Consider the following 57,671-nt stretch of genomic DNA (forward strand, 5'->3'; position numbering starts at 1 on the left):
GGTTGGTTTGGCGATTGACATTATACCAGAAAAGGGAGGTCAATGCTCTTTTTATTTGCAAACCTCCGAAAAATCAAGGTAAAACGTAACTTTTACAATAAAAAACGAAGGTAGTTTTGACACTACCAGACTATATAAGGAGGTCAGAAAAATGAAACCCGGTGTATCTTTTGAACAGATAAAAGCTGATCTTATAAAAGATGAGGAATTTAGAATAGAATATGAAAAACTAAAGCCCAGATATGAAGCAATAGAACAGGTTATCAGGGCAAGAAAAGAGCAGAATATCACTCAGGCAGAACTTGCCAGAAGAGTCGGTACACAAAAAAGTAATATTTCACGATTTGAAAGCGGAAATTATAATCCCTCTTTAGATTTCCTGATAAAAATTGCTGAGTCACTTGGAAAAAATATTGAAATTCGACTTATATAGCGGTGAGGTAAATTCTATAAAAATTCACTTATGATCGGGGACAGTGAGAAATTCTTTCTCTTCTGTCCCCCTGCTATTTTAAACTTTAGTCCAAATGAATGTGCTTGACCGTACGCCATTTTTAATTTGGCCCTACGCCATTTTACTCCATTTTTTGCTATAAAATATAACAAAATATGATAAAAAACTTAAAATTCACTTTTCTGAAAATCCCCTAAAGTCCGCCTTAAAACGGTGTCCCGTACAGGTCATACGGTGTCACCTGATATACATAGTAATTCAGCCAGTTCGTATACAGGTTGTTGGCGTGGGCTCTCCATGTAAGCACCGGCTTGTTCTCCGGATCGTCGTCCGGGTAATAGTTCTCCGGAACCTGAGGGTTGATCCCCTTCCCCATATCACGCTTATACTCAGAATCAAGCGTCACTCTGTCATACTCGGGGTGTCCCATTACAAAGATCTGGCGTCCCTCTTCTGCCATGCACAGAAACACACCGGCCTGAATGGAATCGGCCAGAATCGTGATTCTCTCATCCGCTTCGAGTAGTTCCTGGGGAACCTCCGTATACCGGGAATGCGGTGCCATGAACACATCATCAAACCCGCGTACAAGCGGAATCTTGCGGTTTCTCACTCTGTGGCGGTACACGCCGGAGAGCTTTTTCGGAAGTTCCCTCTTGTTGATTCCGTAATGATAGTAAATTCCTGCCTGAGCGCCCCAGCACAGATGCAGGGTAGACGTCACGTTCGTCTTCGTCCACTCCATGATCTCTTCCAGTTCCTCCCAGTAATCCACTTCCTCAAAAGGCATCCTCTCAACCGGGGCTCCGGTAATGATAAAACCGTCGAACTTTTTGTCGCGGATGCTCTCAAAAGGCTCATAAAACTTGTAAATATGGCTTGTGGACGTGTTTTTTGAGACATGGCTTGTCATCCGCACAAAGGTCACGTCCACCTGAAGGGGCGTGTTGGAAAGCGACCGGAGAATCTGAAGCTCCGTATCTTCTTTAAGCGGCATCAGGTTGAGCAGTCCGATGCTGATGGGACGGATATCCTGATGTGCTGCCCGGTATTCGTCCATCACAAATATATTTTCCTGTTCCAGTATCTCCTTTACCGGGAGATCGTTCTGTACACGAATCGGCATGATTTCATCTCCATTTCTATGTATTCCCCCATTATCCAAAAGAGGGTGCCGCCTCCGCAATATAATCCGGGGCATTTTTGACAGCCGGCCCGCCCGCCGACATGCAGATATAGAAATTATAACGCTGCACGTATTCTTCCGTCAACAGGAAACCACCGATCAGTAAACAGGCGGCAGCAAAAAGAATGTACCGCTCAATCATCTGATTGGATGATTTTGCGGTACCCTCTTCTTTTCTATTCTTCTTTTCTATTTTTCAGATTTTGCTTCATCCGCAGTGGCACTGAAATGTCGCACACTCTGTCCCGGATGCCTCCACGGCTCCGCCGCCCTCAACGCTGATCTTGCCCGCGTGGCACTGGCAGTTGTCGTTGTACATGCAGTTTGTCGCCTTGCAGTCAACACCTGACATATCGGAAGCCTCTTTCATCGAATTCATGGAATTCGTATAAGTCCCTTCCTTTCTCTCCTGAAAGCTGTCGCAGCATGTCTCCTGCGGATTCTTCGCATTCGCTCCGCCTACCTGAATCGAGTCAAGATCACAGAGAAACTTCTGGTTGTGTACGCATGTCTGAACCGTACATTTTAATTCCGGCATAATGATACCTCCTCTTTCTACAGATTCGATATCATTATTTCCCCGCCGCGCGGATTTTATACACCTTCCTGCTCCGTACACGGTCTTATCAATACGCAGCGTACTTCCGCTCGGTCAGATCTGCACCCGCGCCCTGTCCGGATGTTCTCCCGACCAGCCCGCCTGAGGCATTGTTGCAAGTTTCCACATGTCTTCCTCTTCCAGCTCAAAGGAAAACAGATCCAGATTCTCTTTCATCCGGTCCACAGACGACGCCTTGGGAAGGGGAATGATCCCTCTCTGCTGGGCGAATTTCAGACAGATTCTTGCAGGAGAAACGCCGTACTTCTCAGAAAGTTCGAGAACAAGCGGCTCTTCAAGCACTCTCCTGCGTCCGATGGGACTCCATGCCTGGACAAGGATTCCCCGGTCCTGACAGTATCTCACCGTCACTTCCTGACTGTAGCCCGGATGATACTCGATCTGATTAACCATCGGTTTGATCCGGCAGCCGCTGACAAGATTTTCGATGTGATGGGGAAGGAAATTGCTCAGGCCGACAGCGCGCACACGTCCGGAATCATACAGCTCCTCCAGCGCCCGCCACGTCTCTTTGTCCAGTTCTTTCCAGTCCGCATATCCAGCTTCCGGCAGCGGCCAGTGGATGAGATACAGATCCAGATAATCGGTTTTCAGATTTTCAAGCGTGCGCTCAAACGCCTCTTTTGCGTTCTCGTATCCCATCTCTGTCTTCCACAGCTTGCTCGCTATAAAAAACTCTTCCCTCGGAATGCCGCTTGACTCAATCGCTTCGGCGACATACGTCTCCGTCTCGTAAAACGATGCCGTGTCAAAATAACGGTATCCCGCATCGATGGCCATCTTCAGCACTTCCGCGCTTTTTCCGTCGGCTGCCTTGTAAGTCCCGAATCCCACTGACGGAATCTCTACTCCATTTTTCAGTGTGTACATTTTTTCATTTTTCATTTGGGAGTTCCTCCTGTTTTATCAAAAAATCTATCAGTTCATCAGTCCGTCCAGCCACACTTTGATAACCGCAAAAAATTCTCGCATCAGATAGTTGGGCTGAAACACCGGATTGGCTCCTGCCGGGAGCAGGCAGATTTTCCGGTATCCCTCCTGCCGGGCGATCACCGATGCCCGGTAAATATGAAAATTGTTTGTCACAATCCCGACTGTGTCCTTTTCTCTGTCGAGAAACTCTGAACTGAATTTCAGATTTTCCCTCGTGGACACAGAACGGTCTTCCTCAAATATTCTGTTTCCGCTGATCCCAAGCGCCGCCAGGTAAGCCGCCATTGCACGGGCCTCGGAAATCTCTTCTCCCGGTCCCTGCCCTCCGGAGACAATCACTCCTGCGCGGGGATGCTCCATCAGATACGTGTGCGCCAGATCCAGACGGCGCTTCAGAGAATCTGTGACGCGCCTTCCCCTGACCTGCGCGCCCAGCACGATAATCCAGTCTGCATCACCTGTAAAACGCGTCCGCATCGCCCGGATCACTCTGATCTCCACCGCAGCGAAGGCAAGCCAGCACGCCGCGCAGATCCATCCCAGTATATGGTATGTATGCGCAGAAAACGGCGCACACCCGCAGATCAGGTGTACGCCGCCAGCCATTACCCAAAACAGGGCAAACGTCGATCTCAGCCTGTGCGTGTAGAGCGCGAGAACGAAATAGTACAGGATAAAAACTGTTCCTGTGATCAGAAAATAAGCTCTCATTTACGCATTTCTTCCACAGCACATCTTATATTTCTTCCCGCTTCCGCACGGACACGGATCATTTCTTCCGATCTTCTTTCCCTTGCGGATTGTGCCGGATGCTTTCTGCTCTCTGTAGAGACGTTTTCTCGTCTCCTCATCAAAGATCTTCTCCCACTGGGGCAGTCCATACAGCCAGTCTGCCTTTGCGTCCACCATGTTCTTATACAGTTTTTCCTTGTCGAACACAAGGGTTACCGCAGTCTCCTCGGTCATCGTCTCAATGGGGTTCGGTACTTTAAGGCTGTCGTTGATGCCGTCAAGAAAACCTACCATCGTCATGACATCCTGTCCATACTTTTCGGCGAGTTCTCTGACAGTTCCTCTTACTTCCACATCAGGATCTTCCAGAAGCTGCTCGTAGATTTCTTTCTCAATTGCAAAATATTTTGCCCAGAATTTCTCAAGCTGATCTCTCGAGAGGGATCTGTCATATGCAATGCCGCGCCACTGGTCAAGTAAACTTTTTTCGCTCATTGTGTCTTATGCTCCTTTATCATAAAAATCCGTCGCTGATTATTATATACCAATTTCTGTTTGCCGTAAACAGTAATTTTCGCTATACTGTAGTTATCCGCTCCTGTCAGGGACACATGTGCTCCTGCCGGAGGAAAGCCGCGCCGGTATACTCCGGCGCTTCGGCATATCAGTTAATACGGAGGGATTTTTCATGAAAAATATAAAACGCATCCTCGCACTGATCGGCGCAGTACTTCTGATTGTTCTCTATCTGAGCACGCTTGTGTTCGCACTGACGGATTCCCCGGCAGCCACCGGACTGCTGCGCGCTTCCATCGCGGCCACAATCCTTGTTCCGGTTCTTCTCTATGCCTATATTCTGGTGGCACGCCTGATTAAAGACCGCAGCCGGGATGACGACGTCCCGGATTCTTCAGACATAAAGTAACTCCGCCAGTCTCAGTGCGTCCGCAGGTTCCGGAGTGAAACTCTTTTCCTCCGGAACTTTGCGCCTTTTAAGCGCTTGTCTCCTTTTCAGGTATTCTTCCATCGATATCATGTTTTCTATTTTTCCCCTGCTGTCCTGACGCATAAAATACCTCCTTTCCAATTTCCCAGCTCTATATTCTATGTGTAGTCCGGCAGAATTATGACAGGAATTTTCCCGGAGAATCTTTTCTTTTTTCGCTGTCCGCACATTTCCGAAAACGCAGAATGCCGCAGAGTTTCCAGCTTCTTCGCCAAATCACTCTGCGGCACTGCTTTCCCACGATTATTTCATCGTGCTGCCTTTCCCTGTTTTCTTTTCCGTACGGACTGACTCTCTGTCCGCATTTTCGTACTTTATACCTGAATTTTTATGCTTTACTTCAAAGCAGATTCACGGTAGATGATATCGTCACGTCCCGGACCGTTGCTGATCATCGTAAACGGATAGCCGACTTCTTTCTCGATAAACTCGATATAATTGCGGCAGTTCTCCGGAAGTTCCTCGTATTTGCGGATTCCGCGGATATTGCTCTTCCATCCCGGAAGTTTCTTCAGAACCGGTTTTGCCTTCTTAAGAAGACTTGTCACCGGGAATTCTGTCGTGATCTCTCCGTCGATCTCATAGCCAATGCACACCGGAATCTCATCGAGGTATCCGAGTACATCCAGAACCGTAAACGCCACATCCGTCGTTCCCTGCATCCTGCATCCGTACTTGGACGCAACACAGTCAAACCAGCCCACGCGTCTCGGACGTCCTGTCGTAGCTCCATATTCACCGCCGTCACCGCCGCGGTGTCTCAACTCTTCTGCCTCGTCGCCAAAGATCTCGCTTACAAACTCCCCGGCCCCTACCGCACTTGAGTATGCCTTGCACACAGTGACAATCTGTCCGATCTCATAGGGCGGAATACCTGCGCCGATTGCGCCGTATCCTGCCAGTGTGGAAGATGATGTTACCATCGGATAAATCCCGTGATCCGGATCTTTCAGAGAGCCGAGCTGACCCTCCAGAAGGATATTCTTTCCCTCTTTCAGCGCATTGTGAAGGTAAAGTGACACATCACATACATAAGGCGCGACCATCTCGCGGTAACTTACAAGCTCTTTATATAACTCATCAGGATCGATCAATGGTTTGTGGTAAAGATGCTCAAGCAGTACATTTTTCTGTTCTGCAACACGCGCAGCCTTCTCCCGGAGCAGTTCATCGTCAAAAAGTTCGCTTACCTGGAAGCCGATCTTCGCATACTTGTCCGAATAGAACGGCGCAATTCCGGATTTTGTGGAACCAAACGACTTTCCTCCGAGACGCTCTTCCTCATAAGCGTCGAAGTTTTTGTGATAGGACATCACAATCTGTGCCCTGTCAGAGACAAGGATCTTCGGTTCCGGAACGCCCTTATCCACAATTGATTTGATCTCATTGAAGAGCACCGGGATGTCGAGAGCCACGCCGTTGCCGATAATGCTCGTCGTATGTCCGTAGAACACTCCGGACGGCAGTGTGTGCAGCGCAAATTTGCCGTAATCGTTCACGATTGTGTGGCCTGCGTTCGCTCCCCCCTGAAAACGGACGATGATATCTGCCTCTTTCGCAAGCATATCTGTAATCTTGCCTTTTCCCTCATCGCCCCAGTTTGCACCTACTACTGCTTTTACCATTTTTATTCCTCCTGCGTAACGTGCTTTGTAGAATATTCTGTGCTGCCCTTTTGCAGCTGCCTTTAGAATTATACTATAATTTTCTTCTTATGTAAAATATTATTTCCTGTTTTTGAGGTTAGTATTGTAATTAAAAGGAAAAAGTATTAGAATAAAAACCAAATCGTAACAGTCCAGCCCGCGCCATTTGCAAAGCCGTACTTGCGTGCTTGCCGCGGCTTCCTGTAACAGAAAGGAGAACTTACATTGAAAAAACTTGCCAAATGGTTCAGTATCTTCGCTGTCATCGGAGCGGCGATCGGACTTATTGTCGCATATTTCTTCAAAAATCGTTCCGACAGCGTGGATGAAACCGAATCTGATCTTACCGAAGACGAAGACTTTGACCTTGACGCAGATCTGCAGCCCGCTGGCCGGGAATACGTCTCTTTAAACAGGAACTCCGAAGAGGCTTCCGCAGCAGAGGACGAAACACCGGAAAAAGCGGACGATAAAAAGGATGGCGGGAACTCCGCCGCGGCAGAAAATGATACAGAAGACAAATAACAGACCAAAACGGCCGGAATACACGGACACACGAATATAACAACGAAGTCCCGTTCCGGCCGTTTATTCTAGTTTTTCCACGCCTCGCCCAGAAGGCGGACCGCATCTTTGATCTTATCCTCCGTCATGTTGGCATATCCGAGCAGAATCACCGTTTCACCCGAAAGACCGTTTTCTTTTTCGTTCTCCCCGTCCACATAGTAACCGGACAGTCCGTATACTTTCACACCTTTTCCTGCGGCAAGCCGGATCAGCTCTTCCTCTCTTCTTCCATCACGGAAATGAAGCAGAAGATGCACTCCGGCATTCTCTCCGGAGACCGCACACGGAAGCTTTTCCTCTTTCAGCGCCTGCAGAAGCGTATCATGCCGGCTCCGGTACAGCGCTCTCATCTTGTTTAAGTGCCTCTCGTAATATCCGTCCGCAATAAAATGTTCCAGAATAAGCTGGTCCACTTTGGAGACGGTGGAACTGATAAATCCACACCGCTCCCTGTACTGTGCAAGAAACCTCTCCGGCAGGACAAGATAACTCATCCGGATCGCCGGAGCGATCGACTTGGAAAACGTCCCGATATAGATCACCCTGCCGTTTCCGTCATATCCCTGCAGCGCGGGGATCGGTTTCCCTTTGTAGCGGAACTCGCTGTCGTAATCGTCCTCGATGATATACCTCTCCTCCGCCTCGTTCGCCCAGGCAAGCAGATCCAGCCGCCTTTGAATCGGCATCACGGTTCCCAGAGGGTACTGGTGAGACGGCATAACAAAGGCAATATCCGCGCCGGATGCGCGCAGACCGTCCACGCGCATCCCTTTTTCATCCATATCGACCGTACAGACCTCAAACGAAAGATTGGAAAAGACACGGTAAGCCTGGCGGTAAGTCGGGTTTTCAAGCGCAACCCTATGCCCGGTTCCAAGCACCGCACACAGAAGCATCATAAGATAGTCGTTTCCCGCACCCACAACAATCTGATCCGGGGTACAGTTCACCCCGCGTGCCTGATACAGGTAGTTGCTGATAGCATTTCTCAAGCCATACTCTCCCTGCGGATCTCCAAGCCGGAACAATTCTGCCCGGTCATCACTTAAGCACTCCCGGGAAAGCTTTCTCCACGCATTGTAGGGAAAGCTTTTCAGATCGACCCCGTTCGGGGTAAAGTCATAGCTGTATTTTTTCTCCGTTTTTTTGCCGTTTCCCACACTGTGGGAATCCGGCTTTTTAATCTGATACAGGCCGTCAATCTGCGCCGCAAAAAAACCTTTGTACGGTCTCGACTCGATATATCCTTCGGAGAGAAGCTGTTCATACGCAAGCTCCACCGTACTTCTGCTCACGTCCAGATGCCTGCTTAAGGCTCTTGTGGAAGGGAGCCTCTCCCCGCTTGAAATCCTGCCGTTTCGGATGTCTTCTCTGATATACTCATAAATCTGCTCGTAGAGTGGAGTCCTGTCCCCGGATTTTAAGTTGATAGTCAGCTCATACATGGTTTATCCGATCTCTTCTCTGTACTTATCCGCTCTTGTCTTCTTATCAGGTCAGTTCTTCGGAAGCTTAAAGGAGCTCTTAAGCGACACAATTCTGTTGAATACAAGGTGATCCGGTGCAGAATCATGCGCGTCGATGCAGTAATACCCGTTGCGCACAAACTGGAAGCTGTCATAGGCTCCCGCGCCTTCAAAGCTCGGTTCAACCATGGCATTCCCGATCACTTTCAGGGAATCCGGATTCAGATTCAGGGAACCGTCCTCCTTATTGTAAACACCCTTCTCCTCATCGATCAGGTTCTCATACAGTCTGACTTCCGCCTTCTGCGCATACGCCGCCGGCACCCAGTGGATCGTTCCTTTCACTTTTCTTCCGGTAAATCCGCTGCCTGCCTTTGTCTCGGGATCATAGGTGCAGTGCACTGTCGTCACATTTCCGTTTTCGTCCTTCTCAAAACTTACACATTTCACAAAGTACGCGTGCATCAGACGAACTTCGTTGCCCGGGAAGAGACGGAAATACTTCTTCGGCGGCTCCTCCATGAAATCCTCTCTCTCAATATAAAGCTCACGTCCGAACGGAACCTTTCTGTATCCCAGCTCCTCGTTCTCCAGGTTGTTCGCCACATCCAGATACTCTGTCTCTCCCTCCGGATAGTTGTCGATGACAAGTTTGATCGGATCAAGCACCGCCATCATACGCGGTTTCTTCATCTTCAGATCCTCGCGGATGCAGTATTCAAGCATGGCATAATCAACCGAGCTCTGCGCTTTGGACACGCCGCACATGTCAATAAACATCTTGATGGACTCCGGCGTAAAGCCTCTTCTGCGCAGCGCCGCAATGGACACAAGGCGCGGGTCATCCCAGCCGTCCACAATGCCGTCCTCCACGAGCTTTTTGATATAGCGCTTTCCTGTTACCACATTGGTAAGATAAAGCTTTGCAAACTCAATCTGTCTCGGCGGGTTTTCAAACTCGCACTCCCGTACCACCCAGTCGTAAAGCGGACGGTGATCCTCAAACTCCAGCGTACAGATCGAATGGGTGATTCCCTCAATGGCGTCCTCAATCGGATGAGCGAAATCGTACATCGGGTAAATACACCACTTATCTCCTGTATTGTGGTGGGTCATGTGAGCCACGCGGTACAGAATCGGATCTCTCATGTTGATGTTCGGGGAAGCCATGTCGATCTTCGCCCGGAGCACCTTCTCGCCGTCTTTATATTTTCCGTCGCGCATCTCCTCAAAGAGTCTTAAATTCTCCTCCACAGAGCGGTTCCGGTAGGGGCTTTCCTTTCCCGGTTCCGTCAGCGTTCCGCGATATTCACGCATCTCCTCCGCGGTCAGGTCGCAGACGAATGCCTTTCCCTTTTTAATCAGCTTCACCGCGCACTCATACATCTGGTCAAAATAGTCGGAGGCAAAGTACAGGTGCTCTCCCCAATCCGCGCCCAGCCACTGGATATCCTCTTTGATGGAATCCACAAATTCCATCTTCTCCTTCGTCGGGTTCGTATCGTCAAATCTCATATGGAACGTGCCGCCGTACTCCTGTGCCAGGCCGTAATTTAAAAGAATAGACTTGGCATGTCCGATGTGAAGATATCCGTTCGGCTCCGGCGGGAAGCGGGTGCATACGTGATCATATACGCCTTCCGCAAGATCTTTGTCGATCTCCTGCTCAATAAAATTCTTTGATACAGCTTCGTTTTCCATTGTTTCCTCCTCTAAAAGCACAAATCATTCGTGGTAATTTGATAAAATCAAAATATTCATGAAAACTATCTTACCATAAAATGAAAATGACCACAAGAGCCGGAATAAAAGGAGTTTCATGGAATAAGAGGAGTTCCTCGGGCTGGACTTTACCCCCAGGTTGCCGTGGCCGCCGCCGGATCGTTTTTCCTGAACTCGGCCTTTCCTCTCTCAAAATACTTTCCGACTCCCGCCAGCAGGCCGGCATAATAGATACAGAGCAGCGGATCCGCATCCGGATGCTCATGCCTGAAGTCATAGTCCTGCACCCCGATGAACATCGTATGCGACGCTTTCCAGTCTCTCTCCAGAAGAGGATATAAATCTTCGATGTCATCACATCCCATACAGAAGAAAAGCTCAATATTGTTCTTCATTGTGTCAAAGTACCGGCAAAAATACGGGAGTTCATCCCGCTCCATCTCACGGATAAACTCTGTCAGATGATACAGGTTATCCTTCAAATCCCTTAGTTCCTCTCTTCCTATTATCATACTTTTTCCTCCGGCCCGGACCGTGAGACACCACTTGTATTGTTTCAGTATATCATAAAGGCGAAAATATTACAGGAAATGACAGGAATCATTGCTCTTTGATATAATTTAGACAAACATCTCTTCCATTTCTCTTCTTTTTCTCTTCTTTTTAAACACTCATCCTCACTTTAGCTCTTGACAATCCGGTATACCATGGTGTATATTAATTTTTGCGTGTGAAACAGCACACGACAGGCTACCTTGGCGCAGTCGGTAGCGCGCATCCTTGGTAAGGATGAGGTCGGCGGTTCAAGTCCGCTAGGTAGCTTAAAAAAGAACTCCTGACAGTCAGGAGTTCTTTTCATTTCTGTCTTTGCATCTGCCAGCAGAAATTTCTCTTGCATTTCATCCGTATCGTGGTATGATTATCAGTAATGGGGCATTGGCGCAGCTGGGAGCGCGCCACACTGGCAGTGTGGAGGTCACGGGTTCGAATCCCGTATGCTCCATTTTTCTTGTCAGGATTGCAGCTGTGCTGACAGCTCCTCATACCATCCTTCTGTCTCCTGCGCATCCCGGCTGTTGGCAAACACCGTCATATCTTCCAGCTTTATTTCCAGTATGGGTGTGTATTTCTTATAAATGAACATCATGCACTTTCCCGTACTTTTTCCCCTGAAATGTCCGATATCCACCTTTTCGGTATCGCCGCCGTTTGTCTTTGTAAATTTATCATCCGGCATCGATTCAATCAGCGATACCGAACGGATCTCTTCTTCCTCAAATTCACAGGAATAGCCTGCCGCCTCAAAAGAATACGTTCCCTCATTCCCGGCAAAGACAACCTCTGCATTGTCAAAGGCGGCCAGAATGCTGAACACCCATACGACGAGCGCCGCACACGAGACAGTTATTACCGTTGTGAAAATAATAACTGCCCGCTTTACTCCGGGCCGTCCGAAATTCGTAGTGTAATTCATACTGTTGAACCGGTCCTGAACAAGAATGCGGCGGTCGTTCGGGTTATTGTACCAGCCGTATTTCCAGTATTCATCATCATCCACATAAAAGGGCGACGGATCTGCTTCCAGCAGTTCCTTTCTTTTTCCCACAGAACGGATGACCGGTACGAGAAATCCGGCCGCAGCAATCGTGATAAGCAGCCCGTAAATGAGGTATTCAAAGCCGCTCAGTTCCGGCCCCGCGAAAAAGTACCCTGCAGACATCCAGATCCAGGCGATTCCGTTCAGCCAAGAGGCCGCAGTACAGCCTTCCGTCCAGGCCCGCTTTGTCAGACGGTTTACCGCCAGATTGACCTCTGTGCGCTCACTGTATACACGGTTGGGCGCACGCGTAATCCAGATGTGGAACACCAGAAACAGAACGCAGACGCCGACTCCCGATCCATACAGAGCCCATATCACCAGCATCTCACCGGAAGACATCCTGTATTTTCCCTGCGTCCCCCAGACGAGAAACACTGTCAGTGCAGTCAGAATAAGAATCGGAAGGTGATATTTCCAGTCCAGGACGAGCTTCTCCGCCGCCGCGGACACAGCTGTATCAATTCGCACAATCCGCTTTCTGCTCTCATCGATCCATCCGTGATCCAGCTTGATCCGGTACATCCGGCGGTGAGGCACAATAATCAGATACTCCAGCCCCAAAATATACTCGGCAATCCAGATCATCCACACAAGGATAAATACCGTAAAATTCCAGAAACACAGAAAGCAGATCAGCAGACTGACCGCAAAGTTCACCGCCTGAAAGCGTTTCCAGTTTTTCACACTTCTGCTGCACAGATCGCTCACTTCCGGATGACTGACACACTCCGGCGGAATGTGAACTCCGAGCACCATTCCTTCCCGGTACTCTCCCTGCTTTCCGTAGGTATACCAGCAGATCGGCACAATCATAAGATCACAGATTATAAAAACAATAAACAGAATCAGAGCCATAATTACGCCTCACTTCCCGCCGGATGCATCGTCTGGAACATTTCCTCACAGATCCTGAGAAATTCTTTCTTGTCCATCCCTTTTAAGCTGGCTTCCGCAGATAAAAGTTCCAGCTCCGCCTCCAGTTTTTCGCGAAATCTCTCTTCCGCATGCTGTACCGGACAGACTGTTGCGCCCTTCCTCCGGTCAATTTCAATAAACCCTTCCGTCTTCAGAATCTGATACGTCTTATTGACCGTCATACTGTTTACGCCCGCATCCTGGGCCATCTGGCGCACAGACGGCAGTGTTTCTCCGGCTTTCAGCTCCCCTCTTCCGATCCCGGTGACAATCTGATTGCGCAGCTGCACATAGATCGGAACCGTACTGCTCATATCAAGTGAGATAATCACACGCATCGCCTCCCGTTTATAAGTATCATCTGTATTATTAATTATAATACAGATGATACTTATGTCAAGAAGAAACACAAAAATCATTGAAACAGAGCGAAAGCGATGCCTGTGAGGGATATTGTAATCCACAGTACGCGGACACTTATTCAGCCAGAATTTCTTCCGGCAAATCATCCCCTATTTTCTTTTATCATCTCCCGGATCGCCTCCACGGCAACCCGGATCGCGTTCTCCGTATCATGCGCCTGCGCATTCGGAAGGCCCTGTCGCTCCCGCTCCTGATTTGCCACCACGAGGAACACAGATCCCACCTTTACACGCCGGTATGCCCCCGCGATGAAGAGCGCAGCAGATTCCATTTCCGAAGCCAGACACCCCATCTTCATCCAGGCACCCCACTTCTGTATCAGCTCATACCCCGCCGGATGCTTTTCCGGCTGATGCTGCCCGTAGAAGGAATCCTTGCACTGCACGACTCCGGTATGGTATACGGCTCCGGTCTTCTGCGCTGCGCGTACAAGCGCGTTTGTCACTTCGAGATCCGGAACAGCAGGGTACTCGATGGGAGCATACTCTCTGCTTGTTCCTTCCATCCGGACCGCTCCGGTGGCAATCACGAGATCACCGCCGCACACTTCCGTCTGCATTCCCCCGCATGTTCCGACTCTGATAAACGTATCTGCCCCGCAGTTGGTCAGCTCTTCCAGAGCAATTGAGGCAGACGGGCCGCCGATGCCCGTACTTGTAACACTTACCTTTTCCCCCTCAAGAATGCCGGTATACGTGACAAATTCCCGGCTGTCTGCCACAAGAACCGGATCATCGAAAAATTCCGCTATCTTTTTACACCGTTTCGGATCACCGGGAAGAATCACGTATTTTCCCACTTCTCCCTCGCGCACGCCGATATGGTACTGATATCCTGCGCCCTCTGTGTAGTCTACCATCTTTTTCGCCTCCTCTGAACAAACCCGGACTCCGTTTATACTCCGCTCTGCTTTACGATCTTCACGATGCGGCTCGTCCCCAGCCTGTCTGCTCCGAGACGTAAGAATTCTTCCGCATCCTCCATGGAGGAAATGCCTCCCGCGGCCTTGATCTTCACATCCGCGCCCACATTCTCCTTAAACAGCCTGACGTCGTCAAATGTGGCGCCGTCTCCGCCAAAGCCCGTGGACGTCTTGATATAGTCCGCCTTTGCGGATGTCACGATCTCACACATCTTTTCCTTTTCTTCCTCTGTGAGAAAGCACGTTTCAATAATGACCTTGAGTATTTTGCCCTCGCAGGCAGCTCTCACTGCTCTGATCTCGTTCTCGACAAGGTCATATTTTTTATCTTTAAGCCATCCGACATTGATTACCATGTCGATCTCATCTGCACCGTTTTTCACCGCGTCTTCGGTCTCAAACACCTTTGCCGAAGTCGTATTATACCCGTTCGGGAAACCGATCACCGTGCAGACTGCCGTCTTTCCGTTCACATATTCTTTGGCCTGCGCCACATAAGACGGCGGAATGCAGACAGACGCGGTCTGATATTTCACTCCGTCGTCGCAGATCGCCCTGATCTCGTCCCACGTGGCCGTCTGAGACAGCAGAGTATGATCCACATGTTTTAAAATTTCTTCCGTGTTCATCTTTCTTTTCCTCCTCTCTGATCTGTCTTTGTCGTTTCAGCATGTACTGCTGTTTTCTTCCGGCTGCTTTTTCTTGCTGTTCAGCTTAAATCCGAGCGGTGTCAGTTCCTCCAGGGTAAAAATCCGGTACTCTTTCCGCCCCTGTGCCAGTATGATCTGAAAATCCGGCCGGCAGAATTCCAGCATCACCTGCCTGCACACGCCGCAGGGCGGACAGAGCTCATGGGGCTCCTCTCCCTCGGGTGCGCCGGCGATGCATATCGCCTTAAAGTCCTTCTCCCCTTCACTGACCGCTTTGAAAATCGCCGTGCGCTCCGCGCAGTTTCCCGGGCTGTACGCCCCGTTCTCAATATTGCATCCCGTGTATGTTTTCCCGTTCTCCGTCAAAAGAGCTGCCCCGACGCGAAAACGGGAATAGGGCGCATAGGAAAACTTCCGCTGTTCAAACGCCGTGCCGATCAGTCTGAATATTATATTTTCATCCAGCATAACGATACATTCCCTTCTTTCCGGACTCACAGTTTCTCTGAATCAAGCAAAATTGTAAACGGCCCGTCGTTTACAAGACTTACTTCCATCACAGCCCCAAAACGGCCTGTCTGAACTTCAGGAACCGACTTTCTGCACTCGCTGATAATATACTCATACAGCGCCTCTGCCTTATCCGGAGCACCTGCTTCGATGAAGCTTGGACGGTTTCCTTTTCTGCAGTTCGCATAGAGGGTAAACTGCGATACAAGCAGCAGACTCCCCTTCACGTCCGAGAGAGACAGGTTTGTTTTGCCGTTTTCGTCTTCAAAAATCCGAAGGCCGATCATCTTTTTCACCAGTTTGTCCGCAACCGCCTCGGTGTCGCCGTCAGAGACACCGATCAGCACAAGGTACCCTTTTTCAATCTGGCCGATCGTCTCCCCGTCCACGCGGACAGAAGCCTCTTTTACCCTCTGAATCACAAATCTCATTCTATATGTCCTCCCTCATCTCCGTATTCTGCAGTCTCCCGGTCCATACGTTTCTCTCCGTCCGAGCCGTTCTCTTCATGCATGCCGTACTCTCCCCTGCCCTTTTCGTCCACGCGCAGATGAATCAGCGCGATGACAGCCGCTGTTACAGGAATACTGAATACGATAATCAGATTAATGAGAAACAGAGGCAGTACAGCATACTCTATATCAACAAAAAGTGTCCCCAGCAGATTGAAGAGAGCGTGGGCAAAAACCGTAATCAGAATGCTGTCATAGCGCCATACGAGATAGCCGAAAATAAAGCCCAGGAAAGCAGCGTAAATTCCCTGGATAAGATTCATATGATATATGCCGAAAAATACAGCCTGTATAAGATTCGCCGCCACAAAGCACATCCCGGCCCTTCTCAGATACTGAAAAATAATGCCTCTGAAAATGGTCTCTTCAACAACAGGTGGAAGTACAACCGTAGCTATAAACCAGACAATCGAGTAATTGTTTGCTCCGGAACTTTCCATCATCTGTCCGTATTCCTGCATCGTCTGCGGAGCTAAAAGAGCGATTACAGTCATCAGAATGGTCACTGCATGTTCCAGGGCAAAGATAAGGATAAAGGTCAGGCCAAATCCCACAGGCGTCAGTCTTTTCGTCTGAGCCGTAAGCCAGCCTGAAGTTCCCTGTTTCATAACAAAGGCAAAATAGTACCATAGTACAAATACCGTCCCCACAAGCAGATAGATCATGCAGCTTAACAGGTTTGCATTATCTGTAAGGCACTCATACACTGTGCGGATTCCGTCCGGCCCCAAAAACAGTGTCCCAATAAAATAAGCGCCGGATACAAGCAGATTCTGTGATACAAGAAACAAGACCTCCACGAGAATCAGAACCAGCACTGCCATACCGCAGTTCAAAACTTTTTTCTTCATTTTTCTTTTCTCCTATTCCGGGAGCTCACAGCGCACGCAAAAACCGCGCGCCGGCGCTCTCTGCATCATTTGTCCTTATGAAGCATTTTTTCCGCTTTTCCCCTGATCCTCTGTATCGCGTTGTCTATGGACTTTGGACTTTTGTCCAGAAGTTCCGCGATTTTTCTGTAGTCTGTCCCCATCAGATGAAGATAGAGGACATGATTTTCCAATGGACTTAAACTGTCCTTAAGCTGTTCCACAAAGGCTTCCGTGTATTCCCGGCTGAAGTAAATCGCTTCCGGATCATTTTCCTGCCGGGATTCAATCGTATCGATCAGCGGCATCTTTTTCCCGTCGCTTCTCACTTCACTATCCTCATAGAGCGAGACATAGTGGTTAAGCGGCATATGTTTTTTCCGTTTCGACGCCTCAATCGCACTGTACATCTGTCTGGAAACACACAGCTCCGCAAAACTGGAAAAAGACGTTCCCTGGGTACTGTCATAGTCCCGGACCGCCTTGATCAGCCCGATCATGCCCTCCTGGATCAGATCCTCGTTCTCTCCGCCCAGGAGATACATGGCGCGGGCCTTTTTTCTCACCATGCCCTTATATTTGACCATAATATAGTCCATGATGTCTCTGTCGCCTTCTCTGAGACTTTTCAGAAGCTGTTCGTCCGTCAGCCTGTCATACTTTTTCATTCTCTCACCTGTCATTGGCACACCGGCTATTTTCCTGATGCAAAAAGCCTCTGTCTTACAATCTCGTAGGCGAGAATACCGCCTGCCACTGAGGCATTTAAGGAAGTAATCTCGCCTTTCATCGGTATTCCAGCTACAAAGTCGCAGTTTTCCTTTACAAGACGGCTCACTCCCGTTCCCTCGCTTCCGATTACAAGTCCGATGGGGCCTGTCAGATTCAGGCTGTACATCGGATCGCCGTCCATATCGGCGCACACAAACCAGAGCCCTTCTTTTTTCAGCTCCTCCATGGTTTTTACAAGGTTCGTCACCTTAGCAACAGGCGTGTAGTTAAGCGCCCCCGCAGACGTTCTGGCAACGGTCGCCGTAAGCCCCACTGCCCGGCGCTTCGGAATGATCACTCCATGCGCTCCGGCAATGTTGGCTGTCCGTATGATCGCTCCCAGATTGTGCGGATCCTCAATCTCATCGAGCAGGATCAGAAACGGATCCTCCCCGCGTTCTCTGGCAAGCGCAAGCATATCTTCCACCTCAGAGTAGGCATACGCGGCCGCGCAGGCGATCACACCCTGATGTTTTCCTGTCCGGCTCATCTTCGTCAAACGGTCTTTCTCCACAAAATTGAGAATGGCGCCGTGCTTTTTCGCCTCTCTTATGATCGTGCGCACCGGTCCGTCCTGGCATCCGTCCAGAACATAAACCTTTTCCACGGTCCTTCCGGAGCGGAACGCCTCGATCACAGCGTTCCTTCCTTCAATCAGTAAAGTCTGATCCTGTTCCGTATCCATTGTTTCCAATTTATTTTCCTGCATTGTCCGCCTGTCCTTCCTCTCTGTGTTCCATGCTTTCAAGGCCGATCTCCACAAGCTCCGTAAGCCGCCCGTACGCACCGGTCAGATAGAGATAGCCGATCAGCGCCTCGAAACCGGTCGCCCTGCGGTAGTCCGTGATAGACTGATTTTTCGCCGGAGACACGCTTTTCGCATTTCTGCCCCGCCGGTACACTGCATGTTCCTCTGTGTTTAAATGTTCCTGCATGGCGCGCATCATGTACGACTGGGCTGACGCCTGCACATAACGGCTTGTCTCCTCGTGGAGCACATGAACCGGCCTGTTTCCCCTTCCCGCAACCATCATCTTGATAATCAGGTCAAAGACACAGTCGCCGATATAGGCCAGCACAAGCGGGGAAGCACTCTTCGGGTCAGGATGCCCCATGCCCGGGATCCGGTTCATATAATATTCAAATCCATGTTCTACGCTTTTTTCCATTTTACTCCTTCCCGCGTATCCTCCAGAATAATGCCTTTGGAGAGAAGTTCGTCTCTGATCTGGTCAGCAAGCGCAAAATTTCTTTCCTTTCTCGCAGCCTGGCGCTTCTCGATCATCGCCTCAATGTCCGCGTCAAGTATCTCTTCTTTCTGCTCCACGATAATGCCGAGCACGTCCGTCAGTTTTTCCAGGCTGGCATAGAGACTCTCAAGATACTCTTTCGAGCGGTCTGCGCCGGCTGTTGTGTTGATATATTTGACAAGCTCAAACACAGACGCGATGGCATCTGCTGTGTTGAAGTCGTCATCCATAGCACGCTCGAATCCCGCCCTGTATTCATCCGCCTTTGCAAGCAGATCTCTCTCCTCTTCCGTCAGGTTCTCTGCCTGTGCGTTTCCGGACAGGAATTTTAAATTCTCCGCCGCGGTGCGGATACGCTCAAGTCCGTTTTTGGCCGCTTCCATCAGATCCGCGCTGAAGTTGAGCGGGCTTCTGTAGTGAGCGCTTAACATAAAGAATCGAAGCACCTGAAGGTCATATTTCTCGCTGATCTCGCGAACAGTAAAGAAATTGCCGAGAGACTTTGACATCTTCCGGTTATCGATGTTGAGGAATCCGTTGTGCATCCAGTATTTTGCAAATTCCTTGCCGTTTGCCGCCTCGCTCTGGGCGATCTCATTCTCGTGGTGCGGGAAGATCAGATCCTCTCCGCCTGCGTGAATGTCGATCTGTTCGCCGAGATATTTCTTTGACATCTCGGAGCACTCGATATGCCATCCCGGACGTCCGTCGCTCCACGGAGACTGCCATGCAGGCTCGCCTTCCTTTTTCGGTTTCCAGAGAACGAAATCAAGCGGATCTTCCTTCTCATCCTCGCCTGTCACAAGAAGCGCGCGTCCGCCAGACTGAAGGTCGTCCAGGTTCTTGTGGGAAAGCTTTCCGTAATCTTTGAACTTTCTCGTCCTGTAGTAGACTGTTCCGTTTTTCTCGTAGGCATATCCCTTGTCGATCAGAGTCTGGATCATATCCACCATTCCGCAGATCTCCTCTGTCGCAAGGGGATTCTTCGTCGCCGGCTTGATGTTCATCGCCTCCATATCCTTTTTGCACTCCGCAATATAGCGCTTGGATATCTCGTCTGCCGTCACGCCCTCTTCGATCGCCTTTTTGATAATCTTGTCGTCTACATCCGTGAAATTGGAGACAAAGTTGACGTCATATCCCTTGTACTCGAAATAGCGGCGCACCGTGTCGAACACGATCATGGGCCGGGCATTTCCGATGTGGATGAAATTGTACACGGTCGGCCCGCACACATACATCTTCACCTTTCCCTCTTCCAGAGGAACAAACTCTTCTTTTCTCTTTGACATTGTGTTATAAATCTTCATCGTAATCTCCTTTCTTTTCCAGGCACCGAAGCTCCTTTACAAGTTTGTGGAGCTGTCGGTTCAGCCTTAAGTTCTCATCCTGAAGTTTCTTAATATCATTCAATACCGGATCCGGCAGATGAATCTGATCCATATCGAGCCGCGGCACTTTCTTGTTGTCCATCTTCACAATTCTCCCCGGCACTCCGACAACCGTACAGTTCGGGGGCACCTCCTCAAGGACAACCGATCCTGCTCCGATCTTGGAGTTTTCTCCGATCGTAAAAGAACCGAGGATTTTTGCGCCGGCACTGACCATTACATTGTCTTCAAGAGTGGGATGGCGCTTGCCCTGTTCCTTGCCTGTTCCGCCAAGAGTAACTCCCTGATAAAGAGTAACATTGTCTCCGATCACAGTTGTCTCACCGATGATCACGCCGCTTCCGTGGTCAATAAACAGCCCTTTTCCGATCGTTGCGCCGGGATGAATCTCAATTCCGGTCTTTCTGGCTCCCCGCTGGGAGATCCAGCGAGCCAGGAAATAGTGTTTTTTCAGATACAGCTTATGCGCCAGCCGGTATCTTAAAATCACCCGAAAACTCGGATAGAGAAACACTTCCATGTTCGATTTGATCGCCGGATCCCGCTCCCGGATCACCTGGATCTCCTCTCTAATATACGATATTATTCCCATTTCTTCCACTCCTTTAGTAAATAAAGAAAAGCTCCGCCTCAGATAAAGAGACGAAGCTGTTCCGCGGTTCCACTCTAAATTGAGAGTATACACTCTCCCACTCAACTGCCTGTAACGTATGCAAAACGGGTTCCGCTACATAAGATTCACGAAACCGGCTCCCGGACGCACTTCGCAGCACATATTCCCAGGGAAGCTTTCAGCCGGTGACTTCCCCTCTCTGAGGGCGCTTTTTGTATCTGTTACTCTTTCCGTTCTCCGCCTTTTATTATTTCCGCCGAAATTTCAGCGCATACCTTATATTATGAAACTTTTTCCTTTTTGTCAACCTGCGCTGCTTCTTTTGCGGTGCTTCTTTTTGGAAGCCTTTTGGGGAGCAGCAGTTCTGTATACCGCTTAAACAATTTCATTGAGAAAGACGTCTGTCAGTTTTCTGATCTTTCCAAGCTCCGCTGCAAGGTGATCCGGGACAATGGCTCCGTCTCGCTCTCCAGCTTCCTCCGGCGAAATTCTGCCGAACAAAAGCTCTGTCAGATCTGCAATCGGTATCACGCCTTCCGAATCTTCCGTCTCCCTGACATGAAGCTCTCTCTCGTCCGCTCCGGAAGTCACTCTCCAGATTCTGCTGTTTTGGGTGATCAGCGGGTCAATCACGGCGAAGGAGCAGTCCACTTCCACACTTTCCGGAACGGTAAGTGCTCCCAGAAACTCGGACAGGCAGACGATTCTCGCCATGATGACAGGCTTTTTCTCCTGTGCGAACTGTTCCGGGCAGGCATAGACTTTGACAGAGTTCTTTCTGCCGCTCAGCCGCTTCAGCTCTTCGACCGATGAAAGAAACAGCTCTTCACTGTCCGGAAAATACAGCGGCTCCCTTATTTCCAGTCCATCCTCTGCGGCATAGCAGTACATCCCCGTAATTTCTCCATTCTCCCGGATCAGCCGCACGCCTCCTCGCTCACTCGCCTGCTCCATAATGACAGTCTGCCAGTACGCGCTGTCACGCACGGTACATATTTGCCAGCGCATAGAAGGAGTAACGCTGTATTTTTCAAAAAATGCAGCCATCTCGTCCGCATTCCACAGCCCTGCGTCTGAAAATGACACATCTTGTCCGCTTTTCTCCGTGTTCGAATCGGAGCATGCGATATCGCCGATCCACTGGCTGTAAATAAACCGGAAATCATACGGCGTATAGATCGCCTCCGCGGCGGGCATAAGAAAGGTAAATGGAATCTTCCGGCCATACATATCGTTAAGCGACCGCGTAAGAAGCGCCCGCATGCAGCCCCGTCCCCGGTACGGTTCTTCCGTCGCCACAGCGATAATATACGCCGTTGGAAATATCTTATCTTCCACACGGATCCGATACGGATTCAGGTGGAGCATGGAACGGATCTTGTCCTCTTCCTCCACCACATAGATCTCGTTTTCCCTGGTCTTGATGTAATAATAATAGTCAAGGAACTCTTTTGTATCCTCTGAAAAGACCTCTTCCCACAGTGGTCTTGTATTATTCTTTTCACTCTGATCCAGTTTTCGAAGAATCATATATCCCGCCGCTCCTTTTTTGCCATTTCCCCGCTTATTCCTTTTCTGCCTCTCTCACACAGCAGGCGCCGCAGCCTTCTGTCCTCTCTGTCACATCCACGCTGCTGTAATTCGTGTATTTCTCAATGGCGCAGATTGCCTGGGATGAAATTCCTTCTCCTGTTCCTGTAAAGCCCAGCCCTTCCTCTGTCGTGGCCTTTACATTCACCTGGTCTGTCTCAATTCCAAGCGCGCCCGCAATGTTCTCTCTCATCTGATCGATATGTGGTCTCATCTTCGGTCTCTGGGCGATAATTGTAGCGTCGATATTCTCGATCACATACCCCTTCTCGTCAAGGAGCTTTCCGACATGCTCCAGAAGACGGATGCTGGAGATCCCCTCATACTGCGGATCCGTATCCGGAAAATGCTGCCCGATGTCTCCCAGCGCCGCCGCGCCGAGAAGCGCATCCATCACTGCATGAACAAGCACATCCGCGTCTGAATGTCCCAGAAGCCCTTTCCCGTATGGTATCTCCACTCCTCCGAGTATCAGTTTTCTTCCTTCTGTCAGTCTGTGAACATCATAACCCAATCCTGTACGCATACTCATCTCTCCTCATAATCTTTTTCCAGTGCCTCAGCCCCAGAAGCCTCCTCCGTCGGTCCATCTGTTTCATCCTGCAAAAATTCTCTCTTTTTCATTCCCTCCTGAACATGGATTCGGAGCGTATCCTCGCCGAAGTTTTTTTCTCCCTCCTCTGCTTCCTGAGACACTTCCGCTTTTTCGCTTTCTTCATTGTCTCCCGCAGGCACTGATAAAACTTCTTCCGTTTTTTCCTCGGGCTCTGACAGGTCGTTTTCTTCATTCTCTCCCGACAATCCTGATTTTATGTCCGTGGCGTGGAGGTTGACCCCTTCTGCCCGCCCCGGCCTTACGTCTTCTGTTTCCTTCGGCCTTATCACAGCCTTTACGATTTTCTCAGATTTTTCAGCCGTCTCCGGTGATGAAGAGCTGTTTCCCGTTCCTTCTTTTCCGCCGCGGTTCATTCTGTAAACTGTTCTCGCACTTACAATTACATAAAACGCTCCGAACACAATAAACACAACCGACATCACACTCAGAAGCATCATGTTGCTTGGACGCTCATTAAGCGCCTGGATCAGAAGCCTGGCCCCGATCCAGACAAGATAGGCTCCAAGAATAATTCTCACTATAAACGCTGCTTTTTTCATATCCGTTTTATCCTCCGTTTTCCAACCGGCAGACAGCCGGCATCTCCTACAAGTATAAATGGTTTGGGAGAAAATTACAACATCAGAACCGGCACGGGTTTTCACCCTGCCGGTTCCCCGATCAGCAGCTCAGCCAAAAGCATTTTGCTAAAGGCTGCTTTTTTCCTTTTCCCTGGACAGTGAATGCCCGAACGACTTCTTATAAAGATTGTAAAAATAGTGCCAGTCCGAATATCCGAGCATTTCCGCGATCTCATATACCTTCAGATCGCTTCTCAGATACAGCCTTCTGGCGCTTTCCATCCGCAGTCCGGTAATATAGTTAATAAAATTTTCCCCGGCCTCCTCTTTAAATATTTTACTGAAATATGTCTTGCTCATTCCTACATGGAGCGCCACCTTTGAGAGGGAGAGATCTTTATCGCCCAGATGTCCGGCAATATAATTAAGAGCCTCTCCCACTTCCCGTTTCAGGCGTTCATCCTGTTCAGTCCTCCTCATTCTTTCTTCTATCACATCCCTGGTGATTTTCTGCAAAAGGGTATGAACCTCATCATTCCCGCTCTTCCCTTCTTTACCCTTTTCCTTCTTCGTGCGTTCCTCATATCTGCGCTTCACTTTCAATACAGCGTCCAGAATATCCTCCGGCATCATAGTCGGTTTAAAAAGATAATCCTCCGCCCCCAGCCTCATCGCGCTTCGCACCAGATCAAACTCATTAAAACTGCTCAGAACGATGATGCCGGGCGTCATTCTCTTCCGGTGTACTTCTTCTATTAACTGGAGGCCATCCATCCCCGGCATTTTAATATCTGTCATCAGGATGTCCGCCGGGCAAGCCTCCATCATCTCAAGAGCCTCTTCCCCGGAAGATGCTCCTGAAACATCCAGACCGTACTTCCACCACTCCACACTGTCCACAACCGCGTCCCTTGCAAATACCTCGTCATCCACAATCAGCATTCTCACTTGTCTTCACCTTCTTCGTATACTGCCGGTATCATGACCAGTACTTCTGTCCCGATTCCGTTCTCACTGTGTATCTCCATATGACAGCTCTCCCCGTAATTCAGTTTCATCCTCTGTAAAATGTTATTCAGGCCGATGCCATTGAGCTGGTCCATCCCCCGGAAAGTAAATCCTTTCCCATTGTCACGCACCGAAATATTGAGCATATCCTCCCTTACCCCGCAGCTTATCCGGATCAGGCTGTCCGTATCATCTGTTCCTCCATCAGTCCCGGTCTTTGAACCGTTCTTCTCTCTTCCTTCAAAAGCATGCATAAATGCATTCTCTACCAGGGGCTGAAGGAGCATTTTCAGCACGCGGCACTGTCCGGACGCTTCATCCGTGTTATATTCAATGCGGACATTTTTATTGTAGCGCATATTCTGAAGGAGGGCATAATCATCTATAAAGCGGAATTCTTCTGCCAAAGGAACCTGTCCGTCCGTATCTTTGCAGCTGTATTCCAGTATTTCACTGAGAGCGACAATTGAGCGTGCAATCTCCGTATTGCCATTTCTGATTGCCTGCCATTTGATTGTATTCAGTGTATTATAAAGAAAATGGGAATTGATCTGCGCATTGAGCGCCTGCATCTGCATCGCGGTCTTCTCATGTTCCTTCTGAATATTCGCTTTCATCAGATGCTCAACCTCCCTGACCATCCTCTGGAAACTGTCAACCAGATCCGCAAGTTCCCTGCTGTCCGGCCGGCTCAAAGAGATACCAAAATTTCCATTTCCCACATCCTTCATGCTTGATATAATATTTGTGATTGGCCGGGTAAGACCTCTTGCAATTCCCGCCGAAACTGATACAGCACAGACAATATAAGCCAGAATCCCCGCCAGCCATGTCCCTGCTGCCTTTTTCATCTCCTGGTGCAGTGCAATATCGCTGTTCATCTGAACAACCCTCCAGCTGCTGCCGGAAATCTGTTCCGTTCTCAATGTATAGCCGTTCTCCTCGGACAGGTTTTCCCTGTCTGTAAGTTCTCCCAGATCAAATCCCTCATAGCTTACACTTTCCGCTAGTTTCCCGGCCTGTTCTTTTTCGGGAGCGTAAATCAGCATTCCGTCATCATCTACGATAAAGGTGAAATCTCCGTCCCCTGTCACTGCTTTTTTCACTGCCTCCTCGATCTTATAATAATTCACATCAATCTGCACCGCTCCTACAGCCTTACTTTCTGTAAAACGGTTCAAATACGTGAGGAACCGGATCATAACCGGCGTACTTGAGCTGCTTGTATATCCATAGAGAGCCGGCGCCGGAGGAAGTACTATTGTCTCTCCAAGCTGATCCACATCGAGCGGTTCCGGGAGCGCCTCTGAGAAGACCTCTCTGTTCCAGTTGCTGTTTGTAGAAAATCCGTTTCCGTCGAAATTCAGAAGATAGATATTATCCACCAGACTGTTGGAAATCTTGATATTCGTAAGCTGTGACGTAATATTTCTCGTAATCTGTAATTTTTCGTATGCACTCTTCTCTGAATATCCTTCCAGTTCCTCCTGAAACACTACAAGCCCGAGAATCTGATCTGATACCGTCTCACACTGTTTTATAATACCTTCCAGATCATTAACCAGCGTTTCCATACTGTTTCTCTGGATACTGCGCACCCGCTCCGCGTAAAATCCTTTTAGATTTCCGTAAAAAATAGCAAGCAGGATCATGCTCGAAACCATCAGCACTGACATGATTCCAAGCATGACCTGCATTTTAATCGACAATTTTCTGAATTTCCACTTTCTTCTCATGGAAGTCCCCCGGTCAGTTTTTTAAAGCCTCCAATTCCCGGAAATAATGACACACTTTCCCCGGGAACTCTCTTTCTACATTTTCGCATATTTTTTCCCAGTTATAAAGATCTTTTTTGTATCTGTCTGAAGTCGTAACCCGTGTCAGATTCCCATTCTTAAATTCCAAAATACAGTGGAAATAAAGTTCTTTTTCCTTTGTAATCCCTATATTGCAAATTCCATCCGTGCTTCTTTGCCTTTCCAGGAACTCCCATAACCTGTTCCTCTTTTTCCTGACGGGAATCACTTTCACGGTCTTCTGAAGTTTTGCATACATTGTGTTCAGATATTCAAAAGTGTCTGCATCATAGGTCCTGCCCTCTTGGATATCTGTCAGAAATTTTTCTGCCGTGGCAGGTGTATAAACACGGATCTCGTCTGCTTCCGGGAACAAATCTCTCAAGTCATCCGCAGATTCCGCATTTTCTTTCGGCAAAACCTTAAGACATCCGTCTATAACCGTCCGGACTGCTCCGTCCGCTTCCATCACATGGAGCACTTTCGTCTCCGGGGAAACGACAGAGAGGATCTCTCCCAGCCTTCCCCACAAAACCGGATCCAGGAATTCTGCGGTAAAATTTCTGTCAATCATCCTTTTCCACCTCCACTTTCCACAGACTTACTGTAAACGGCGGCATTAGTATGTCTGTACTCCCTGTTCCATCCAGATCCCATCCATTCCAAATATTAATGAATTTCTTATGTCCCTTGAAGCGAATCTCTGTCTTTACCGTCTGATCGGATTTGTTTGCCAGCCAGATTATCTCATGGTTCCCCCGTCTGTGTACTGACACTTCAATGCGGTCGTCTTCCGGCAGGTATCCGCATCCCGCATATTCTCCCGCGTATTTCTGCAGCAGCCCCCCGCTCTTTGAAACATCGTTCAGCACTTTTATTCCGTCTGCGGCAGCCTTCTTAATTCCATTTACAGGATTCTTCCCGCCTATTTCATCTTTCAGCAATGAAAACTTCCTGCCTCTGCGGTCCTCCTCAGGCACGGACGGCCCGATAACCAGCCGGTGCCCCGTCTCTGACGCATAATCCAAAAGCAGTTTCTGATACGCCTCTCCCATCTGCCGGTATGAAGAGGCAAAAACGCAGGAGTATCCCCACAGCTTTTCTCTCTCCACATAGCAGTCCGAAATGTCATACTCTATATGAAGTGCATCAAGCCCCCTGCATACCTCCAGTATCCACTCCTCCTCATAGGTATTTTCCGCTCTGTCTGCTTCGATTCCTTCCGGAGGCTGTTTCTGGAATAACTGCCACGGTATATCCGGTCCTTTGACAAACAGGTTCGATGAGAGTGTATCCGGATCCATCCCTGACAGACAGGCCTTCAGCCGCCCCATATCATAGTTTTTCAAAACAAGCACTTTCGCACTCCGGCTGTATCTCCAGATCTCTTCCCGTTTCATCATCTGCATCAGCCTCTGGAAGACATCTGCATACGCTTCGCGAACTCTGCCGTCATTTGCAATCGGACATCCTGTCCACCGGTCACGCTCCACAAGCATATAGAAATTCACTGCCTTCATCCCATTCATAAACGCATACAGATATCCAAACTCTTCTTCCCGGGCTGATGGAACCGTTTCACAGTCGAACCAGCGCCCGCAGCCAAACTCCGGAACAAACGGCATTTTGCTGCTTCCTGCAAGGTAGCGGATTCTGTTTTTAAGCATCTTCGTGTCTCCCGTCTCCGGATACGCATCGATTCCTGCCACGTCGATTCCTTCCAGCCGCTCAATCCTCTGTACAGAAACCGGCGTATATGTCTGATAGGCGCAGTTATGGAAAACCGGAAGAGAAAGATCCATGTGCCCGATCATATCCGCGATCCGTCCCAAAGCGTACAGAATCTGATATTCCTTGTACTCAGCCCAGTCATAATAGTACTCCATACTGTACCCTTCTGTCTCACTGTATCCTGCCGGCGGCGCAATTGTGTCAAAATTCGCATCCGGCATTTTGTAGGCCTCCGACATTTTTTCCGGCAGTATATACTTCTCCTTAAGGAAAGAACGGTAGAGCTCTGCAGAGTCTTCTGAATAATCCATCACATACGGCCTGTCCCGGAAGAAATAACAGGTCTCGTTTTCCGCCTGAACGGCGATAATATTCCCTGCCGGGTAAGCATGTTTTTTCAGGATCGGAGCCAGAACAGCAAAGTATTTTCCTGTTTCCTCATACAGCTTCCTGCTGGCATATGAAGGGATGGCAAAGGGACGCGCCACATGGGGATAGACGACCGGTGTCCCCGCAGCTGTCCTCGCCTGTATCTCCGGATCCGAAACAATCCATTCCGGGTATCCAAAGCAAGTCATCTCCGCGTTGATATGAGGTCCCGGCCTTACAATCACCCACAGTTCTTTTTCACGGCAAAGCTCAAGGAATGCATTCAGGTCTTTCCGTTTGTCCAGTTTACCGAAATCATACTTTCCTTTCTCCGGCTCGTGAACTCCCCAGGGGATGTACGTCTCCACAATGTCAAACCCCAGTGATTTTATGTTGTCCAGGATCTTTTCCCAGTCCTCACGATTCGATCTCCAGTAGTGAAAGGAGCCGCTGTAAAAAGGCATCTCCTTTCCGTCAATTACAATTCCGTTTTTTCCAAATTTCACCATAGGTATCATCCTTTCACCGCACCTGCCGTCATACCTGCCACCACCTGTTTCTGGAACAGAAGGTACATAATAACTACAGGAATAATTGAAATCACAAATCCGGCGCACAAAAGCCCGTACTGCGTGGCGTAAGATCCCTTCAGGGCTGAGATTGCCAGTGACAGCGTTTTCTTCTCGGGCGATGAGATCAGGACAAGTCCCATCAGAAGATCATTCCAGCAGTTTAAAAAAGCCAAAGTGGCAACTGTAGCGATTCCCGGCTTTGCCACCGGAAGAATCACATACCAGAAGATCTGCGCCCTGCCGCAGCCGTCTATCGTTGCCGCCTCGTCCAGCTCTGACGGGATATTTTTCATAAACCCGTTCATAATAAACATACTGAATGAAATATTTACTGCCGTATACATGATGACCAGACTCAGCAGGTTGTCCGTAAGATGCAGATTTTTAAAGATCAGCACAGATGGAATCAACAGCGCGTGAATCGGTATCATGATTCCCAGCGAAAAGTACAGATCCAAAATACGGGATTTTCTGACCCTTGTGAGAATGTAGCTTCCCATAGACGTAATCACAATCAGGATCACCAGGGTAGTAACACACACCAGCATACTGTTTGCGAAGTTCCGGGCCACATCCGCCCCTGTCCATGCCTCCACATAATTTGAAAATTTCGGCGCTTCCGGCAATGCAAACGGTTTTCCGTATATCTCAGTGTTATCCTTTAACGATGAGATCACCACCCACAGGAACGGGTAGAGACATATCACCGCCACTGCCGTGAGAATTATATATTTGACAGCAGATTTCACTGTCTGTCCTACAGGTTTTCTGAATTGTTTCATTGCTTTTAAAACCTCCCGTCAGTCTTTCTCTCGCGCTGAAAATACTGCATTCACAATCAGCGTAATCACCAGCGACAGGGCAACGATCGTCATCGTAATCGCACTTCCTGTTCCAAAATCCGAGTTCACAAACGCGGTTTTATACATATAGACCCCCAGGTAGGATGACCGCACTCCCGGTCCTCCGCCTGTCATAATCCAGGAATGTTCAAACGCCTTGAGCGAACCGGTAATACACAGGATAATACAGATATTGGAAAAACCTGCAATCTGGGGAAGAATCACATGAAAAAATGTCTTCACCTGTCCCGCCCCGTCAATCTGCGCGCTCTCCACCAGTTCTGACGGGACCGACTGAAGCGCTCCCAGAAAAATGGTGACATACAGACCAATGTACTGCCACACCTGCGGCGCCATTACTGCATAGAGCAGCGTATCCGTGTTCGACAGCCAGTTCGTCTGAAACGCTCCGAGCCCGATCATTTCCAGTATCCGGTTGAACACACCAATCTCACTGTTGTAAAACAAAGAAAACATAAGAGAAATCGCAACCGGTGCAATTACAACCGGCAGGAAATAGATTGTGCGGAATATTTTCATCCCTTTTGTTTTCATGTACAGCAGATATGCAAGTATAAGCCCTGCCGGAATCTGAATCAGAAGCGTGATCACTACAAGCTGGATCGTATTCCAGAAAACAAGCCAGTAATCACTGCTCCCGAACAATTCTTTATAATTATCAAATCCAACATAAATCTTTTCTGTAATCCCGTTCCATTCTGTCAGACTGTAAAATGCGGTCTGTACCAGCGGTATAAACAAAAATGCGGTATAGATCACAAAGACCGGGAGCAGAAACGCGATTACTACAGCCATATGCTTTTTTTTCTTCATATTGCCTCCTTGCGCCGGACATGCCGAGCTCAGTAAGATTTTCTCCGCCGGATACATCCGTCTGCGGCGCCGCACGTTAAAAAGAGCAGCGCCGCTCCGGAGATGTTTCTCCACGCGGCGCCTGTTTTACCCGATATCGCTTACTTATCCAGGACGTCCTGAACCTTCTGTACAAACTCCTCGGGAGTAATCGCCTTAATAAACAATTCATCCAGGCTTGAATCCATCATTGTGATTGCGTCCGCACTGGGCATGGTCGTATAGTGTACCTGAACTAAATTTTTATCCTGCGCGTAATCCATTGTCTTCTGCATAATCAGTTTCTGATTGTCCATATTCATCTCTACATTCTTACACGGGATCATACCACTTTCCGTCAGAGACTGGGTAAGCTCATCAGATGCAAGAAAATCACAGATTTTCATAACAGCATCATGTTTTGCCTCATCCTCAAAAGAAGCTTTATTGATCATAAAACCATAAACTGTAAAGCCTGCCATAATGGTAGACGGATCTACTGTTGCACCCGGCATCTGCGGCATAGGAATAATATCTGTGCATTCCTGAATTTCATCCGGGATAAACTCATAATTCCACGGATAAGTGTAAGTCATAGCTGCCTTCTGATCCGTATACAGTTGAAGACTATTTGTCCAGCCGCCGTTTGCCATTGTATCTGCCGGGAACATGCCCTGATCTATCATGTCTGTGAGAACTTCCGCAACCTTTACCGCATTATCTGTATCAAAATTTCCTCCTGAAGCCAGCGCTGCTATCTCATCTTCTCCGCCCTCATACTGATTATACAGTTCACTGAAAAAGAATTCAGACGGTACTCCTCCGTTGCTGCCGATAGACATCGGTATAATGCCATTTTCTTTGAAGACTTCCGCTACACTTACCAGCTCGTCATATGTAGTCGGATATTCCAGGCCATACTGCTCAAACAGATTTTTGTTTGCAATCAAAACACCTCTGGTAGACTCAATAGGGACACCATACGCATTTCCGTCTCCTGCGATATAGTAGTCAAATGAGCTCTCTTCAAAATCTTCTCTCTTAACACTCTCACTTTCCGCGAAATAGTCATCCACATTCAGCAAAAGCCCGGCATCAACCATATCTGTCATCATGCCTCCGCCCCAGTAGGTAAACACATCCGGAAGATCACCCGAGGCCGTCTGTGTCTTAATCTTCGTCTTATAATCCTCTGTACTGTATGTCTGGAGAGTGATATACATAGTATCTTTGTTTTCTTCCTGAAACTTTTCAAAGAGAGGATAAAAATAATCGTACTTGGCATCTCCCTCTCCCCAGTTTGTCGCGAGTACGACCGACACTTTATCGCCGCTTCCGCCGGAGGAACTCTCTTCACTTTCACTTGTCTGCGAACTTCCGCACCCTGCGGCGCTTACAGCCAGTGCCATCGCCATAGACATTGCCATCAGCCTTGCCATTCTCTTTTTCATAATACTTAACACCTGCTTTCCTTTTTTTATTAGCTTTTTATTATGAATGTGCACGTTCATCATTTACTTACATTTTAACGAAAACCCTGAATTTTAAAATACTACTATTTTGCCGAAAATGTTATAATTTATTATCTTTTCCTCTGATTTTATGTATATATTTACAACAAACCCAATGCATACAGAATCAAATACAGGAAATCTGCATTATTTTTTCTGCTTTTTTATCATTTGAATATTAGATTTAGAATAAAAGGGATCTATCGGTGCTGAGATTTCGAAAAGGATTTTGAATCAGATCTTTGAAATAAGAGAAAGAAAAACTAGTACATCGTTCGATAATTAACTGGACTTTTTGGCCGACAATGTATCAACAATAACCTCTTCAGATACATCTATGTCATCAAGATTATATTTCCAGTGAAATATTACCGGTTCCTCGTTGATCTCATCAAAATACTTGTAGATGCGTTCTTTTAATTCTTCTTTCGTTTTAACTCGTATTCCACGAAGCATCTGCTTTGTCATTTTGCTGAAAAAACCTTCAATCATATTCAGCCATGAGCCATGTTTAGGTGTGAATACAAATTCAAACCTTCCGGGTACTGTGGAAAGATATTTTCTTGTAACCTCAGATGTGTGTACTTTCAGGTTATCAAGTACAAGTCGTATTTTGTCCCCTTTGGGATATTTGCTGTCAAGCACCTTCAAAAATTCAATATAGTCTTTACTGTTATGAGTTTCGATGATTAGCGGGATGGCTTCTCCAGTCTGCAGATCGATCCCTGCCAACAGGGACACTGTCCCAAGGCGTTTATATTCATAATCCCTGCTGATTGTACTGTGATTCTCATCCGGAAGAAGATCTGGAGACGTTGTGGCAGTCGCTTGTATCCCAGGCTTTTCATCATAAGAAAGCACATGGATCGCCTGTTTATCTTCCTCCCAGGGAATGAACTGGCCATTTTTATCAAACTGCATGGAAAGCTGTTTATATACTAACAATACATTATGCATCTTACTTTCAAAATCCGGGTCACGGTTTTCACAGTAATACTTGATCCGAAAGGGTTTTATTTCAGCTTCGTCCAGTATGCTGTGCACGGTGCTTTTATGGATTGTAGAAAGTCTTGTAAATCCAGCTGCTTCCGCATTTTTGTTAATGTGAGATGTGAGTTTTGCGTAAGTCCATGTTTCAGCAGCGTAACCGAAATCAATCGGTTTCTGACAGGCAATATTGATGATCCTTGCTTTTTCATCATCGGTGATCTCTGCGTTACGGCCACGACCCGGTGCATCGAATAAGGCGTTTTCCACACCGCCTTCTGCATATTTGTTCAAACAGAGCATAACACTCTTGCGATTGATGCCGACTTTATCCGCAATTTCATTAATGGGGCAGCCTTCCGCTTTCAAGAGCAGGATACGGGCACGGTTTACTGTTTGAGCCTGTATGGTACGGGCACGTGTTTGTGTTTCAAGATATTCACGCTCCTCAGCACTGAGGTTGATAACGATTGATTTTCTTCCCATAGATAGGATACCTCCACCATTTGATGTATGTATTCTATCATGGCCGGAATATAAAGTCCAGTTATTTAAAAGATACTACACTAGAACATTGAAACAAGAGGATGAGAGGGAAAAAACTAGGGTAAATTTTGAAGGCCGAGAAGAATTGTTTGAGAATTGTATATGAAAAAGTCCCGTATTTACGGGACTTTCAAGGAGTAGCGGAAACTGGATTTGAACCAGCGACACCACGGGTATGAACCGTGTGCTCTAGCCAACTGAGCTATTCCGCCATATTCGGTTTATATGGGGCCTATAGGGCTCGAACCTATGACCCTCTGCTTGTAAGGCAGATGCTCTCCCAGCTGAGCTAAGACCCCATATCTTAGCGGGTTTCGGTTGTTTTCCCGCAACCCGCTTTGCTATTATACTATCATTTTCCGTCAAATGTCAACACTTTTTTTGGGAAATTTTTAATTATTTTTTTGCAAGTTTTAATTGTTCAAATAATGCCATTATTTCATACTTTTTCTGCTATTTGAAATATTTCACTCCGGACTCAAATATCTTCATATCCTGCTCGCCGTAAATGTTGACAGCCACAGAATCCCCGCGGCGTTCTGAGTGCGCCATCTTTCCAAGCACTCTTCCATCCGGGCTTGTGATACCCTCGATCGCACAGTAAGAGCCGTTTATGTTCCACTCTTCATCCATGCTGATCTTTCCTTCCGGATCACAGTACTGAGTCGCCACCTGTCCGTTTTCAAAAAGCCGGTCAATCCATTCCCTGTTTGCGACGAATCTTCCCTCGCCGTGAGACGCCGGGTTTGTATAAACTCCGCCGAGCTCCGCCTCCTGAAGCCATGGAGATTTGTTTGTCACAACTTTTGTGTACACCATCTTTGATATATGACGTCCGATTGTATTGTAAGTGAGTGTCGGCGAGTCCTCTGTCTGTCCCGTTATCTTTCCATACGGAACAAGTCCGAGTTTAATCAGAGCCTGGAATCCGTTGCAGATTCCAAGAGCAAGGCCGTCTCTCTCATTTAAGAGCTTCTCAACCGCCTCCTTGATCTTCGCATTCTGGAACGCAGTGGCGAAAAACTTTGCGGAGCCGTCCGGCTCGTCTCCGGCGCTGAATCCTCCCGGGAACATAATCATCTGCGCCTGGGCGATCGCTTTCTCAAACTCGGAGACTGACTCACGGATTCCCTCTGCATCCAGGTTGCGGAACACCTTCGTAATCACCTTAGCCCCGGCGCGTTCAAACGCACGGGCACTGTCATACTCGCAGTTCGTACCCGGAAATACCGGGATAAAGACTGTGGGCTGTCCGATCTTATGGCTGCAGATGTGGATTCCGGACGCGTCGTAGAGCTTCTCCTCCACTGTCTCATCTGCGCTCTCGGCAGATTTCGTGGCGAATACTTTCTCCAGCGTTCCCGTCCATGCTCCTACTGCTTCGTCCATGCCGATCCGGACATTTCCGTACTCAAATTCAGCCTTTTCGGTCACCTCACCGATCACAGTATATCCAATTCTCAGGTTTCCGACCTGTCCGTCCTCCACCTCGGCGATAATATCTCCAAATGCCGGAGCGAAAAGATCTCTCGGATCCATATTGTGTTCAATCCGGACACCCATGCGGTTTCCAAACGCCATCTTGCTGACCGCCGCAATCACGCCGTGACGGTCCAGAGCATATGCGGAACGAATCTTTCCATCTCTGATATCTTCTGTGAATTTTCCGTACTGATCCATTACCTGAGCGTATACCGGAAGGTCATCTCCGTCCCGCTCAATGCGGAGCCATACAAGTTTGTTGCCCGCCTTTTTCAGCTCCGGTGTGATAATCTCCTTATCCAGCGCCATATCCACAGCAAACGATACGAGTGTCGGCGGAACGTCAATGTCCTGGAAAGTTCCGGACATGCTGTCTTTTCCTCCGATCGACGGAAGGCCGTACCCGATCTGCGCCGCATACGCCCCGAGCAGCGCCGCAAACGGCTGGCTCCATCTCTTCGGGTCCTCCGTCATACGCCGGAAATATTCCTGGAATGTAAAGCGGATCTTCCTGTAGTCTCCGCCTGCGGCCACGATCTTTGCGATGGACTCTGTCACCGCGTAGACCGCACCGTGATACGGGCTCCAGCTAGACAGATACGGATCAAACCCGTAGCTCATCATGGACACACTGTCTGTGCTGCCGTTCTGCACCGGAACTTTTGCTACCATGGCCTGTGTCTCTGTCATCTGATATTTACCGCCGTGAGGCATGAACACAGATCCCGCTCCGATGGATCCGTCGAACATCTCCACAAGTCCCTTCTGGGAACATACATTGAGGTCTGCCAGCGTGCTAAGCCAGGCCTCCTTCACATCGCCGATCTCTTTTCTGACAAACAGGCTGTCCGCCTTTTTCGGCATCTCAACTTCCACGGACGTCTCCTGGTGAGCTCCGTTTGTATTGAGAAATGCCCGGGAAATATTGACGATCTCTTTTCCTCTCCAGACAAGCACGAGTCTGGGATCTTCTGTTACGACCGCAACCTCTGTCGCCTCCAGGTTCTCCTCGGCCGCGTACTGCATAAATTCTTCCACATCTTTCGGATCTACAACAACCGCCATTCTCTCCTGGGATTCCGAGATCGCGATCTCTGTTCCGTCCAGTCCCGCATATTTCTTCGGCACTTTGTCCAGTTCCACTCTCAGGCCGTCCGCAAGCTCTCCGATCGCCACCGAAACGCCGCCTGCGCCGAAGTCATTGCACTTTTTGATCAGGCAGCTCACTTCCTCGCGCCGGAACAGTCTCTGGATCTTTCTCTCTGTAGGCGGATTTCCCTTCTGAACTTCCGCGCCGCATGTCTCAATGGACTCCTCTGTATGCACCTTGGACGAACCTGTAGCGCCGCCGCATCCGTCGCGCCCTGTGCGTCCGCCGAGAAGGATAATGATATCTCCCGGATCCGAATTTTCACGGATCACCGCGCGTCTCGGAGCCGCTCCGAGCACTGCCCCGATCTCCATTCTCTTCGCCACATAGTCCGGGTGATAGATCTCCTTTACAAGTCCTGTGGCAAGGCCGATCTGGTTGCCGTAGGAGCTGTAGCCGTGCGCCGCCTGACGCACAAGTTTCTTCTGGGGGAGCTTGCCCTTTAACGTCTCTTTCGCGGATACCGTCGGGTCAGCCGCCCCGGTCACGCGCATCGCCTGATACACATAAGTACGGCCGGACAGCGGATCGCGGATCGCACCGCCCAGACAGGTCGCCGCGCCTCCGAACGGTTCAATCTCCGTGGGGTGATTGTGCGTCTCATTTTTAAAGTTAATCAGCCACTCTTCCTCAATTCCGTCCACCTTAATGGGCACAACGATGCTGCACGCGTTGATCTCGTCGGACTCTTCCTGATCCTGAAGCTTTCCTTCCTTTTTCAGTCTGCGCATCGCCATAAGCGCAAGATCCATCAGGCAGACAAACTTGTCCTCTCTCCCCGCGAAAATCTCGCTGTGATCTTTCAGATACTCTTTATACGTCGCTTCAATTGTCCCTCTGTAATCGCCGTCGTCAAAACGCACGTCCTTTAACTCTGTGGAAAACGTCGTGTGACGGCAGTGATCAGACCAGTATGTGTCAAGCACACGGATCTCTGTCATCGTCGGATCCCGGTCTTCTTCTCCCTTAAAATATGTCTGGATATGAAGGAAATCTTTAAAAGTCATGGCAAGCCCGAGAGAATTGTAAAGATCATTCAGCTCAGCTTCCGGCATATCCTTAAATCCGTCGAAAACTTTGATATCATCCGGTTCATCAAACACTGTGACAAGAGTCTCCGGCTTGTCAGCGGAAGCCTCTCTTGAATCCACTGGATTGATGCAGTGGTTCCTGACCGCCTCAAACTCCTCATCTGAAATGCCGCCTTCGATCACATAAGTGACAGCCGTACGAATGACGGGATTTTCATCTTCGTTGATAAAACGAATACACTGCTCCGCAGAATCCGCTCTCTGGTCAAACTGTCCCGGAAGATACTCCACGGAAAAGCTTCTGCTTCCTTCCTCCTTCGGGAACTCCTCGCGGTAGAGGATATCTACCGGCGGTTCCGCAAACACGCCGCTGCACGCCTTCTCAAAGGTCTCATCCGATATATTTTCCACATCATAGCGGATCAGTTCCCTCACTCCGGTCACATCCGTGATTCCGAGGTAGTGACGGATCTCATGTCTCAACTCCTTCGCGGCCACGGCAAACTCCGGTTTCTTTTCCACAAATACGCGCTTTACACTGCTCATATGCTGTCTCCTTTGCATGATATTTATGTGCATCTTCGCACCTTACCTGCTATCAGTTATCTGAGTGTATCGTAACACAATTCCCTTCATTAGTACAATTAATATAACTAAAGTTTTGTTATAAGTCATGCTAATTTCTTTTTCCGTTTTTCAACAAACCGCGGAATCAGGCTTATCACAAACAGGACAAGCAGCATCCCGATAAAGAGAAGGCCGATCCGGATAACCATATCGTAGAACAGCCCTTCCGGGAGCATGCGGATCATATAGTCTGTGGCCGGGTCAAACAGCCAGAGGTCATTGTCGAAAAAGATGTGATGGAACTGCACGAACACCGCATTGAAATCAATCACGGACGCCAGTCCGATTAAGAGCACCGCGGCTCCGGATATCGCAAGCGATATATGATAGGAGCGCGGAAGGATCTTTTTCAGATCCGCCTTCGTCAGGATGAGAAAAATCAGGCAGATGACTGCCGCAGCGCACGCGCCCAGACGGAGATTGAGTCCTCCGATAAACAGGTCTCTTACCTCTCCCATGTGGAAGCGGTCCTGCTCATTGAAAAAGTCCTGTTCTGTGCCTTCCACTGTAGTAATGACAGAGAGCGTATCCCTGTCTCCTCTCAAATACGCCATCATCTCCCGGGTTACGTGCATCGTATCTTCCATTGTCATACCCAGATCATCCAGCACATCGTACTTCTCATACTCTTCCCTGTACACGTCAAAATCCGCGTACATCGCAATCTCAAAACTGGTGATCAGCGCTGCAATGATTACTGCAAAGGCAAGAATCACCCCTGCAGCCCAGTGCAGTTTCTTCATAATTTTCATTCCTTTCCTCTGTAATATTGTAATTATTTCTTCCATCCCTTATAATAAAACCAGTATTTATTAGGGGGTCTTATAATGATTGACATAAACTATGAACTGTATAAAGTATTTTACCATGTTGCATCCACGCTGAACTTTTCTGAAGCATCCAAGCAGCTCTTTATCTCTCAGTCCGCTGTCAGCCAGTCCATCAAGACACTGGAGCGCAAACTGGATCAGACGCTGTTTATCCGGAGCACAAAGAAAGTACAGCTCACCCCGGAAGGAGAAATTCTCATGCGCCATATCGAGCCCGCCATGAACCTGATTCAGAAAGGGGAAGCGCAGCTTCTTGACGCCGCGTCCACCGGAGGACAGATCCGCATCGGAGCCAGCGATACCATCTGCCGTTACTTTCTGATTCCCTATCTGGAGCGCTTCCATAAAGCGTTTCCGAAAGCCCATATCAAGGTCGTAAACCAGACGTCCATGAAATGCGCGGAACTTTTAAGAAGCGGGCTTGTCGATCTGATCGTCGTCAACTATCCGAACAGTTATCTAGGAACAGCAGCAGCCGTCCGGAAGATCCGGACATTCCACGACGTTTTCATCGCCGGGGATACCTTCCAGGAACTGAAAGGACAGACGCTCTCCTTTGCAGAGCTTCTGAACTATCCGATCCTCATGCTCGACAAAAACAGCACGACAAACGAATTCCTTCACCAGGTTTTCCAACAGTACCAGCTCGACCTTGTCCCAGAGATTGAGCTTACGAGCAATGATCTTCTGATTGATCTTGCACGGATCGGTCTCGGCATCGCTTTTGTCCCGGACTTCTGCATTCCCAGATCCGGCGGCATCTTCCCGATCCGCACGGAAGAAAAACTTCCTGCCAGGGAGCTCGCAATTGCGTACAACGAAAGCCTGCCGCTCTCCCGCGCCACGAAAGAATTTTTAAGTTATTTCCAGAATTCTTCCATATAAGTTTCCATTGTGACGGCATTACAGGTTCTGCAGTTTTCCCACTCTCTCGGGAACAGCTCCCTGTACTGCCGCCTTAAAAACCGTTCATCCAGAAGGAGAATCATGCCCTTATCCTGCTCCGTCCGTATTACGCGCCCCGCCGACTGAAGCACTTTGTTCATGCCCGGATAGAGATAGGCGTATTCAAATCCCGGCATGTCTCTTCCGTCAAAATACTGTTTCATGATCTCACGGTCATTGCACACCTGCGGGATCCCTGTTCCGACGATCACCGCGCCGATCAGCCGGTCTTCCGCCAGATCGATTCCCTCGGAAAAGATTCCTCCCATCACACAGAATCCCACCAGACTGTTCTCCCTCTCCTCGTCAAAGCGGGCGAGGAACGCTTCTCTCTCAGGTTCTCCCATATTCTGGGACTGGACAACCGTCTCCGCGAGTCCGGGATATTCCTCACAGATAAGAGAAAACTGTTCGCACACCTCTTCCATCACACGGTAGGAAGGAAAGAAGGCCATGTAATTTCCTTTCTTGGTGCGGACTGCTCTCGCGATGTAGTCCGCAATCTTCCGGTACATCTCTGTCCCTCTCAGAGTGTATTTTGTACTCACATCCCGCCCCTGGAGAATAAGCCGGTTCTCCGGCGGAAAAGACGATTCCGCATAGATCGCGTAATCGTCCGTCTCCACAGAGAGGAGTTTTCTGTAATAATGGATCGGAAGCAGTGTAGCGGAAAAGAACACGGTTCCTGTTCCGTACTCGAGATAATTCTGAAGGTTCACTGCCGGGTTTACGCAGAAAAGCTTCAGCCTAAACATTCCGTTTTCTTCCAGCTCACAGTATATCACATAATTCTCATCCATTATATCGTGGATATTGACAAAAGACCGCACCTGAAAATACAGATCCCGCACTTTTTCCCTGAGATCCGGATCCGACTGCTCTTCCATGAAACTTTCCATAACAGACAGCAGATTCATCAGCTTCAGGGCAATGTGCGACACGCTGTCCAGCACCACATAGTTCTCGCACTCTTTCTTGAGCGCGAGGAAAAGCCGGTTTACCCCGTCCAGACTGCGTGCGAGAGACGGACTCGCCCCTTTCACCGCCCTTTTCAAATCGAGGAAATCTTCCTTATAGAGGACAGCGCTGTACATCTCTCTGCCCCGCTCCACAAGATTATGTGCCTCATCGATCAGAAAGATATACTCTCCCCCTGCTCCTTCAGAGAAAAACCTCTTCAGATGCGCTGTCGGATCAAATACATAATTATAGTCGCAGATCACCGCATCTGACCAGACCGATACATCCAGCGCCAGCTCAAACGGACAGACGCGGTATTTCTGCGCCTGTGCCTCGATCACTTGGCGGCTGAACTCATCTGTACCGGTGATCAGATCAAAAACCGCATCGTTTACCCTGTCAAAATGGCCCTTCGCATAGGGACAGTCATCCGGATTGCAGGTTGTTTCCCCGCAGAAGCATAACTTTTCCTTTGCAGTCAGGGTGATTGTTTTCATGGACAATCCCTGTTCTTTGAGCGTACGGAATGCCTGCTCGGCCACCGTGCGGGTGATCGTCTTCGCCGTGAGATAAAAGATCTTGTCCCCAAGTCCCTCTCCCACCGCCTTGACCGCAGGAAACACGGTGGAGATCGTCTTTCCCACACCGGTCGGCGCCTGAATAAAGAGCTTCTTCTTTCTCAGAATCGTCCGGTAAACCGCAGCCGCCACATCCCGCTGTCCCTTTCTGTATGGGAAGGGGAACTCCACTGTGCGGATTGAGAGATCTCTCTTTTTCTTCCACTCCATCTCAAACTCCGCCCATTTTCTGTAGCGGCGGACGAGATCGTCAAACCACTCCTCTAATTCTTTCACCTGAAACGGAACGAGAAAGCGCTTGATCTCCTCCGTATCCAGATTGCAGTACGTCATCTGGACTCCGATCTCACCCAGATCATGCTGTACGGCGTAAATATATGCATAGCACTTTGCCTGTGCCAGATGAACGCCGACCGGACTCTCAACATGCCTCAGATCCCGGAGCACTCCTTTGATCTCATCCACTGTCACCTCACGGTGCCCATTCTCCTCTTTTTCAATAATGCCGTCCGCACGTCCCTCTATCTGAAGCGTAAAATCCCCGCACGGAATCTGTATCTTCAGACTGACTTCCGCGTGGTACTCCGGCCCCATGCGCCGCTGAATCTTCCGGTGCAGACGTCCCCCCATGAGCATGGCATCTCTGTCCATGCTTCCGGAAACACGGTTGTCTATATCTCCTTCTCTTAAGATAAATTCCACAAGGCTTCGGACAGAAATACGGACGACTTTGTTTTCATTTTCCAATTTATATGACACTGCCTTTGCACTCTGTCTCTTATTTCACCGGAGCCGAAACTCACAATGATGTTTCTATCATAATCTTATTTTACCGGTTAGACAACCTTTTTCCTGGAATTCCGGCATGTTATCCCTGTATCTTAAGGGAAGATGTCCCCTCTGACACCGCGGATTTTCCCTCTCTTTCACAGAGACCGACTCGAAAAAGCACCTCCAAAGCTCCTCATAATCCCTCTCATCATCCGAAAGATCTTCCACAGCCTCCCCGTCCGGCAGCTCTCCCCAGACAAGTTCCCATCTGCTCTGTTTCCGGTGTACGAGAGAGACCTGATGCGTCTTGTCGAAAATCAGCCAGTTTTCCAGAGGAAACCGGTCGGAAAAATGATCTCCGATGCATGTGAGCACCTGGGCTTTGGGGGAGATCTCTGAAAAGAGGATTCCGTTTTTCAGTTCCCGGAAACGGATAAACTCCTCGTACACATGCGCCTCGTTGGCCACGCTTCTGCTCATGGCAAACACATTCGCCACATCCTCATTTCCGAGATGTTCCATAATCCGCCTGCTGTCCTTTAATTTCCTCGACTCCTGCATCGCATGGAAAACCGCATTTCCCTTCTGCGGGTTGTCCGAGAGCAGCGCGTGATAGATATCCCAGCAGGCGTTGTATCCGAGATACCGCTTGATCATCCGTTCCAGGCGGAAAGCTTTCTGAGACGTCTCCTCCACCGCCTGATATTCGCAGAAAAGCTGATGCTGTACATGGCCGCGTATCTCGACGCCCGCATCGCCGTCCCGGTTCTCCTTCCATGCATCATGGAGCGCAGAGTACAGTCCCGTAATCGTATCCGTGCAAACGTATATCTGCTTCATATTCCATTCACCCCGCTGAAATTCACATCATCAAAAAGAGTCATCTGCCTGTACGTCATGCCGTCCACCCCTGACGGAAGCCGCTCCTTCGTGTTTAGAAGATTCCTCGTAATATAGTCCTCATCAATCCGCACCGGATACATCATCTTTCCCCCGCACGTGATAAAGTACAGGGCCCGTTTGAGCACAACGCCCATCTTCTTCAGATCTTCAAACGTCAGAGAAGCGTGTCTGCGCGCTTTCACAATCCTGTCTGCAGACCTGTACCCGATCCCCGGCACTCTTAAAAGCATCCGTTTGTCCGCCCGGTTGATTTCCACCGGAAACACTTCAAGATGCTTCAGCGCCCAGCAGCACTTCGGATCAAGGAGCACGTTGAAATTCGGATTGTCCTCGTCCAGAAGCTCCGATGCCTCAAACTGATAGAACCGAAGCAGCCAGTCCGCCTGATACAGCCTGTGTTCTCTCAGAAGCGGCGGTCCCTGCTCTCTCACGGAGGGAAGCGCCTTATCCTCATTTACCGGAACAAACGCGGAATAAAAAACCCGTTTCAGGTCAAACTTCCTGTACAGCGATTCCGCAACATGAAGGATCTGATAATCTGTCTCCGGTGTAGCCCCGATAATCATCTGCGTGCTCTGTCCCGCGGGAACAAACCGGGGAGCGTTTCTGTAAAGAACAATCTCGTCCCGGTTCCTTTCACGTTCGTTCTGAACAAGACGCATGGGCGTCAGAATGTTTTTTCTCGTTTTGTGCGGTGCAAGGAGACGCAGACTCTCCGCTGTGGGAAGCTCCATATTCACGCTCATTCTGTCCGCCAGATACCCGGTCATCCGGATCAGTCTCTGATCCGCACCGGGAATGGCCTTGACGTGGATATACCCCTGGAAATTGCACTCATACCGGAGTTTATACAGTGTCGCATAGATAAGCTCCATCGTGTAATCCGGACTTTTCAGAATCCCGGAACTTAAAAACAGCCCTTCTATATAATTTCTCCGGTAAAACTCCATTGTAAGGGTACACACCTCATCCGGAGTAAACGAGGCTCTCACCACGTCGTTGGATGACCTGTTAATACAGTATTTACAGTCAAATATGCACTCGTTTGTAAACAGAATCTTAAAGAGGGATATACACCTCCCGTCCGCTGAAAAACTGTGGCATATTCCCGCTTTCCGGCAGTTTCCCATACCGGTTCCGTCACCCTGTCTGTCCACTCCGCTGGAGGTGCACGCCACGTCATACTTGGCAGCATCGGAGAGTATGTGAAGTTTTTCGTACAGGGTCATCCCGCTCTGTATCACGTCCTGCATGTGCCCGCCCCTTTCTCGAACATTTGTTCGTATAAAAAGGATAGCACATACGTTCTGTTTTGTAAAGAGGGTTATAATCAGAAAAACGGAGATAAAGCCGCCCGAAAAGCGTCCATATCTCCGAAATCATCTGCATGATTATTCTATTATTTTAGTCGCATTCCCTGATGCGGTTTCTGAGCGGGAGCACCATTGCCGGTGAAACCGAAAGCTCATCCAGCCCCATGTCGATAAACTCCTGGGTCAGTTCAAGATCTGCTCCGAGTTCCCCGCAGATGCCGATCCAGGCTCCTTCTGCGTGAGCGCTCTCCGCTGCCATCCGGATCATTGCGAGTACTGCCGGATGATGGGGATCGAAAAACCGGTCCAGTTTATTGTTCTGGCGGTCAATCGCCAGCGTATACTGGGTCAGGTCGTTTGTTCCCACACTGAAGAAATCAACTTCCTTCGCAAGTTCACGGCTGACCATCACAGAAGCAGGCGTCTCGATCATGATACCGAGTTCCACATCCTCCTTAAATGGAATGCCCTCGCTTCTGAGCTCTTCTTTCACTTCCGCGATAATCTCCTTGATCTGCTTCACTTCATCGACCGAGATGATCATCGGGAACATGATGGAAATATTTCCGTACACAGCAGCCCGGTAAAGAGCTCTGAGCTGCGTCTTGAATATCTCGGGTCTTGTCAGGCAGATACGGATCGCCCGGTAACCAAGCGCCGGATTTTCCTCTTTGTCGAGTCCGAAGTAATCGACCTGCTTGTCCGCCCCGATATCAAGCGTGCGGATGATAACCTTCTTTCCGGCCATGCTCTCCGCCACCTGCTTGTAAACAGAAAACTGCTGCTCCTCTGTCGGGAAATCGGAATTCTCAAGATACAGGAACTCACTGCGGAACAGTCCGATTCCGCCTGCATCGTTTTTGAGCACCGCACCCAGGTCGGACACATTGCCGATGTTGGCGTACACGTTGATCTTCCGTCCGCTCTTTGTCACATTTTCCTTGCCCTTGAGCTGTTCAAGGAGTGCCTTCCGGTCCAGATCTTTCTGGCGCTTTTCGGTCATCTCCTTCATCGTCTCCTCGTCAGGCTCAATGTAAATCGTTCCTGTAAATCCATCCACAACAGCTGTTTTTCCATTATACTCCGGCGAGAGCTCCTCTCCCAGGCCGATAACAGCCGGGATATTCATCGTACGGGCAAGAATTGCCGTATGGGAATTGGCGGAACCGAACTGGGTGGCAAATCCGAGAACCTTGCTCTTGTCAAGCTGCACTGTCTCACTCGGAGCCAGGTCATCCGCAGCGATAATGCACGGCTCTGACATCTCTTTCAGGCCTGTGTCCACACCGCAGAGAATATCCAGCACACGCTCTGACACATCCTTTACATCGGCTGCCCTGCCCTGCATGTACGCGTCATCCATGGCGGAAAACATCTTTGCAAAGTTGTCAGCTGTCGTCGCAACGGCAAACTCCGCATTTACTTCCTGGGTACGGATGATGTTCTCGATGGATTCAAGATAGTCCAGATCCTCAAGCATCATCTGATGGATTTCGAATATCATCGCGTTCGCCTCACCCACATCTTCAAGTGCTTTGTCGTAAAGCCCCTGAAGCTGGGAAACAGCGGCATCCTTTGCCTCCTGGAATCTCTTCCACTCTGCGTCCAGATCATCGACATGCGTCCTCTTAATCACCTTTTCGCTTCTCTTATAAAACAGAAGCTTTCCGATGGAAACGCCGCCGAATACACTTTTACCAGTTATCGTAACCATAATTTATAAATCCTCCTTAACCTGATTTATAAATTTTCTTTGAAGAATGTCTCCAGCTCTGCGATTGCCTTCTCTTCATCAGCTCCATCCGCTGTGATTGTGACTTCATCGCCATTCTTTACTCCGAGTCCCATCACTCCGAAGATTCTCTTTGCGTCCGCGCTCTTCTCGCCTTTGGCGATCTTAACCGCTGACGCATATCCTGCCGCCTGCTTTACGAGGATTCCTGCCGGTCTTGCATGGATTCCTTCCGGGTCTGTGATCACATATTTAAATTCTTTCATTTCTGCATGTCCTCCTTTAACATTAGCATTTGTTACTAGTATATAACACATTATCAGACTTTTCAATCATAATTCCCTGTCCTCTGACAGGCAGAAACGCCCGTCAGTCCGCCGCATCTGAGCATCAGTCGAAAAGCGGCGTGGAGAGATATCTCTCTCCTGTGTCCGGAAGAAGCGCAACAATCACTTTCCCTGCATTTTCCGGCTTCTTCGCTTCCTCTATCGCAGCGTGAAACGCCGCGCCTGACGTGATTCCTGTCAGAATGCCCTCTCTTGCCGCGAGAAGTTTTGCCGCTGCATACGCTTCCTCCTCCGTGACACGCGCAATCCGGTCATAAATCCCGGTATCAAGCACTTCCGGCACAAATCCGGCACCGATCCCCTGAAGTCCGTGAGGACCTGCATTCCCTCCGGAGAGCACCGGTGATCCGGCCGGCTCCACCGCGATAATCTGAACGTCCTTTTTCTGCTCTTTTAAATACCTTCCGACGCCGGTCACTGTGCCGCCGGTTCCGGCTCCGGCAACAAACAGATCTACGGTTCCTTCCGTGTCCTCCCAGATCTCCGGCCCGGTTGTCAGATAGTGGGCCTGCGGATTCGCCTCATTTACAAACTGTCCGAGCACGACCGCATTGTCCGATTCCTTTTCGAGTTCAGACGCCTTTTCAATGGCTCCGGCCATCCCTTTTGCGCCTTCTGTGAGAACAATCTGCGCCCCGTAGCCCAGGAGCAGCTTTCTGCGCTCAATGCTCATCGTCTCCGGCATGACAAACACGGCTTTGTACCCTCTTGCCGCTGCCACGGCAGCGAGTCCGATCCCTGTATTTCCGCTTGTAGGCTCAATAATCGTCGCTCCGGGGCGTATCCGTCCGCTCTTCTCCGCGTCTTCAATCATGTTAAGGGCAACCCGGTCTTTCACGCTTCCGGCAGGGTTGAAATATTCAAGCTTTACAAGGATTTTCGCCTTGAGTCCGAGCTCTTTTTCTATATTTTCCGCCTCCATAATCGGGGTTTTCCCTATCAGCTCTGTTACACTGTGATATACTGCCATTTTCTGTTACCTCCCTGATGCTGATTTGATTTTCCTCCTTTATACCACGCCTCCCCCTCACTGTCAATGTGACGGATTTAAATACTTTTGTATAATATTACAAATGATCAAGAAATTCATTGACTTTCATTGTGAAACATGCTAAACTGAGGCAGTATCAGATCTTAAGAAGACCCGGTACTGAAACTTTATTATCTTATGGAGGGTTACACAATGACAGGTACAGTGAAATGGTTTAACAACCAGAAGGGTTACGGATTCATCTCCGACGCTGAAGGCAATGACATCTTTGTTCATTACTCAGGACTTGTGATGGACGGATTCAAGACCCTGGAAGAAGGCCAGTCTGTCGAATTCGATGTGACAGAGGGCTCAAAAGGACCACAGGCAACAAATGTAGTGAAACTTTAATCAGATTTTTTAATGTACCTTTTAATATATAAACTGGCTAGATTTATTATTAAAAAGCAATACAGAGAAAAGAGATTAAAAAGGAACCCCGGATGGCTCTACTGTCATCCGGGGTTCCTTTTCGTCCGTATCGCCTCTGCAAACCGGCTCTACAGCTTTGTATTTGAGACATATGCCTCCGCTGCTTCCCATACGTCGAAGCCGCTTCCTCTTAAAATATCAGCGACACGAACCGGATCGTCACACTTGAGAACAGCAGACGCGTCCGTGCCGTTTGCAAACGCATACATATACTCAATATTGATGTCTCCATCCACAATCTGATGCATGGCCCGGCTTAATGATCCGGTCTCATGCGGCACTCTCAGCGCAACCACATCTGTGAGCATGGCTGTGATTCCATTGTCTCTTAAGACTGCCTTTCCCTTGTTCGGATCTGACACGATCATCCGGAGCATTCCGTATTCCGTCGTGTCCGCCAGACTGAGCGCAACTATATTCACATCATTTCCGGCGAGGACAGAGAGGACTTCGTCAAGCCTTCCCTCCCGGTTTTCAAGAAATACCGATAACTGCTGAATCGTAACTCCCATATCTTCTCCCTCTCTTTCCTACAGTTTCCTGTTGTCGATGACACGGACTGCCTTTCCTTCACTTCTCTGGATCGTCTTCGGCTCAACAAGTTTCACTCTTACAGATACGCCGAGCGCTGTCTTGAGAACAGCCGCGATCTTGTTTCTCAGTGCGTCAAGTTTCCGGATCTCATCGGAGAATACGGACTCGTCTACTTCCACCATGACAGTCAGGACGTCCATGTTGTCCTCTCTGTCCACAATCATCAGATAATGCGGTGCAACCACGCCGCCCATGGAGAGAAGCGCCGTCTCAACCTGTGTCGGGAATACATTGACTCCGCGGATCACTTTCATATCATCTGTTCTGCCCTTGAACTTGGAAATTCTCGGCAGCGTTCTTCCGCATTCACATGTGCTGTGATCGATACTTGTCAGATCCTTCGTGCGGTAGCGGATCAGAGGCATCGCTTCTTTCGCAAGCGTCGTGAACACAAGCTCTCCTGTCTCGCCGTCCGCGCATTTCTCATGCGTTGCGGGATTGAGCACTTCCGGATAGAAATAATCGGCGTGAACATGAAGTCCTGCTTTGTGGATGCAGTCCTGCGCAACCCCGGGTCCGGTGATCTCGCAGAGTCCGTAAATATCGAAGCAGTTGATATGAAGGATGCTCTCAATCTTCCGGCGCATCTCTTCCGTCCACGGTTCTGCTCCGTGGATTCCCGCTTTGAGCTTCATGCTGTCGACTTTTCCCGCCTCCTGAATTGACTCGGCAAGATACAAAGCATAGGAAGGGGTACATGCAAATGCTGTCGCTCCCAGGTCTTCCATACACATCATCTGTCGCTTGGTATTTCCCGCCGACATAGGTATTGCCGTCGCGCCCAGCGCCTTCGCGCCGAAGTCGAGGCCCAGGCCTCCTGTGAAAAGTCCATATCCGTAGCAGACGTGAATAATATCCTCATCTGTAAGTCCGGCCATGGTCAGTCCTCTGGCCACGCATTCTCCCCAGACATCCACGTCCTTCTGAGAATAAGGCGCGATTGTAAGCTTTCCCGTCGTTCCCGATGTGCCCTGCACGCGGACAACATCTTTCATCGGGATCGCCAGAAGACCAAATGGATAATTATTCTTCAGATCCTCTTTTGTCGTGAACGGAAGTTTCTCGATATCTTCAATTGACTTGATATCGCCGGGCTCGACCCCTCTCTGCTGCATCTTTTTGCGGTAGAATTCTACATTTTTATAGACTCTGTTCACTACTTCGACAAGTCTTTTGCTCTGCAGATCCGCCATCTCATCTCTGCTCATGCACTCGATTTTCGGATCGCGGATCCGCTCCACCCAGTTTTCCAATGATACTCCTGCCATTTTCTTTCTCCTTTAATGTGTTTCTCTTATAATTCTTCTTCCTCTACGAGCTTGACATCCGCCGCCCGCAGGACTTCTTCCGCCTTGCCAAAATCGTCTGTATGAAATACCATGACCGGAGCTTTTCCTTTGCGGATCACGAAAGAATAAATATAATTCACATTAATCCTGCCTTCTGCCAGGATTTTAAGCATCTGGTTTAAGTTACCCTGCTCATCTTTCAGCTCTGCCCCGATTACCTCGCTGACTCTCGTGACGAATCCCTTCTCTGTCAGACTGTTCTTAGCCTGAACAGGATCATCCACGACAAGACGCATAATTCCGAATTCCGGCGTATCAAACGTTGAGATTGCACGAATATTTACGCCCGCATCGGACAGAACCGAAGTCACCTTAAGCATACTTCCCGGCTGATTTTCCACAAATACCGATATCTGCCTGATCATTGCTATCACCACCCTTCCCTAAAATATAACTGTTCTACTTCAGACTGTATCCCACGTCGAAGGCCTTCTTGTTGATCTCAATCGTCTTCGGCGGAACGGTCTTCTCGATTACGTCATACCACTGTTCTTTTGTAAAATCCATATGCTGTGCAGCAACGCCGAGCACGATCAGGTTGAATACTTTCGGATTTCCCAGCTTTTTGGACTCTTCCGTCGCATCCACGCGGTAAACCTTGTGGCTCTCTGCAAGTTTTTCAAGAATATTTTCAGGGTATTCAGCGTTTCCGATCACAACGGGCATCGGATCGATTCTCCAGTCATTTACAATCAGGACACCGTCCTTTTTCAGAAAATGGGAGTAACGGAGCGCCTCAAGCCGCTCAAAGGCAATGATCACATCCGCCTGGCCCTCTTCCACGATCGGCTCAGCCACTTTGTCGCCGTACCTCACAAAGGTGACAACGCTTCCCCCGCGCTGTGCCATTCCGTGTACCTCGGACAGCTTCACGTCATATCCTCCGGCTATGGTAAGTCCGCCGAGGATTCTGCTGGTGAGCAGTGTCCCCTGGCCGCCCACACCGACAATCATAATATTCTTTACCGACATTCTACTCACCCTCCTTTACCAGTTCAATGGCATCGAATTTACACAGATCCCTGCAGAGTCCGCATCCGGTGCACATCGTATCGTCGATACGGATCGTACCGTCCGCATTCTTCGTCATGGCCGGACATCCCGGCTTCATGCACATGCCGCATTTCTTACACCTGTCCGCATGGGCTGTGTAGAGCGGTTTTTTCCTCTTGTCGAGCAGCACGCATGGCGTCTTTGTGATGATCACCGACACCTCATCCTTTGCCGTCTCCTCTTTGATTGTCTTCTCGAGAAGCGGAAGGTCAAAGGCGTTGATCTCATATACGTTCTTCACGCCCATGGCGCGGCAGATGCCCGGAATGCTGATGGCATAGGTCGGATCTCCCTGGAGCGTCTTTCCTGTTGCCGCATGATCCTGATGTCCGGTCATTCCCGTCGTTGAATTGTCGAGAATGATCACGGTTCCCGTGGCATTGTTGTATACCATATTCATAAGGGAGTTCACACCGGTATGCATGAAAGTAGAATCTCCGATCACTGCCACCCAGTTCTTTATGTAGTCTTTGCCCTTCGCCTTCTCCATTCCGTGAAGCGTGGAGATACTGGAGCCCATGCACATCGTCGTGTCGATGACACTTAAGGGAGCCACCGCGCCGAGTGTATAGCATCCGATGTCTCCGGCAGCGTGCATTTTCAGTTTGTTCAGCACATAGAATACGCTTCTGTGGGGACATCCCGGACAGAGAATCGGCGGTCTTCCCGGTGCCTCGGCCGGCTTCGCCATATCAGGCTCCTCTTTCAGAATCGCCTTTCTGAGCATATTTGCACTGTACTCGCCCTGGACAGTGAAGATCTCTTTTCCGATCGCTTTGATTCCCCAGGATTTCACCTGCTCCTCAATGACGGGATCGAGCTCCTCCACAATGTAGAGCGTCTCCACCTTTGAGGCAAAGTCCTCGATCAGCTTTCTCGGAAGCGGATTGACCATTCCGAGCTTTAAGACTGACGCCTCCGGCAGCGCTTCCTTCACATACTGGTACGGAATTCCGCTTGTGATGACGCCGATCTTTGTATCGTTCATCTCTACCGTGTTGATCGGCAGTGTATTTGCCGCTTCCGCAAGCTCGTTATTTCTCTTCTCAATCTCAATGTGACGGAGCTTCGCGTTGCCCGGCATCATGACGTTTTTCCCGATATTTTTCTCATAGGGCCTGTCTTCCGGCACAATCCTCTCCTTTAACTCTACAAGTCCCTGGGAATGTGCCAGTCTTGTCGTTGTACGGAAAATGAACGGGCGGTCATACTTTTCGCTCAGCTCAAAGGCAGTTTTGAAGAAATCCTTCGCCTCCGCACTGTCCGCCGGCTCGATCACCGGAAGCTGCGCCGCACGCGCCACCATTCTCGTATCCTGCTCGTTCTGGGAGCTGTAAAGTCCCGGATCGTCTGCCACGACGATGACAAGTCCGCCGTTTACTCCCATGTAGGATACCGAGTAGAGCGGATCTGCCGCCACGTTCAGTCCTACATGCTTCATGCAGGCCATGGCACGGACACCCGCAAGGCTGGCTCCCACAGCGACCTCCGTCGCCACTTTCTCATTCGGCGCCCACTCCTCGTAGACATCATCTTTATACTGAACGAGATATTCGCTGATCTCCGTACTCGGTGTTCCCGGGTAGGCGGATGACACTTTGACTCCCGCTTCGTAAGCGCCCCGGGCAATCGCCTCATTGCCCAGCATGATTACTTTCTCTGCCATATCATAAACCATCCTTTCGTAAATCTGTCACTCTTCTCGCTTTCCCCTCGAAGCGCTGCAGTGAGTTCGGCGCCACGAGGCGGAGCTGCGTCGCAAGTCCGAGCTGCGACTTCAGAGCCCTCTTAATTTTTCCTTCCAGTTCGCTTAACTTCGCGTAGCTGTCAAGAAGTCTGTCGTCGATCAGCTCTACTGTGATCGTCATCACATCAAGCCGGTTCTTTCTCTCCACGAGGATCTCGTAGTGCGGTCCGATCTCGTCGATCTTTAAGAGCACTTCCTCGATCTGTGTCGGGAATACATTCACGCCGCGGATGACAAGCATGTCATCGGCGCGCCCGGAGATATTTTCCATTCTCGCCGTTGTTCTGCCGCATCTGCACGGTTCGTACATCAGCCTTGTCAGGTCGCCGGTACGGTATCTGACAAGCGGCAGCGCCTCTTTTCCGAGACAGGTCACGACAAGTTCGCCAAGCTCACCCGGCGGAAGCACTTCCTCCGTCTCCGGATTGATAATCTCGGGAATAAACCAGTCTTCATTGATGTGCATTCCGCACAGTTCCGTACATTCTCCGGCCACGCCCGGGCCGCACAGCTCGCTCATGCCATAGTTCTGTGTACAGACAAACTGGTCTCCCCAGACTTTGTGCATCTCGTCTCTCATCGGCTCAGTCATTCCCTCGCCGCCGAAAAGTCCGGTGCGGATCTTCAGATCCTTCTTCGGATCCATTCCTCTTTTCCGGATCTCCTCCCCGAGATGCAGCGCGTAGGACGGCGTCGCCACAAGAAGCGTCACTCCCATATCCTTAAGAAACATGATCTGCTTGTTCGTATTTCCGGAAGACATCGGGATTACGGATGCGCCGATCTTCTCCAGGCCCCCGTGAAGTCCGAGAGCACCGGTAAATGTCCCGTATCCGAAAGAAATCTGTGCCACATCTTCCTCTGTAGCGCCTCCCATGCAGGCAAGCCTTGCCACATTGTTAAGCCACATGTCCAGATCGTTCCTCGTATATCCAACCACAGTCGGCTTTCCGGTTGTCCCGGAGCTTGCGTGGTAGCGGACTATTTCCTTCTTATCCACGGCAAAAAGGCCGTCCGGATAATGGTCCCGGAAATCTGCCTTGTATGTAAAAGGCAGCCTCTTCAGATCGTCTAGTGTCTGAATATCTTCCGGTTTTACCCCCGCCGCATCCATCTTGTCGCGGTAAGGTTTCACTCTGTCATAAATATAGCGGACCGTACTTTTCAGCTTTGTAAGCTGTATGGCTTCAATCTCGCTTCTGGGCAGAGTCTCTTCTTTCGCCCATATCATTGTGTGTATCCTCCTTCGGTTAAAGTTCGCCTTTGGATAGTATATCACATTACTTTGACGAGTTAAAGTGGAAAATTAAGTTTGTCCGGAAGAAAAGCGGAAATGCGTTTTACAAAAGGAGCCGGGATTTTCACTCCCGGCTCCTTTCTGTCTCCGTGATCTGCATTCAGATCAGCAATCCGTCTTCAATTCCGTAATCCGGCAACGATTCCGCAGTCTGCCGTCAGGACTGCAATCCGTCATCAGCAGAGCGGATATTTATCTGTCAGCTCTTTTACCATTTTGCGTGCCTTCTCCACGTTGTCCTCGCTCTCGATGACCATGGCGATGATCTCCGCGATCTTATCCATATCGTCTTCTTTCATCCCTCTTGTCGTAACGGCAGGTGTTCCAAGTCTGACACCGCTTGTGACAAACGGGGAGCGGGGATCGTTGGGGATCGTGTTCTTGTTGCAGGTGACATAGGCGTCGTCCAGACGCTTCTCAAGCTCTTTTCCGCTTACGTCGGTAGCCGTCAGATCCACCAGCATCAGGTGGTTGTCCGTGTCACCGGATACGATCTTTACGCCCCTCTTCTTAAGCCCTTCACAGAGCGCCTTCGCATTTTTCAGAATCTGCTTCTGGTACTCTTTAAACTCCGGCTGGAGCGCCTCTTTAAAACATACCGCTTTCGCCGCGATCACGTGCATCAGCGGGCCGCCCTGGATTCCCGGGAACACTGCCTTGTTGAAGTTGAACTTCTCATTCATCTCATTGCTGGAGAGGATCATGCCTCCGCGGGGTCCTCTTAATGTCTTATGCGTCGTCGTAGTAGTCACATGCGCGTACGGGATCGGGCTCGGATGAAGGCCTGCTGCCACCAGTCCGGCAATGTGCGCCATATCTACCATGAGGTATGCTCCGACTTCGTCCGCGATCTCGCGGAAACGCTTGAAATCGATCGTTCTCGCATAGGCGCTCGCCCCTGCGATGATGAGCTTCGGCTTACACTCCTTCGCGATCTCAAGAACCCGGTCATAGTCGATCACGCCCTCGTCATTGACTCCGTAGGGGACAACATTGTAATACTTTCCGGACATATTGACCGGTGAACCGTGGGTTAAGTGTCCGCCGTGATCCAGGTTCATCCCCATGTAAGTGTCTCCCGGCTGAAGGATGGCGAACATCACTGCCATATTCGCCTGCGCTCCGGAGTGGGGCTGTACATTGGCATACTCACAGCCGAACAGCTCTTTTGCGCGCTCTCTTGCGAGGTTCTCGGCCACGTCGACACACTGACATCCGCCGTAGTATCTCTTTCCCGGATAGCCTTCCGCGTATTTGTTCGTCAGCGGACTGCCCATGGCTGCCATCACTGCTTTGCTCACCCAGTTCTCGGATGCGATCAGTTCGATATGAGAGTTCTGTCTCTCCATCTCGTCTTTGATGGCTTCCGCAATTTCCGGGTCTGTTGTCATGATCTCGTCGAAGTCGTACATTCTCATTTTCCTCCCAATCTGTCGTTTTCAGTAATTTCACTGCAACGCAGCTATTATACCATACAGAAAATGATTCCATCAACTGTTTTCCTTACAGATCAAACAGGGACAGCTGGTTGCTCTGGGGCAGATCGCCGAACAGTCCCAGCCCCTGCATCAGATCGATCACCGTCTTGCTGACCTTGGTCCGCTGCCGGAAGTCGTCAAGGGACAGATACGGTCCGTCCTTTGACGCTTCCTCTACAGCCTCCGCCGCCTTGTCTCCCATTCCCTCAATGCTGGCAAGGGACGGCATAAGCTTTCCGTCAATGATCTGGAACATCCGTGCTTTCGCCCGGTAAATATCGATGGGCATGAACTCAAACCCGCGGGCATACATCTCCTGGACGATCTTCATGTCTTTCATAACGTCCTGCTCTTTCTTGCTTAAGGAATCGCTGCGCCGCTTATAGTCTTTCATGTAATAGTCCAGCTTGTCCTTCCCCTGGCACATGATCTCATAGGAGAACGCATCCGCACGGATTCCGAAATAGGCCGCGTAGTACGCCAGCGGATAATTGATCTTGCAGTAGGCGATGCGGTACGCCATCATGACGTAGGCCGCCGCGTGGGCTTTCGGGAACATATAGCTGATCTTCTTGCACGACCAGATATACCAGTCGGGCACGTCTTTTTCCTTCATGGCCTCCTCCCACTCGGGCTTCAAGCCTTTTCCCTTACGCACGCTCTCCATGATCGTAAAGGCGAGGGCACTCTCCACCCCTTTGTTGATCAGGTAGATCATGATATCATCTCGGGTACAGATCGCCGTGGAAATCGTCGCCTTTCCGGATTTTACAAGCTCCTGTGCGTTTCCGAGCCACACGTTCGTTCCGTGTGACAGTCCGGAAATGCGGATCAGGTCCGAAAGCGTCTGCGGCTTCGTATCCTCCACCATCTGGATAACAAAGTCGGTTCCGAACTCCGGGATTCCCAGACACCCGAGGCGGCATCCGTCAATATCCTCCGGCTTGATGCCGAGCACTTCAGTGCCGTGGAAAAGTTCAATCACTTTCCTGTCGTCAAGAGGGATCTCCGTAGCGACAAACGGATGTTCTTCATTATATTCGTTATCCATCGCATCCGAGGTGATATAGTCCTCCAGTGTACGGATCATGGTCGGATCATCGTGTCCGAGAATATCAAGCTTTAAAAGGTTATGGTCGATGGAGTGGTAGTCAAAATGAGTTGTGATGATTCCGCACTCCATATCATTGGCCGGATGCTGCACCGGCGTAAACTCGTTGATGTCATGGCCGTGGGGAAGAACGACGATTCCTCCCGGATGCTGGCCTGTGCTTCGCCGGATTCCCGTGCATCCTTCCGTGATTCTCTCGATCTCGCACCGCCGCTTTCGCTGTTCGTGCTCCTCATAATAGTTCTTCACAAATCCGTAGGCCGTCTTATCCGCCAGTGTTCCGATCGTTCCCGCCTTGAACGTATGCCCCTCTCCGAAGAGCACCTCCGTGTATTTGTGCGCTTTCGCCTGATAGTCTCCGGAGAAGTTCAGGTCGATATCCGGCTCCTTGTCTCCCTTAAATCCGAGGAACGTCTCGAAGGGGATATCAAATCCTGCCTTCACAAGCGGCTCCCCGCACACAGGACAGTTCCGGTCCGGCATGTCGAATCCGCAGCCGCCGGCGTAGGAGCGCACCTCCTCGGACTCAAAATCACTGTAGTGGCACTTCCTGCAGTAATAGTGCGGGCTTAGAGGATTAACCTCCGTGATTCCCGCCATGGTCGCCACAAAGGAGGAACCAACCGAACCTCTGGAACCGACCAGATATCCGTCTGCATTGGACTTCCACACCAGCTTCTGCGCGATGATATACATCACCGCATAGCCGTTGGATATGATGGAACTCAGCTCTTTTTCCAGTCTCTCCGACACCTGGACAGGCAGGTCTTCGCCGTACATCTCATGGGCTTTCCGATAACAGATATCTCTCAGCTCCTGATCCGAGTTCTCGATTACCGGCGGACACTTGTTTGGGTTCACCGGGGAGATTTTCTCCACCATTCCCGCGATCTTCACCGGGTTGTCAATGACGATCTCCCGGGCTTTTGCAGCCCCCAGATAGGAGAATTCCTCCAGCATCTCGTCCGTTGTGCGCAGGAACAGGGGTGGCTGCACATCCGCGTCGTCAAATCCCTTTCCCGCCATGATAATCCGGCGGTACACCTCGTCCTCCGGGTCAAGGAAATGCACGTCGCAGGTTGCCACCACGGGCTTTCCGAACTTCTCTCCCAGCTCCACGATCTCCCGGTTGATATTCTGGAGATCTTCCACCGAGTTTACATCCGGCGTACGG

53 protein-coding genes, 4 tRNA genes and 1 other annotated feature (1 of these 58 running past the window's edge) are annotated in these 57,671 nt (G+C 49.5%); of the genes, 7 read left to right on the plus strand and 50 right to left on the minus strand.

From position 1 onward, the window contains the following. Positions 1-151 precede the first annotated feature (151 nt). Entirely contained in the window at positions 152-433 is a 282-nt protein-coding gene (locus tag LKD70_RS04640) for a helix-turn-helix transcriptional regulator (protein WP_227706874.1), read from the plus strand. 226 nt (positions 434-659) lie between these two features. On the opposite strand, the gene metA is transcribed toward LKD70_RS04640, so the two are convergent. From metA to LKD70_RS04665, 5 genes are all read right to left on the minus strand, one after another. Beyond that, on the minus strand, positions 660-1,580 hold the full coding sequence (gene metA, locus LKD70_RS04645) for a homoserine O-acetyltransferase MetA (RefSeq protein WP_227706875.1): 921 nt from the start codon (positions 1,578-1,580) through the stop codon (positions 660-662). Positions 1,581-1,848: 268 nt separating this feature from the next. Beyond that, positions 1,849-2,178, minus strand: a complete 330-nt coding sequence (locus LKD70_RS04650) for a DUF1540 domain-containing protein (RefSeq protein WP_227706876.1) — start codon at positions 2,176-2,178, stop codon at positions 1,849-1,851. A gap of 114 nt (positions 2,179-2,292) precedes the next feature. Then, the gene (locus LKD70_RS04655; RefSeq protein ID WP_227706877.1) at positions 2,293-3,144 is read right to left on the minus strand and encodes an aldo/keto reductase; all 852 of its coding nucleotides are present in this window, start codon (positions 3,142-3,144) and stop codon (positions 2,293-2,295) included. 33 nt (positions 3,145-3,177) lie between these two features. After that, positions 3,178-3,903, minus strand: coding sequence for a YdcF family protein (locus LKD70_RS04660; RefSeq protein WP_227706878.1), 726 nt, complete (start codon positions 3,901-3,903; stop codon positions 3,178-3,180). Continuing rightward, a complete protein-coding gene (locus LKD70_RS04665; protein WP_227706879.1) occupies positions 3,904-4,419 on the minus strand; it encodes an SEC-C metal-binding domain-containing protein in 516 nt (171 codons plus the stop codon). A 193-nt stretch (positions 4,420-4,612) separates the two neighbouring features. Here LKD70_RS04665 and LKD70_RS04670 point away from each other — a divergent pair, with 193 nt between their 5' ends. Beyond that, positions 4,613-4,849, plus strand: coding sequence for a hypothetical protein (locus LKD70_RS04670; RefSeq protein WP_227706880.1), 237 nt, complete (start codon positions 4,613-4,615; stop codon positions 4,847-4,849). Between the two features lie 416 nt (positions 4,850-5,265). Here LKD70_RS04670 and LKD70_RS04675 read toward each other — a convergent pair whose 3' ends face one another. Further along, the gene (locus tag LKD70_RS04675) at positions 5,266-6,555 is read right to left on the minus strand and encodes an adenylosuccinate synthase (RefSeq protein ID WP_227706881.1); all 1,290 of its coding nucleotides are present in this window, start codon (positions 6,553-6,555) and stop codon (positions 5,266-5,268) included. Positions 6,556-6,801: 246 nt separating this feature from the next. Between LKD70_RS04675 and LKD70_RS04680 the strand changes: the two genes are divergently transcribed. Then, a complete protein-coding gene (locus LKD70_RS04680) occupies positions 6,802-7,101 on the plus strand; it encodes a hypothetical protein (protein WP_227706882.1) in 300 nt (99 codons plus the stop codon). A gap of 68 nt (positions 7,102-7,169) precedes the next feature. Here LKD70_RS04680 and pdxR read toward each other — a convergent pair whose 3' ends face one another. From pdxR to LKD70_RS04695, 3 genes are all read right to left on the minus strand, one after another. Further along, positions 7,170-8,588, minus strand: coding sequence for a MocR-like pyridoxine biosynthesis transcription factor PdxR (gene pdxR, locus LKD70_RS04685; RefSeq protein WP_227706883.1), 1,419 nt, complete (start codon positions 8,586-8,588; stop codon positions 7,170-7,172). Between the two features lie 51 nt (positions 8,589-8,639). After that, complete coding sequence (locus LKD70_RS04690; protein WP_227706884.1) at positions 8,640-10,310, minus strand: glutamine--tRNA ligase/YqeY domain fusion protein; 1,671 nt, start codon at positions 10,308-10,310, stop codon at positions 8,640-8,642. Positions 10,311-10,459: 149 nt separating this feature from the next. After that, the gene (locus LKD70_RS04695) at positions 10,460-10,843 is read right to left on the minus strand and encodes a hypothetical protein (protein WP_227706885.1); all 384 of its coding nucleotides are present in this window, start codon (positions 10,841-10,843) and stop codon (positions 10,460-10,462) included. Between the two features lie 237 nt (positions 10,844-11,080). Between LKD70_RS04695 and LKD70_RS04700 the strand changes: the two genes are divergently transcribed. Together LKD70_RS04700 and LKD70_RS04705 are read left to right on the plus strand one after the other, a co-directional pair. Further along, positions 11,081-11,153, plus strand: a tRNA-Thr gene (locus tag LKD70_RS04700). A gap of 108 nt (positions 11,154-11,261) precedes the next feature. Next, positions 11,262-11,334, plus strand: a tRNA-Ala gene (locus LKD70_RS04705). 9 nt (positions 11,335-11,343) lie between these two features. On the opposite strand, the gene LKD70_RS04710 is transcribed toward LKD70_RS04705, so the two are convergent. The 27 genes from LKD70_RS04710 to LKD70_RS04840 form a co-directional block, all read right to left on the minus strand. Then, positions 11,344-12,786: a hypothetical protein gene (locus LKD70_RS04710; RefSeq protein WP_227706886.1), complete on the minus strand. Its 1,443-nt coding sequence runs from the start codon at positions 12,784-12,786 to the stop codon at positions 11,344-11,346. A 2-nt stretch (positions 12,787-12,788) separates the two neighbouring features. Continuing rightward, entirely contained in the window at positions 12,789-13,178 is a 390-nt protein-coding gene (locus LKD70_RS04715; protein ID WP_227706887.1) for a GntR family transcriptional regulator, read from the minus strand. Positions 13,179-13,351: 173 nt separating this feature from the next. Further along, positions 13,352-14,128, minus strand: coding sequence for a uridine phosphorylase (gene udp / locus LKD70_RS04720; RefSeq protein WP_227706888.1), 777 nt, complete (start codon positions 14,126-14,128; stop codon positions 13,352-13,354). 35 nt (positions 14,129-14,163) lie between these two features. Next, positions 14,164-14,820 carry a deoxyribose-phosphate aldolase gene (gene deoC / locus LKD70_RS04725; protein WP_227706889.1) on the minus strand — a complete coding sequence of 219 codons (657 nt, stop codon included), beginning with the start codon at positions 14,818-14,820 and terminating at the stop codon, positions 14,164-14,166. 36 nt (positions 14,821-14,856) lie between these two features. Further along, complete coding sequence (gene cdd, locus LKD70_RS04730; protein ID WP_227706995.1) at positions 14,857-15,309, minus strand: cytidine deaminase; 453 nt, start codon at positions 15,307-15,309, stop codon at positions 14,857-14,859. Between the two features lie 26 nt (positions 15,310-15,335). After that, positions 15,336-15,782 (minus strand): D-aminoacyl-tRNA deacylase, encoded by a 447-nt coding sequence (gene dtd / locus LKD70_RS04735; RefSeq protein ID WP_227706890.1) that lies wholly within the window; start codon positions 15,780-15,782, stop codon positions 15,336-15,338. Next, on the minus strand, positions 15,779-16,714 hold the full coding sequence (locus LKD70_RS04740) for a CPBP family intramembrane glutamic endopeptidase (RefSeq protein WP_227706891.1): 936 nt from the start codon (positions 16,712-16,714) through the stop codon (positions 15,779-15,781). The genes dtd and LKD70_RS04740 overlap by 4 nt, the downstream gene beginning before the upstream one ends. A 65-nt stretch (positions 16,715-16,779) precedes the next feature. Beyond that, the gene (locus LKD70_RS04745) at positions 16,780-17,415 is read right to left on the minus strand and encodes a sigma-70 family RNA polymerase sigma factor (RefSeq protein WP_407690907.1); all 636 of its coding nucleotides are present in this window, start codon (positions 17,413-17,415) and stop codon (positions 16,780-16,782) included. A gap of 11 nt (positions 17,416-17,426) precedes the next feature. Beyond that, a complete protein-coding gene (gene rlmB / locus LKD70_RS04750; RefSeq protein ID WP_227706892.1) occupies positions 17,427-18,212 on the minus strand; it encodes a 23S rRNA (guanosine(2251)-2'-O)-methyltransferase RlmB in 786 nt (261 codons plus the stop codon). Then, positions 18,199-18,672 (minus strand): Mini-ribonuclease 3, encoded by a 474-nt coding sequence (locus LKD70_RS04755; RefSeq protein ID WP_227706893.1) that lies wholly within the window; start codon positions 18,670-18,672, stop codon positions 18,199-18,201. The genes rlmB and LKD70_RS04755 overlap by 14 nt, the downstream gene beginning before the upstream one ends. After that, positions 18,657-20,063, minus strand: coding sequence for a cysteine--tRNA ligase (cysS, locus tag LKD70_RS04760; RefSeq protein ID WP_227706894.1), 1,407 nt, complete (start codon positions 20,061-20,063; stop codon positions 18,657-18,659). The genes LKD70_RS04755 and cysS overlap by 16 nt, the downstream gene beginning before the upstream one ends. Beyond that, a complete protein-coding gene (gene epsC / locus LKD70_RS04765; protein WP_227706895.1) occupies positions 20,050-20,736 on the minus strand; it encodes a serine O-acetyltransferase EpsC in 687 nt (228 codons plus the stop codon). Before epsC ends, cysS begins: the two co-directional genes overlap by 14 nt. 43 nt (positions 20,737-20,779) lie before the next feature. Next, positions 20,780-21,004 (minus strand) — a binding site (T-box leader). 128 nt (positions 21,005-21,132) lie between these two features. Further along, positions 21,133-22,287, minus strand: a complete 1,155-nt coding sequence (locus LKD70_RS04770) for a GNAT family N-acetyltransferase (RefSeq protein ID WP_227706896.1) — start codon at positions 22,285-22,287, stop codon at positions 21,133-21,135. Between the two features lie 34 nt (positions 22,288-22,321). Then, positions 22,322-22,873 (minus strand): 2-C-methyl-D-erythritol 2,4-cyclodiphosphate synthase, encoded by a 552-nt coding sequence (gene ispF / locus LKD70_RS04775; RefSeq protein WP_227706897.1) that lies wholly within the window; start codon positions 22,871-22,873, stop codon positions 22,322-22,324. Positions 22,874-22,875: 2 nt separating this feature from the next. Continuing rightward, positions 22,876-23,502 (minus strand): hypothetical protein, encoded by a 627-nt coding sequence (locus tag LKD70_RS04780; RefSeq protein ID WP_227706898.1) that lies wholly within the window; start codon positions 23,500-23,502, stop codon positions 22,876-22,878. A 147-nt stretch (positions 23,503-23,649) separates the two neighbouring features. Beyond that, positions 23,650-24,465 (minus strand): response regulator transcription factor, encoded by an 816-nt coding sequence (locus tag LKD70_RS04785; protein WP_227706997.1) that lies wholly within the window; start codon positions 24,463-24,465, stop codon positions 23,650-23,652. Positions 24,466-24,467: 2 nt separating this feature from the next. Beyond that, positions 24,468-26,267 carry a cache domain-containing sensor histidine kinase gene (locus LKD70_RS04790; protein ID WP_227706899.1) on the minus strand — a complete coding sequence of 600 codons (1,800 nt, stop codon included), beginning with the start codon at positions 26,265-26,267 and terminating at the stop codon, positions 24,468-24,470. 13 nt (positions 26,268-26,280) lie between these two features. After that, positions 26,281-26,901 carry a hypothetical protein gene (locus LKD70_RS04795; protein WP_227706900.1) on the minus strand — a complete coding sequence of 207 codons (621 nt, stop codon included), beginning with the start codon at positions 26,899-26,901 and terminating at the stop codon, positions 26,281-26,283. Beyond that, positions 26,894-28,936, minus strand: a complete 2,043-nt coding sequence (locus LKD70_RS04800; protein ID WP_227706901.1) for a beta-galactosidase — start codon at positions 28,934-28,936, stop codon at positions 26,894-26,896. The genes LKD70_RS04795 and LKD70_RS04800 overlap by 8 nt, the downstream gene beginning before the upstream one ends. 5 nt (positions 28,937-28,941) lie before the next feature. Continuing rightward, positions 28,942-29,781 (minus strand): carbohydrate ABC transporter permease, encoded by an 840-nt coding sequence (locus LKD70_RS04805; protein ID WP_227706902.1) that lies wholly within the window; start codon positions 29,779-29,781, stop codon positions 28,942-28,944. A gap of 18 nt (positions 29,782-29,799) precedes the next feature. Beyond that, entirely contained in the window at positions 29,800-30,675 is an 876-nt protein-coding gene (locus LKD70_RS04810; protein WP_227706903.1) for a carbohydrate ABC transporter permease, read from the minus strand. Positions 30,676-30,815: 140 nt separating this feature from the next. Continuing rightward, positions 30,816-32,144, minus strand: coding sequence for an extracellular solute-binding protein (locus LKD70_RS04815; protein WP_227706904.1), 1,329 nt, complete (start codon positions 32,142-32,144; stop codon positions 30,816-30,818). Between the two features lie 342 nt (positions 32,145-32,486). Continuing rightward, positions 32,487-33,677 (minus strand): IS630 family transposase, encoded by a 1,191-nt coding sequence (locus LKD70_RS04820; protein WP_227706905.1) that lies wholly within the window; start codon positions 33,675-33,677, stop codon positions 32,487-32,489. A 198-nt stretch (positions 33,678-33,875) separates the two neighbouring features. After that, positions 33,876-33,949 (minus strand) — tRNA-Met (locus LKD70_RS04825). 14 nt (positions 33,950-33,963) lie between these two features. Next, positions 33,964-34,036, minus strand: a tRNA-Val gene (locus LKD70_RS04830). 154 nt (positions 34,037-34,190) lie between these two features. Further along, positions 34,191-37,946, minus strand: a complete 3,756-nt coding sequence (locus LKD70_RS04835) for a phosphoribosylformylglycinamidine synthase (RefSeq protein WP_227706906.1) — start codon at positions 37,944-37,946, stop codon at positions 34,191-34,193. Positions 37,947-38,071: 125 nt separating this feature from the next. Further along, positions 38,072-38,779, minus strand: coding sequence for a TIGR01906 family membrane protein (locus tag LKD70_RS04840; RefSeq protein WP_407690905.1), 708 nt, complete (start codon positions 38,777-38,779; stop codon positions 38,072-38,074). A 78-nt stretch (positions 38,780-38,857) separates the two neighbouring features. Here LKD70_RS04840 and LKD70_RS04845 point away from each other — a divergent pair, with 78 nt between their 5' ends. Next, on the plus strand, positions 38,858-39,742 hold the full coding sequence (locus LKD70_RS04845; RefSeq protein WP_407690908.1) for a LysR family transcriptional regulator: 885 nt from the start codon (positions 38,858-38,860) through the stop codon (positions 39,740-39,742). Here the strand turns inward: LKD70_RS04845 and LKD70_RS04850 are convergent. From LKD70_RS04850 to cysK, 6 genes are all read right to left on the minus strand, one after another. After that, positions 39,718-42,087 carry an ATP-dependent DNA helicase gene (locus LKD70_RS04850; RefSeq protein WP_227706908.1) on the minus strand — a complete coding sequence of 790 codons (2,370 nt, stop codon included), beginning with the start codon at positions 42,085-42,087 and terminating at the stop codon, positions 39,718-39,720. The genes LKD70_RS04845 and LKD70_RS04850 overlap by 25 nt on opposite strands. 69 nt (positions 42,088-42,156) lie before the next feature. Beyond that, positions 42,157-42,951: a TIGR03915 family putative DNA repair protein gene (locus tag LKD70_RS04855; RefSeq protein ID WP_227706909.1), complete on the minus strand. Its 795-nt coding sequence runs from the start codon at positions 42,949-42,951 to the stop codon at positions 42,157-42,159. After that, positions 42,948-44,267 carry a putative DNA modification/repair radical SAM protein gene (locus LKD70_RS04860; RefSeq protein WP_227706910.1) on the minus strand — a complete coding sequence of 440 codons (1,320 nt, stop codon included), beginning with the start codon at positions 44,265-44,267 and terminating at the stop codon, positions 42,948-42,950. Before LKD70_RS04860 ends, LKD70_RS04855 begins: the two co-directional genes overlap by 4 nt. A 151-nt stretch (positions 44,268-44,418) precedes the next feature. Next, positions 44,419-46,041, minus strand: a complete 1,623-nt coding sequence (gene ptsP / locus LKD70_RS04865; RefSeq protein ID WP_227706911.1) for a phosphoenolpyruvate--protein phosphotransferase — start codon at positions 46,039-46,041, stop codon at positions 44,419-44,421. A gap of 26 nt (positions 46,042-46,067) precedes the next feature. After that, entirely contained in the window at positions 46,068-46,325 is a 258-nt protein-coding gene (locus LKD70_RS04870) for an HPr family phosphocarrier protein (protein WP_227706912.1), read from the minus strand. A 124-nt stretch (positions 46,326-46,449) separates the two neighbouring features. Next, a complete protein-coding gene (cysK, locus tag LKD70_RS04875) occupies positions 46,450-47,376 on the minus strand; it encodes a cysteine synthase A (RefSeq protein ID WP_227706913.1) in 927 nt (308 codons plus the stop codon). A 213-nt stretch (positions 47,377-47,589) separates the two neighbouring features. Between cysK and LKD70_RS04880 the strand changes: the two genes are divergently transcribed. Then, entirely contained in the window at positions 47,590-47,787 is a 198-nt protein-coding gene (locus LKD70_RS04880) for a cold-shock protein (RefSeq protein WP_227706914.1), read from the plus strand. A gap of 149 nt (positions 47,788-47,936) precedes the next feature. Here LKD70_RS04880 and LKD70_RS04885 read toward each other — a convergent pair whose 3' ends face one another. The 8 genes from LKD70_RS04885 to LKD70_RS04920 form a co-directional block, all read right to left on the minus strand. After that, positions 47,937-48,380 (minus strand): amino acid-binding protein, encoded by a 444-nt coding sequence (locus tag LKD70_RS04885; protein ID WP_227706915.1) that lies wholly within the window; start codon positions 48,378-48,380, stop codon positions 47,937-47,939. 18 nt (positions 48,381-48,398) lie between these two features. Then, positions 48,399-49,730, minus strand: coding sequence for a phenylacetate--CoA ligase family protein (locus tag LKD70_RS04890; protein WP_227706916.1), 1,332 nt, complete (start codon positions 49,728-49,730; stop codon positions 48,399-48,401). 26 nt (positions 49,731-49,756) lie between these two features. Continuing rightward, entirely contained in the window at positions 49,757-50,176 is a 420-nt protein-coding gene (locus LKD70_RS04895) for an ACT domain-containing protein (RefSeq protein WP_227706917.1), read from the minus strand. Positions 50,177-50,210: 34 nt separating this feature from the next. Next, positions 50,211-50,783 (minus strand): indolepyruvate oxidoreductase subunit beta, encoded by a 573-nt coding sequence (locus tag LKD70_RS04900; protein ID WP_227706918.1) that lies wholly within the window; start codon positions 50,781-50,783, stop codon positions 50,211-50,213. A 1-nt stretch (position 50,784) separates the two neighbouring features. Then, on the minus strand, positions 50,785-52,530 hold the full coding sequence (gene iorA, locus LKD70_RS04905) for an indolepyruvate ferredoxin oxidoreductase subunit alpha (RefSeq protein ID WP_227706919.1): 1,746 nt from the start codon (positions 52,528-52,530) through the stop codon (positions 50,785-50,787). Between the two features lies 1 nt (position 52,531). Then, positions 52,532-53,842, minus strand: coding sequence for a phenylacetate--CoA ligase family protein (locus LKD70_RS04910; RefSeq protein WP_227706920.1), 1,311 nt, complete (start codon positions 53,840-53,842; stop codon positions 52,532-52,534). Positions 53,843-54,084: 242 nt separating this feature from the next. After that, positions 54,085-55,320 carry a serine hydroxymethyltransferase gene (gene glyA, locus LKD70_RS04915; RefSeq protein ID WP_227706921.1) on the minus strand — a complete coding sequence of 412 codons (1,236 nt, stop codon included), beginning with the start codon at positions 55,318-55,320 and terminating at the stop codon, positions 54,085-54,087. 91 nt (positions 55,321-55,411) lie between these two features. Continuing rightward, positions 55,412-57,671 carry the 3' portion of a PolC-type DNA polymerase III gene (locus LKD70_RS04920; RefSeq protein ID WP_227706922.1) on the minus strand. 2,324 nt of this gene lie beyond the right edge of the window, so the window shows 2,260 of its 4,584 coding nt (coding positions 2,325-4,584); its start codon lies beyond the right edge, outside the window — the gene reads right to left on this strand; its stop codon occupies positions 55,412-55,414.

Source organism: Ruminococcus turbiniformis, from assembly GCF_020687545.1.
Lineage (GTDB): Bacteria > Bacillota > Clostridia > Lachnospirales > Lachnospiraceae > Mediterraneibacter > Mediterraneibacter turbiniformis.

Coding starts and splice junctions, on each gene's coding strand:
- LKD70_RS04640 (WP_227706874.1), top strand. CDS start 152: ATGAAACCCGGTGTATCTTTTGAACAGATAAAAGCTGATCTTATAAAA.
- metA (WP_227706875.1), bottom strand. CDS start 1,580: ATGCCGATTCGTGTACAGAACGATCTCCCGGTAAAGGAGATACTGGAA.
- LKD70_RS04650 (WP_227706876.1), bottom strand. CDS start 2,178: ATGCCGGAATTAAAATGTACGGTTCAGACATGCGTACACAACCAGAAG.
- LKD70_RS04655 (WP_227706877.1), bottom strand. CDS start 3,144: ATGAAAAATGAAAAAATGTACACACTGAAAAATGGAGTAGAGATTCCG.
- LKD70_RS04660 (WP_227706878.1), bottom strand. CDS start 3,903: ATGAGAGCTTATTTTCTGATCACAGGAACAGTTTTTATCCTGTACTAT.
- LKD70_RS04665 (WP_227706879.1), bottom strand. CDS start 4,419: ATGAGCGAAAAAAGTTTACTTGACCAGTGGCGCGGCATTGCATATGAC.
- LKD70_RS04670 (WP_227706880.1), top strand. CDS start 4,613: ATGAAAAATATAAAACGCATCCTCGCACTGATCGGCGCAGTACTTCTG.
- LKD70_RS04675 (WP_227706881.1), bottom strand. CDS start 6,555: ATGGTAAAAGCAGTAGTAGGTGCAAACTGGGGCGATGAGGGAAAAGGC.
- pdxR (WP_227706883.1), bottom strand. CDS start 8,588: ATGTATGAGCTGACTATCAACTTAAAATCCGGGGACAGGACTCCACTC.
- LKD70_RS04690 (WP_227706884.1), bottom strand. CDS start 10,310: ATGGAAAACGAAGCTGTATCAAAGAATTTTATTGAGCAGGAGATCGAC.
- LKD70_RS04695 (WP_227706885.1), bottom strand. CDS start 10,843: ATGATAATAGGAAGAGAGGAACTAAGGGATTTGAAGGATAACCTGTAT.
- LKD70_RS04710 (WP_227706886.1), bottom strand. CDS start 12,786: ATGGCTCTGATTCTGTTTATTGTTTTTATAATCTGTGATCTTATGATT.
- udp (WP_227706888.1), bottom strand. CDS start 14,128: ATGGTAGACTACACAGAGGGCGCAGGATATCAGTACCATATCGGCGTG.
- deoC (WP_227706889.1), bottom strand. CDS start 14,820: ATGAACACGGAAGAAATTTTAAAACATGTGGATCATACTCTGCTGTCT.
- cdd (WP_227706995.1), bottom strand. CDS start 15,309: ATGCTGGATGAAAATATAATATTCAGACTGATCGGCACGGCGTTTGAA.
- dtd (WP_227706890.1), bottom strand. CDS start 15,782: ATGAGATTTGTGATTCAGAGGGTAAAAGAGGCTTCTGTCCGCGTGGAC.
- LKD70_RS04740 (WP_227706891.1), bottom strand. CDS start 16,714: ATGAAGAAAAAAGTTTTGAACTGCGGTATGGCAGTGCTGGTTCTGATT.
- LKD70_RS04745 (WP_407690907.1), bottom strand. CDS start 17,415: ATGACAGGTGAGAGAATGAAAAAGTATGACAGGCTGACGGACGAACAG.
- rlmB (WP_227706892.1), bottom strand. CDS start 18,212: ATGCAGGAAAATAAATTGGAAACAATGGATACGGAACAGGATCAGACT.
- LKD70_RS04755 (WP_227706893.1), bottom strand. CDS start 18,672: ATGGAAAAAAGCGTAGAACATGGATTTGAATATTATATGAACCGGATC.
- cysS (WP_227706894.1), bottom strand. CDS start 20,063: ATGAAGATTTATAACACAATGTCAAAGAGAAAAGAAGAGTTTGTTCCT.
- epsC (WP_227706895.1), bottom strand. CDS start 20,736: ATGGGAATAATATCGTATATTAGAGAGGAGATCCAGGTGATCCGGGAG.
- LKD70_RS04770 (WP_227706896.1), bottom strand. CDS start 22,287: ATGATTCTTCGAAAACTGGATCAGAGTGAAAAGAATAATACAAGACCA.
- ispF (WP_227706897.1), bottom strand. CDS start 22,873: ATGCGTACAGGATTGGGTTATGATGTTCACAGACTGACAGAAGGAAGA.
- LKD70_RS04780 (WP_227706898.1), bottom strand. CDS start 23,502: ATGAAAAAAGCAGCGTTTATAGTGAGAATTATTCTTGGAGCCTATCTT.
- LKD70_RS04785 (WP_227706997.1), bottom strand. CDS start 24,465: ATGCTGATTGTGGATGACGAGGTATTTGCAAGGGACGCGGTTGTGGAC.
- LKD70_RS04790 (WP_227706899.1), bottom strand. CDS start 26,267: ATGAGAAGAAAGTGGAAATTCAGAAAATTGTCGATTAAAATGCAGGTC.
- LKD70_RS04795 (WP_227706900.1), bottom strand. CDS start 26,901: ATGATTGACAGAAATTTTACCGCAGAATTCCTGGATCCGGTTTTGTGG.
- LKD70_RS04800 (WP_227706901.1), bottom strand. CDS start 28,936: ATGGTGAAATTTGGAAAAAACGGAATTGTAATTGACGGAAAGGAGATG.
- LKD70_RS04805 (WP_227706902.1), bottom strand. CDS start 29,781: ATGAAACAATTCAGAAAACCTGTAGGACAGACAGTGAAATCTGCTGTC.
- LKD70_RS04810 (WP_227706903.1), bottom strand. CDS start 30,675: ATGAAGAAAAAAAAGCATATGGCTGTAGTAATCGCGTTTCTGCTCCCG.
- LKD70_RS04815 (WP_227706904.1), bottom strand. CDS start 32,144: ATGAAAAAGAGAATGGCAAGGCTGATGGCAATGTCTATGGCGATGGCA.
- LKD70_RS04820 (WP_227706905.1), bottom strand. CDS start 33,677: ATGGGAAGAAAATCAATCGTTATCAACCTCAGTGCTGAGGAGCGTGAA.
- LKD70_RS04835 (WP_227706906.1), bottom strand. CDS start 37,946: ATGAGCAGTGTAAAGCGCGTATTTGTGGAAAAGAAACCGGAGTTTGCC.
- LKD70_RS04840 (WP_407690905.1), bottom strand. CDS start 38,779: ATGAAAATTATGAAGAAACTGCACTGGGCTGCAGGGGTGATTCTTGCC.
- LKD70_RS04855 (WP_227706909.1), bottom strand. CDS start 42,951: ATGAAGCAGATATACGTTTGCACGGATACGATTACGGGACTGTACTCT.
- LKD70_RS04860 (WP_227706910.1), bottom strand. CDS start 44,267: ATGCAGGACGTGATACAGAGCGGGATGACCCTGTACGAAAAACTTCAC.
- ptsP (WP_227706911.1), bottom strand. CDS start 46,041: ATGGTTACGATAACTGGTAAAAGTGTATTCGGCGGCGTTTCCATCGGA.
- LKD70_RS04870 (WP_227706912.1), bottom strand. CDS start 46,325: ATGAAAGAATTTAAATATGTGATCACAGACCCGGAAGGAATCCATGCA.
- cysK (WP_227706913.1), bottom strand. CDS start 47,376: ATGGCAGTATATCACAGTGTAACAGAGCTGATAGGGAAAACCCCGATT.
- LKD70_RS04880 (WP_227706914.1), top strand. CDS start 47,590: ATGACAGGTACAGTGAAATGGTTTAACAACCAGAAGGGTTACGGATTC.
- LKD70_RS04885 (WP_227706915.1), bottom strand. CDS start 48,380: ATGGGAGTTACGATTCAGCAGTTATCGGTATTTCTTGAAAACCGGGAG.
- LKD70_RS04890 (WP_227706916.1), bottom strand. CDS start 49,730: ATGGCAGGAGTATCATTGGAAAACTGGGTGGAGCGGATCCGCGATCCG.
- LKD70_RS04895 (WP_227706917.1), bottom strand. CDS start 50,176: ATGATCAGGCAGATATCGGTATTTGTGGAAAATCAGCCGGGAAGTATG.
- LKD70_RS04900 (WP_227706918.1), bottom strand. CDS start 50,783: ATGTCGGTAAAGAATATTATGATTGTCGGTGTGGGCGGCCAGGGGACA.
- iorA (WP_227706919.1), bottom strand. CDS start 52,530: ATGGCAGAGAAAGTAATCATGCTGGGCAATGAGGCGATTGCCCGGGGC.
- LKD70_RS04910 (WP_227706920.1), bottom strand. CDS start 53,842: ATGATATGGGCGAAAGAAGAGACTCTGCCCAGAAGCGAGATTGAAGCC.
- glyA (WP_227706921.1), bottom strand. CDS start 55,320: ATGTACGACTTCGACGAGATCATGACAACAGACCCGGAAATTGCGGAA.